The sequence below is a fragment of the Rhodobacter capsulatus SB 1003 genome (assembly GCF_000021865.1).
Classification (GTDB): Bacteria; Pseudomonadota; Alphaproteobacteria; order Rhodobacterales; family Rhodobacteraceae; genus Rhodobacter; species Rhodobacter capsulatus_B.
In genome coordinates this window covers 52,363-107,191 of the sequence record NC_014035.1, presented here as the reverse complement: position 1 = coordinate 107,191, position 54,829 = coordinate 52,363, and the positions used below count along the sequence as shown (strand labels likewise).

The window sequence follows — 54,829 nt, the reverse complement described above, 5'->3', positions numbered from 1 at the left end:
CGCAGGGTCTGACGGTGGGGGCCGGGGCGACGCGGCTGGAACTGGTGCCCGCGCTTGGCCGGGCCGCGCCGATCGTGATCGAAGGCCCGGAGGCGACGGTGCTTTTCGACACGCTGGTCACCGCGCAGCGCGACATGGCGCAAAGCGCCAAGACCGACCCCGCCTGGATCAAGAGGCGCTGAGATGTTCCGCATCCGTCACAGCCTTGCCCATGTCTCGCCCGCCTCGCGCCCGGGCATCCTGGCCGCGGTTCTTGACGCGCTGCCCGAGCAGATGCGCGACCCCGGCACCCGCAAGCTGGTGCGCGACGCGATGAGCAAGGCGCATATCCCCGGCATCGTCTGCCGTCCCACCGGCCCCTGCCCCGATGGCGGCGGCCAGCTCGGGTTCTCCTTCCCGTTCCGCCACGGCGCCGAACGGGTGCGCGCCGCGGTGCCGGTGCGGCGCGGCCAGGTTTCGGCCTTTTTCACCCCCTGGGAGGTGATGGACCGCGCCCTGATCCTCGGCCCGAACCTGCATCCCGCCCTGCCCGAGATCGCCCGCGCAGGCGCCCTCTCCGGGGTCGAGATCGGCCTGATCGGCTCGGCCGCGCTGCAGACGGTGACCGGCCTGCCCTATCTGCGCCCGGACTCCGATCTTGATCTGGTGGTCCGCGCCGAGAGCCTGCGCGCGCTGGAACAACTGGCAACGATGCTGGCCACGCTGGCGAAACGGCGCGGCCTGGCGGTCGATGCCGAAGTCGCCCTGCCCGGCGGCATCGGCGTCAAGCTGACCGAACTTCTGTCGGGGGCGCGCTCGGTGCTGGGCAAGACCATCACCGGCGTCGAGCTGATCGAGCGCCCCCACCTGATCTCCCTTTTCGAGGCCCCGCCCCCGGCGCGGCCCGACCCGCAACACCCAATCAAACAGCCAGAAAGGAAAAGGCAATGGATGTGAAAGTGAAGATGCCCTCGGTGATCGTCTCGATCGAGGTCGCGGTGGGCGCCACCGTCACCAAGGGGCAATGCGTCGCCGTCGTCGAGGCGATGAAGATGAAGAACGACACCCCCGCGCCGATCGACGGCACGGTGAAGTCGATCGCCGTCAACCCGGGCGACCGTCTGAAACCCGGTGCGGTGATCATGATCATCGAATAAGGACAGGCGGACGGGCGCCTGCACGGGGCAGGCGCTCTTCTCCGCCGATCAAGGAGGACAGAAGACATGTTGATTTACGGGGTCTCGCTGATGAGCGGCTGCCTGATCGCAGGCGTGATCATCGGCAAGTTGATCGGGCACATGGTCGGCATCGATGCCGACGTGGGCGGCGTCGGCATCGCGATGCTGCTTTTGGTCGTCATCTCGCGCTGGTTCATCGACCGCGAGCGGATGTCGGAACTGGCGCAGGACGGCATCAAATTCTGGTCGGCGATGTATATTCCGATCGTCGTCGCCATGGCGGCCAGCCAGAACGTCGTTGCGGCCTTCGATGCGGGCACCATGGCCTTCATCGCCGGTTTCCTGCCGGTTGTTGCCGGCTTCCTGCTGATCCGTCCGCTGGCGGCGCTTGGTGGCACCGCCGAAACCGAAGACGCGGCCAAACGCGCTGCGCAAGGAGCAAAATGACATGCTCGACATCATTGTTGGGACGCTGGAAAAACTGCCGCTGATCACCGCCTTCGCCATCGTCGGCGTGATCATGTGGATTTCCTATGCGATCGGCAAACTGGTCAACAACCGCATCCACGGTTCGGCCATCGCCATCGTCGCGGGGCTGGTGCTGGCCTATATCGGCGGCAAGGTCACCGGCGGCAGCAAGGGCATTTCGGATGTCTCGCTGTTCGCGGGCTTCGGGCTGATGGGCGGCGCGATGCTGCGCGATTTCGCCATCGTCTCGACCGCCTTCGGGGTGAAACTGGAAGAGGTGAAGAAAGCCGGTCTGGCGGGCGGCATCGCGCTGGTGATTTCGGTCATCATCTCGACCGCGATCGGCGCGGCGGTGGCCTATGCCTTCGGCTATACGAGCGTGGTCGACATGGCGACGATCGGCGGCGGGGCGACGACCTTCATCGTCGGTCCGGTGACCGGGGCTGCGCTTGGCGCCTCGTCGGAGGTGATCGCGCTTTCGGTGGCGGCCGGTGTGGTGAAATCCATCGCGGTGATGATCCTGACGCCGCTTCTGGCGAAACCCGCGGGGCTGACGACGCCTGCGGCGGCGGCGGTTTACGGCGGTCTGATGGGCACGACGAGCGGTGTCAGCGCGGGCCTTGCCGCGACCGATCCGAAACTGGTGCCCTATGGCGCGCTGACGGCGACCTTCTACACCGGCTTCGGCTGCCTGATGGTGCCCTCGGTCGGTTACATGACCCTCGCCGCTCTCTTCGGTTGATTTTCTTGGCGGAACGTCCAACCGAGTGACCAGAACCATGCAACCACAAGTGAAATGGGGCAAACCGATGATGGTTTCAAGTATTGTCGCCAGCAGCTTGCGGTTGCAAGGCGCCGCAGGCAGTGCCCTTCCTTCCCTGCCTGCGGCACCCACCACCATACAAATTTCCGATGTTTTTCAAAGCTTTGACGGGCGCGACGTGCTGCGCGGGATCTCCGTGACCCTGACCGAGCGGCGCATTGGCATCGTCGGCGCGAACGGGTCGGGCAAAAGCACGTTTGCGCGATTGCTGAACGGGCTGATGCTGCCCGACCGCGGCACGGTGCGCATCGACGGGCTGGAGACCGCCCGCGAGGCCAGGGCGGTACGGCGCAAGGTCGGCTTCGTGTTTCAGAACCCCGATACCCAGATCGTCCTGCCCACGGTCGAGGAAGACATCGCCTTCGGACTCAAGGGCCAGAAGTCCGGCGCGGCGGAGCGCGCCGCGAAAGTCACCGCGATCCTTGACCGTTTCGGCCTGGCCGATCTGCGCCAGGCCCCGGCGCATCGGCTGTCGGGCGGGCAAAAACAGCTGCTGGCGATTGCGGGCGTGCTGATCACCGCGCCCGATTGCATCGTCTTCGACGAGCCGACGACGCTGCTGGATCTGCGCAATGCCCGCCGGATCGGGCAGGTGATCGCCGATCTGGCACAGACGGCGATCGTCGTCACCCATGACCTGCCGCTGCTGGCCGGTTTCGACCGCGTGCTGGTCTTTGATCAGGGCCGGATCGTCGCCGATGATGAACCCGGCCCGGCGCTGCGGTCCTATGTGGAGCGGATGACATGAGCCCCCTGCACCGCTGCCCGCCGGGACCGAAACTGGCCGCGCTGGCCTTGGCCGGAACCGGGCTGATGCTGGTCGAAGCGCCCGCGATCATGCTGGCCGCGCTGGCGCTGACGCTGGCGGGCTTCCGGCTGGCGGGCTTCGGCCGCGCGCAGATCCGGGCGCAGGTCGCGCCGCTGCTGTGGATGCTGGCGATCCTCTTTCCGGTGCAGGGCTGGCTGGCGGGCTGGAGCCTGGCCGCGCTGGTCGTGCTGCGGATCCTGACGCTGATCCTGCTCGCCGCGCTGGTCACCCTGACCACCCGCACCGAAGATCTGATCGCGACGCTGGAACGGCTGCTGGCCCCGCTGGCGCCGCTCGGCGTCAACCCGGCCAAGGTCGGTCTGGCGCTGGCGCTGGCGCTGCGCTTCCTGCCGGTGATCCGCGACGAGGCGCTGCGGGTGCGCGAAGCCCAGGCGGCGCGCGGTCTTGGCACCCATCCTCTGGCGCTGATCCTGCCGCTGATCCTGCGCGTTCTCAAGACCGCCGACGAGGTCGCCGAGGCGATCGAGGCCCGGTCCGGTCATCACGACGGCGCCGCCATTTCCCGATAACCCCCTCCGAAGGACCCCTGCGATGACTTCCCTTTCCACCCGCGACATCGTCCTGATCGCGCTTTTCGCGGCGCTGACGGCCGCTTTGGCGCTGTTTCCGCCGATCACCCTGCCGCTGATCGGCGTTCCGATCACCGCGCAATCGATGGGGCCGATGCTCGCGGGCGCGGTCATCGGTGCCCGTCGCGGCGCGCTGGCGATGGGGCTTGTCGTCGTGCTGGTCGCTTTGGGGCTGCCGATCCTGTCGGGCGGGCGCGGCGGGCTGGGCGTCTTTGCCGGGCCGACGGTCGGCTTCCTGCTGGGCTGGATCCCGGCCGCCTATGTGACCGGCCTGCTGCACGAGCTGGGCTGGAAACGCCTGACCGCGCTCCGCTCGTTCGTCTTTGCCACGATCGGCGGCATCGTCGTGCTCTATGGCCTCGGCGTTCCGGTGCTGGCGGTACAGGCGGGGCTGTCGCTCAAGGCGGCCGCGCTGGGATCCGCCCCCTTCATCCCGGGCGATCTGGTCAAGGCGGGGATCACCGCCGCGGTCGCGCTGTCGGTCAAGCGGGCCTGGCCGATCCTCCGCGCCCGCGGCGCCACCGCGGCCTGAGGACCGCCCTGCCCCCTCCCCCGCCGGGCCCGCCGCAAGGAGGGGCCCGGCTCTTGCGTGAAAGGACGAAAGATGAACCCGCTCAAACGCTTCGGCATCGACACCTACATGCTTCTTTTGCTGGCGATGGTGCTGGCAGGGGTTTTCCTGCCCGCCGGGGGCGCGCTGGCGGCGGGGCTGAAACAGGTCACCTGGGGGGCGGTGTGGCTGCTGTTCTTTCTGTACGGCGCGAAACTGGACCCGCGCACGGTGCGGGCGGAGCTGCTGAACTGGCGGCTGCAGGGGCTGACCTTTGGCGCAACCTATCTGCTGTTTCCGCTGCTCGGGATCGGCTTTGCCGCGGTCTTCGCCCCGGTGCTGGGGCCGGATGTGACACTGGGGCTGCTGTTCCTGTCGGTGCTGCCTTCGACCGTGCAATCCTCGATCGCCTTCACCGCGCTGGCGGGGGGCAATGTTCCGGGGGCGATCTGCGCGGCCTCGGTGTCGAACCTGATCGGCGTGGCGCTGACGCCGCTTCTGGTCACGCTGCTGATGCATCGCGCCGGGGGCGGAACCAGCCTCGGGGCGGTGGCGGGCATCGGAACGCAGATCCTTTTGCCCTTCGCGCTGGGGCAGATCCTGCGGCCGCGGATCGGCGGCCTGGTGGCCCGGCACAAGCGCCTGACGATGGCGGTGGACCGCGGCTCGATCCTGCTGATCGTCTATGCGGCCTTCAGCGCGGGCACGATCGCGGGGCTGTGGCAGGCGATCCCGGCGCTGCGGCTGATCCTGCTGGCCGGGGTGATCGCGCTGTTCCTGGCGCTTGGCATGGCGGCGATGGTCATGGCCGGGCGGGCCTGCCGGTTGCCGACGGCCGACCGCGCGGCGCTGTTCTATTGCGGCGCCACCAAAAGCATTGCCACCGGCCTGCCGATTGCCGCAGCGCTGTTTCCTGCCGATCAGGTCGGCGCAATCGTCCTGCCCGCGATGCTTTATCACATGAGCCAGCTTCTGGTCTGCGCGTTCCTGGCGCAAAGAGGCCGCGGCTAGGGGCCCGATCCGGGCCGCTCAGCGCTCTGCCTGCCGGGCCGCGGCCAGGCTCCAGGGCGGGGTCAGGGTGGGGGCGCCGAAGTAATAGCCCTGCATGCAATCGACCCCCTGCCCTGCCAGCCAGGCGGCATCTTCGGCGGTTTCCACCCCTTCGGCCACCGTGAACATCTCGAAATGCCCTGCGATCGACATCAGCGCCCGGGTGAGAACCTGACTGTCGGGATTGTCCGCGATGCCGGAAATGAACTGGCCGGAAATCTTCAGGATGTCGAAATAGAACTCTCTCAGGTAGCGCAGCGAGGTATAGCCCGCGCCGAAATCGTCGATCGCGAAGCAGATCCCCTTCATGTGCATTTCATGCATGAAGACCGAGACCAGTTCGGGCATCGTCATGGCCGAGGCTTCGGTGATTTCCAGAATCAGCCGCTCGCCCGCGGTCGGGTCGCGGGCAAGGCCGCGGGTCAGGATGCGGGTCCATTCCGGCCAGCCGATCGAACGCGCCGACATGTTCACCGAGAGCCGCAGCTTCGGGTTTTCGGCCAGCGTCTGCAAACCCAGATCCAGCGCCAGACAGTCAAGCCTGCGGCCCAGGTCGGTGGTTTCGGCGGCGGCGAAGAAATCATGCGAGGGAATCACCCGGCCGGTATCGTCCAGCACCCGGATGAGGCCTTCGTAAAACGCCGGAAACTCCGGCCGGGCGGTTTGCATGATCGGCTGGAAGGCCAGCAGCACATCGCCCCGGTCGATCGCGCGGCGCACCATCGCAAGCGTTTCCCGGTCGCGACCGGCCACCGCAAAGGAAAGCGGATCCGCCTCGGCGGCGGCGGCCAGATCGCGCGGAAAGGCGGGGTATTTCCTCATCTGCCACTCCTCGATGCAGGGGGTCAGAATGCGCGCGATAGTTGAACAAGCTGTTAAGTTTCCAAAGCCCCGCGGCTTTTCGCCAGGTGATCCGGCCGGGCGGCCCCCTGCCCTTCCCGCCGATCCGTTGTCCGCGGACAATTTCACGCCGCGACCCTGCGCCCAAGCCGTCTGACAAGTCTGACCGCGTCGAAATCCTGCCGCCTGGCGCCGCTGGTGATCGCCCGGAAATAGGCGCCGATGTTTCTGATCTGCGTGTGGCACTGGACCATCGCCCAGACGGTCAGCGCGCTTGGCACGGCGCCGATGCTGCGCACGGCCTGACCATAGGTGGCCTGATCGATGCCGATCATCGGCGCCAGCCTCTGCGCATGAGAGACCACATCGGCAAAGCTTTCGATGCGTCGCAGCGAAAAAGACGCTGCCTCCGGGCAGGCCGTCACCAGTTCCGCAAGGGTCAGCGCCTCTTCCGCGCCGGTGTTTTCCCGCGCCGTCGTTTCTTCTTCAGTAATTTCTTTTTTTGACTTCTGATGGTGGCGGACATTTTGGCCGTCGCTGGCGGACAATGCCTGTGTCGGGGCCTGTGTCGGGGCAGGGGGTTCGGGGCGGTCCTCCGCCGCTTCATGCACCGCCTGCGGCAGCGCCTGGGACAGGTCCGACAGGGCCTCGACCGTCAGCTTGCCGCGCAGACGGCGCAGCAGTTCAAGGCCCCGCGCATCAGTCGGGTCTGCCTGCAGCAGCACCCGAAGCTGCGCCCGGATCTTCGATTTCAGATAGGCGATCTGCTCCGACATCTGCCGCGCCCGCAGCGCCAGCGCGGTGATCTCTGCAAGCCTGTCGAAGAGGGGGCTGAGATCAAAGCCGAAGTGCAGCGCCTGCCTCGCGTCGGGATCGTAGCGGGTGAAGCGCTTGCCATTCGCACTGTCCTTGCGCTGCAACAGACCGGCCTCTTGCAGCACCGCCGCATGACGCCGCAAGGTGCGGTCCGAAACCCCGTTGCGGCGAGAGCTGAGCGTCAGATTCGAGGCGAAAACCATGTGATGGTTCCGCTTCGGCGCCAGGCAGGACAGCATCGCCTCGAGCGTGGCCAGCACGGTCGGCTTCAGCCCCAGCAGCGGCGCCGCCTGCCGCAGGGTTTCAACAAGAAGGTGACGTTCCGGAAGGGCCCGGGCCGCCGGGGCATTGTCCGCGGACAACAGATCCCGGGCCCGCAAGCCGAAGGCTGCGGTCGCTTGAATGAAAGCCATGCGTTTTTCACGGCAAACCGGGCTGCAAGAGCCCTTTGGCCATCATCCCTTGCGCAAGGCAAAAAGAACCCGACAACCGAATCGGTTGCTGTTGACTGCGGCGGAGAAGCTGATACATCTGAAGGTGCAAAGAACAGATGGGGGCTCTCCGGGGATGACCTTGGGGGGCTCTTTCTTTTCGGGTTGCTTTCGTGCTCCTTTCTGCTGCGGGGGTCCGTTTCCGTCAGTCGGCCCGGGGGCCTGACCGCCATTCCGTGTAAAGACGCCGCAATTCGGCCTCTGCATGTTCGCGCCACCAGCGGGCGAATTCCGGGGCCTCGGTCTTCGACAGTTTTACCGTCACCGCCCGCGCCGTTTCGCTGATCTGCGCCAGCCGGATCCCGTCGTCCGCCACCACCGGCAGGGCAGGGGCGGCGGGCGCCGTTTCCGGCTCTGCCCGGCGCAGGGCCGCCGCGGCCGCCGTCGCCAGCTGCGCAAACCGCCCGTCCGAGCTGTCGGCACCCGGCGCCAGCACCGTTTCCGCCAGCGCCTCCAGATCAAGGCCATGGGCGTTGACCAGATCGGCCAGCTCTTCCCAGCGCCGTCGACCGATGCCATGCGCCGGACCGATCCGCCGCGCCACCGCCTCGGGAATGCTGCGCGCGACCTTCTGCATCCGCGACAGCATCGGCTTGTCGATCGCCAGCGCGTCGAGGATCACCGCCGTCTCGTAGCCGCTTGCCGCCAGTTCCGCCGCAAACAGCGATTTCTCGATGAAGCTCGGATCCAGCCTTTGCGCGTTTTCCTGCCCCTGCGCCAGAATCGCCTCGTCGTCGGACAGCGCCCGCACAAGCGCCTTCGCGGGCAGACCCAGCAGGCGCAGCGCCCGCAGCCGGCGGCGCCCGTAAACGATGCGGTAGCTGCCCGGCCGGTCGGCGATCGGCCGCACCATCACCGGCACCTGCTGCCCGTGCAGCCGGATGCTTTCGGCCAGCTGCGCGACATCGGCATCGCTGAAGGCCAGCCGGTCCTTGGGGCCGCCTTCCTCGATCAGCTCGGGCGGGATCTCGCGCACGGCATTGCTGGACAGATCCTTCAGCGTCGATTTCACCCCGCTCATCGCGCCGGTGTTCGGAAAGCGGGACTTGCTTTCCGGCGCGGGTTTTTCGGCAGGCTTTTCGGCGGGCGGGGCAGGGGGCTGGAACAGGTTGCGACGTGCCATCAGTCAGTCTCCCGCCCCCAGGCGTTCTGGATCACCGTTTCGAATTCATTGGCGACGCCGTTCACGCTTTCCAAAATTCGGTCGAGGGTCTTTTTCAGCACCTGCGACGGCTCGATTTCATAGATCGTCTGCTGCGTCATGCCCGCATCGGAAATCGCCGTCGATTTCAGCATCGGCGTCGTCAGCACCTGATCGAGCAGGATCGAGCGCAAAAAACCCGCCATCTGCGATTGCGGCACGTCGGTCGGCTCATAGCGCGCGATCAGGAATTTCAGGAAATTCCAGTGGATCGGCCCGGCCGCCTCTTCCAGCGCACGCACGGTTTCGCCCGCCATTTCAAGGAATTGCGCCATCGAGGCCACATCCAGCATGCTGGGCACGACGGTGATCAAAAGCCCGGTGGAGGCCAGAAGCGCCGTCATCGTGGTAAAGCCAAGCTGCGGCGGGCAGTCGATGATCACCAGATCGTAGTTTGCCTCCACCTCGTCCAGCGCGATCGCCAGCCGCTGGGTAAAGGGCGGGTCGATCTTGTGCTGCAGCGCATAGGCGGTTTCGGTCTCGTATTCCGACAGCATCAGCCCGGCCGGGGCCAGATCCAGATTGTGGAAATAGGTCTTGCGGATGACCTGGCTGATCGGCACCGGCTCTTCGTATTTCAGCGCGTCATAGATCGTGCCGCCCTCGGCGAATTCGATCTCGGGCCGATAGCCGAACATCGTCGTCAGGCTGGCCTGCGGGTCCATGTCGATCGCCAGAACGCGATAGCCGCGCAGCGCATAGCGCTGTGCAAGATGGATCGCCGAGGTGGTCTTGCTGGACCCGCCCTTGAAATTCACGATCGAGATCACCTGCAGCGCATCGGTGCCGCGGCGACCGGGCAGATAGGCGTCGCCATTGCGGCCGGTCTTTGCCATGATGTGGCGGATCTGGTCGATCTCGGCCGCGGAATACAGCCGCCGCCCGCGCGAATCGGTCTCCACCTCGGGGAAATCGCCGTCCTGATGCCGGGTTCGCAGGTTCGACATGCTGATTCCCGTCAGTTCCGAAACTTCGGCAGGCTGGAATTTCCGCAGCGTTTTCCGGCTTTCCGGCTGAAAGCTGTTGCGCATATGATTGTCCAGCGCCTCCGACAGCCTGACGGCATTCGCGGCGATGGAGGCTGCAACAGAGCCAGAGACGGCCGGTTTTGACGATATGCTCATTCTGCCCTCTTGGCCTCTTGGTGGGCCGTCTTGGTTTCGTCGCGAAAACGCGTTGTTTGCGCCTTTTTGCGACAAGATCAGACATTGCACGCAACTTTCCCCCAGACAACAGTTTTTTGCAAAGTCGGGGGCCATCGCCCTGACAAGGCCGGTCCGCTTGCGCCCTCAGATCAGACAAGTCCCTGATTAAAATTGCTTTTCGCCCCTGCGCGCCACCCGACGCGAGATCTGGTGGCGGTGGCCCCTCAAGCCACCATCCCTCGCAAACCCGAGCGGATCGAATCGCTTCGGGCGCCGGGATTGCGACCAGGACCGGGCGCTGCGCAAGCGCATTGCCAAAGTTGATTGTTTCTGTCAGATACGCCCTTTGCCGAGGCTCCTCACGGACAGGGTCGATTTGGGTCAGCTCAGACAGACGTTCACCCCGCGGATGCAGACGCGGACACAGGCGCTGCGCACGCTGGCGCCGCTGGCCTTTCGCCGTCTGGAAGGCGCCATCGCCGATGTCTGGTCGGTGCGCGGCGAAACCGGCGGCGGCGGCTTTTACCTTGCCCCCGATCCGCGCATCGTCGTTTTCCTGACCGAGACCGCGATGACCCTGCGCGCGGCCGAAGCCGGGCCGGAGCTGCGCGGCATGCAGGCGTTTTACATGCCCCCCGGCGTGCCGCTCTGGAGCAGGCTGGAGCGCGGGCAGGATCTGGCGCATATCGATTTCCACCTGCAGGGCGCCGCGCTGGCGCAGCGGCTGGGACGGGCCGCGGTGCGCCCCGATCTGGCGCAGCCGCAGATGATCGGCGACAATCCCCGGCTGCGGGCGCTGGCGCAGATGGCCGCCGAAGAGGTGCGGGTGCCGCGCCGCGGCGAGATGGTGCTCGATGGCCTGCTCTCGGCGCTTCTGGGCGAGATTTTCGACCGGACCGAACCGGGGCAGGGGCCGGGGGACAAGCCGGTGCAGGGGCCGGGGCAGGGGGCCGCACCGCCGCCCGGGGGCGGTCTGACGCCGCGGCAGCGCGCGGCGGTCGAGGGCCATCTGCGGGCGCATCTGTCGCGACAGGTGACGGTGGCGGAACTGGCCGAGGTGGCGGGCCTGTCGGAAAGCTGGTTTGCGCATCGGTTCAAGCAGCAGTTCGGCGAAACGCCGCAGCGCTGGCAATCGCGGCTGCGGCTGGAAGCGGCCCGGGCGATGATGGCCGATCCGGCGCTGTCGCTGGCCGAAATCGCCCATGCCACCGGCTTTGCCGATCAGGCGCATCTGTCCCGGCTGTTTCGCGCCGCGCATGGCCTGCCGCCCTCGGTCTGGCGGCGCGGCACAAATCCCGGGTTTTGAACAAATCCCCGCAGCCCTGTTCAAGACAGACCGAAAATACCCGTGTTAAACGCTCGGGAATTCATCCGCCCTCTCAGGAAATGCCCATGCGCAAGACCCTTTCTTCCCGTCTTCTTCTCGGGGCCAGCTTGGCGGCCCTTGCGGCCGGCGCTGCGCTGGCCGAGGAGGACGACAGCCGCGAAACCTTCCTTGGCACGATTTCGGTGCAGGGCGGCGCCAACCCGACCGCGCCGCTGGCCGGATCGGTGGCGAAAACCAGCGCCTCGACCAAGACCGGAACGCCGATCCTGGAAACCCCGGCCGCCGTCTCGGTGATCCCGCGCGCGCAGATCGCGGCGCAGGGCGCCACCAGCCTCGCCGAGGCGGTGGGCTATACCGCCGGTGTCGTGACCGAGAATTTCGGCGCCGATCCGCGCTTTGACAGCCTTTACCTGCGCGGCTTCAACCTGGAAAACGACAAGCTTCTGGACGGGTTGCGGCTGATGCGCTCGACGCAATATCCGACCAGCGCGCCCAGTTTCGAGCTTTACGGCCTGGAACGGGTCGAGGTGCTGAAAGGCCCGGCCTCGGTGCTTTATGGCGCGGGCACGCCCGCGGGCGTGATCAACATGATCCAGAAGCGCGCGCAGGCCTCGGGCGACACCACCGAACTGGGGTTCGGTTTCGACAGCCAAGGTTCGTGGCAGGTTTTCGGCGATGCGAACCGGGTGGTGAACGACCGCTTCGCCTATCGTCTGACCGCGAAATCAAGCGACACCAACACCGCGGTGAAACAGATCGACAACCGCCGCGACTATCTGGCGCTCTCGGCCAGCTATCTGCTGACCGACACGACCGAGCTTGAAATCATGGCCTCGATGCATGACGACGCGCCGCAATCACCGACCGGCGTGCCCGCGGCGATGCTGGGGGTGGTCGATTGGGACCGGCTGCGCAGCTTCGATTTCGGCGATCCCGCGATCAATCAAAGCGACCGGCAGATGCGCACGCTGTCCTTTGGCCTGACGCATGATTTCGGCAATGGCTGGAAGCTGAACAACACGCTGCGCTATACCCGTCACGACTGGGATTACGACAGCGTCTATGTCTCGGGCGGCACCGCCAGCACCGCGACGCGCGGCGTGATCGCGCAGCGCGAAAGCTTCGAGAGCCTCGGCACCGATCTGCGGCTGAGCGGCGAGGCCGCGACCGGAGGCGTCAGCCACAAGCTGACCTTCGGCCTTGATGCGATGCGGCTGCGCGAAAGCGCCACGACCGGCTTTTCCAGCCTTGCCGCGATCGACATCACCGCCCCGGCCTATGGCGGCAGCTTCGGGGCGCCGTGGTATACCGCGCAAAAGGACATCGAGGTGACGCAGCTCGGCCTTTATGGCGTCGATGAGATGAGCTTCGGCAAATTCCGCGCGACGCTGGGTCTGCGCCGGGAATGGTCCGATCAGGACGGGCAGAATGTCACCAATTACGGCAGCACCGATCTGACCCGCAAGGATGCGGCGACGACCGGGCAGGTCTCGCTGGGCTATGTCGCCGACAATGGCCTGGCCAGCTACCTGTCCTATGCCACCTCCTATCTGCCGCAGCCGGGCGCCGATATCGACGGCCGGGCGCTGGATCCCACCCGCGGCAAGCAATGGGAGCTTGGGGTGAAATACGAGCCCGCCGCCTTCGAGGGCCTGTTCAGCGCCGCGCTCTTCGATCTGCGCGAGACCGACCGCAACACCACCGTGACCGAGGGCGCGCGGACCGGACTGCGGCAGATCGGCGAGGCCCGGATCCGCGGGCTGGAGCTGGAAGGCGTGGCAGAGCTGGCGCAGGGCTGGACCCTCAAGGCCGCCTATACCCGGACCGACAGCAAGGTGCTGGCGGGCGAACAGGCCGGAACCGCGCTGAAGAACGTGCCCGAACATGCGGCCAGCCTGTGGCTGTCGCATGACTTCGCGGGCAAGATGCAGGGGCTGACGCTGGGCGGGGGCCTGCGCCATATCGGCAGCCGCTACGCCGATGACGCCAACACCGCGCGGCTGGGGGCGGTGACGCTGCTCGACCTTGGCGCCTCCTATACCTGGCAGAACGGCGTGACCGGGCGGATCAACGTCTCGAACCTGACCGACAAGGCCTATGTGGCCGGGGTCGGGTCCTTCGCCAGCTATCCGGGCGACGAGCGCACCGTCTCGGCCAGCCTTGGCGTCACATGGTAAGCGGGCCACATGTCAGCGGGCGAGGGGGCGGGGTGACCCGCCGCGCCGTCCTGGTTGCCGCGGCCTCGGCCGTGGTGGCGGGACGGGCCGGGGCAGGGGAGGGGGCAGCGGCGGTCCGGCCGCTGCGGCTGGCGGCGATCGACTGGGCGATGGCGGAAACCGCCGCCGCGCTTGGCCATCCGCCGCAGGCGCTGGCCGAGCTGGCCGCCTTTCGCCGCACCGCACCGATGCCGCTTTCGGCCGACACCATCGACCTTGGCCTGCGCGGCGGGCCCAGCCTGGAAACGCTGGCCCTTGCGGCGCCCGATCTGATCCTGTCCTCAAGCTATTACAGCTTCGCCGAGGCGCGGCTGGCCGGCATCGCGCCGGTGTTTTCGCGCCCGCTCTTCGTGCCGGGGGTGCCGCCGCTGCCCCGGCTGATCGCCGCGACACAGGATCTGGCAACGCGGCTTGGCACCCCCGCGGCCGCCAGCGCCGTGCTCTCCCGCAGCCGCGCCGAATTTGCCGCCCTTGCCCGGCGCATCCCGCAAACCGCCGCCGCGCCCTGTCTTCTGGTCGAGATCGGCGACGCCCGGCATGTCCGCCTGTTCGGCACCGACAGCCTGTTTCACGGCGCGCTGACGGCGCTCGGGCTGACCAATGCCTGGGACGGCGAAAGCCGCTTCGCCTTTGCCGCGCCGGTGCCGCTGGAACGGCTGGCCGATTTTCCGACCGCGCGGATCGTCCTCACCGGCGAGATCCCGGTTCAGACCGCCCGCGGCCTTGCCCGCTCGGAGCTTTGGAACGCGCTGCCCGCCCGGCGCGCGGGCCGGGTCAGCGCTCTGGGCGCGATCAACGGTTTCGGCGGCCTGCCTTCGGCGCTGCGCTTTGCCCGCGCCCTGACCAAAGCGCTGGAGGCCGCATGAGACGGCTTGCCCTGCCTGTGGCGGCGCTTCTGTCCGTGGGGCTGTGGCTGCTGGCCGCCCGGATGGCCTTGCCTGTCGCCGATTGGCCCGCGCTGCCCTGGCAGATCGGTCAGATGGCGCTGCCGCAGATCCTGCTGACCCAGGGGCTGATGCCGCGCGCGGTCGTCGCGCTGCTCGCCGGGGCGGCTCTGGGCCTGTCGGGGGCGCTGATGCAGGCGGTGCTGCGCAATCCGCTGGCCGATCCGACCGTGCTCGGCACCGCCGCGGGGGCGCAGCTGGCGATCGTCGCCGCCACGGTTCTGGCGCCGCAGCTTCTGGCGGGCGGCAATCTGCCGGTGGCGCTGGCCGGGGCAGGGGCCGCGACGGCGCTGGGGATGGCGCTGGCGGCAGGGCGCGGCTTTGCCCCGCTCGCCACCACCCTGGCCGGGATGCTGGTCGGGCTGACCGCCAGTGCGCTGGCCACCGCGCTGACGCTGGCGCAGGGGCATTACCTGCTGTCGCTGCTGATCTGGAACGGCGGCGCGCTGACCCAGGACGACTGGACCCCCGCCGCGCATCTGGCGCTGGCGCTGGCGGTCGCGATCCTCGGCGCCGCAGCTCTGGCCCGTCCGCTTCTGGTGCTGTCGCTTGGGGCGGCGGGCGCCCGGGGGCTGGGCCTTGCGGCGGCGCCGCTGCGCCTGATCACGCTGGCGCTGGCGGTCGGGCTGTCGGCGCTGGTCTCGGCCGAGCTTGGCCTGATCGGCTTCGTCGGCCTGGCCGCCCCCGCCATCGCCCGCGGCCTTGGCGCCAGAACGCTGCGGCACCGGCTGCTTCTGGCCCCGCTGGCGGGGGCGGTCCTGCTGTCGCTGGCCGACAGCCTGCTGCTGGCCGTCGCGGCGCTTGGCGGTCCCGACCTGCCCACCGGCGCGCTGACCGGCCTGATCGGCGGGCCGCTTCTGCTGTGGCTTCTGCCGCGGATGCCGACCCATGTGCCGCCCCCCCTCGAGACCGGGGCGGCTCCGCCCCGTCGTGCCCGCCATCCCGCGCGGGGGCTGGCGCTGCTCGCCGGGCTGCTGCTGGCGGCGGCGGCGCTGACGCTGGTCCTCGGCCGCGGCCCGGCGGGCTGGGGCGTGATCGCGCCCGGGCTTTGCGCCAGCTTCCTGCCGCTGCGGGCAACGGCGCTTCTGGCGGCGGCTTCGGCGGGCGCGCTTCTGGCCGGGGCGGGGGCGATCCTGCAGCGGTTGACCGCCAATCCGATGGCCGCGCCCGAGGTGCTGGGCGTCACCGGCGGCGCCGCGCTTGGCTATGCGGCGACGCTGTTCCTGCAGACCGCGCCGGGTCCGGGGGCGCTCGCCCTTGGCGCCGGGCTTGGCGGTGCCGTCACGCTGGCGGGCCTCTCTGCCCTCGCCTTTGGCCGCGACATCGCCCCGGCCCGGCTTTTGCTGGCGGGCCTCGCGATCGGCGCCTTTGCCTCGGCCGTGCTGGCGGCGATCATCGCCACCGGCGATCCGCGCGCCTGGGCGATCCTGGGCTGGCTGGCGGGCAGTGCCGCGGCGGTGACGCCCGCGGCGGCGCTGGCCCTGGCCGCGGCGGCCGCGGCGCTGCTGGCGGCGCTGCTGCTGGCCGCCCGCTGGCTCGAGATCCTGCCGCTTGGCCCGGCCCTCTGCCGCGCGCTTGGCCTGCCCCTGACGCCGCTGCGGCCGGGGCTGATCCTGCTGGCGGGGCTGGCCACCGGCGCGGCGACGATCCTTGTCGGGCCGGTCAGCTTCGTGGGCCTGATGGCGCCGCATCTGGCGCGCAGCCTTGGCCTGGTGCGGCCGGTGCCCTTTGTCACCGCAAGCTGGCTGATCGGCGCGCTTCTGATGCTGCTTGCCGCCTTTGCCGCCCGCACCCTGGCCAGCCCCTATGACCTGCCGCTGGGCCTTTGCGCAACGCTGATCGGCGGGCCCTGGCTTTTCGTCCTTCTGCTGCGAAAGGGGCGCGCATGACGCTTTTCACCCTGCGGGACCTGTGCTTCGACGTGCCCGGGCGGCGGCTGATCGACGGGCTTGATCTGACGCTGCACCCGGGCTGCGTCACCGCGCTGATCGGGCGCAACGGATCGGGGAAATCGACGCTGCTGAAGCTGATCTCGGGGCAGGTCCGGCCCACGGCGGGGCAGATCACGCATCTGGGGCGGCCGCTTTCGCAATGGCCGCGCCGCGATCTGGCCCGGGCGCTGGCCTGTCTGCCGCAGGTCACCCCCCCGGCCGAGGGGATGCGGCTGGCCGAGCTGGTGGCGCTGGGGCGGTATCCCTGGCGCGGCGCGCTTGGCCGCTTTCGCCCCGAGGATCACGCCGCCGTCGCCGGGGCGATCCGCCGCTGCGGCCTGACCGGGCTGGAAGAGCGGCTGGTCGACACGCTTTCCGGGGGCGAGCGGCAGCGCGGCTGGATCGCGATGATGCTGGCGCAGGGCGCGCGGACGCTGCTGCTGGACGAGCCGATTTCGGCCTTGGATGTGGCGCATCAGGTCGAGGTGCTGGGCCTTGTGCAGGCGATGTGCCGCGACAGCGGGCTTTCGGCGGTGATCGTGCTGCATGACGTGAACATGGCGGCGCGGTTTTGCGACCGGGTGGTGGCGCTGGAGGGCGGGCGGCTGGTGCTGAACGGCCCCCTCGGCGATCTGCTGACCCCCGAGGCGCTGGCCCGGGTCTATGGCCTGCCGATGACCGTGACGACGCTGGGCGGCCATCCCGTCGCCCTGCCTGCCTGAGCGAAAGACAAAAGATGCTGCGCAAGTTCATCGCCCATTACCGCCCGCACCGGCGCCTGTTCTGGCTCGATTTCGGCTCTGCCGTCGCCTCGGGGCTGCTGGAACTGGCCTTTCCGCTGGCGATCACCTTTTTCATCGACCGGCTTTTGCCGCTGGGGGACTGGTCGCTGACGATCGCCGCCGCCGCTGCGCTGCTGGCGGTCTATGCGCTCAACACCGTGCTGATGGGGATCGTGATCTACTGGGGCCACATGCTGGGCATCGAGATCGAGACCGAGATGCGCCGCCAGGCCTTTGCGCATCTGACGCGGCTGTCGTGGCGCTGGTATGACCGCGCCCGCACCGGCAAGCTGGTCGCCCGCGTCACCCGCGATCTGGAGGATATCGGCGAGCTGGCCCATCACGGCCCCGAGGATCTGTTCATCGCGATCATGACCTTTGTCGGCGCCTTTGCGCTGATGGCGGCGCTGCATCCCGTGCTGGCGCTGATCACCGCCGCGATCGTGCCGCTGACGGTCTGGCTGGTCGCGGTCTATGGCGGGCGGATGACCCGGACCTGGCAAGAGATCTATGGCCGCGTCGGGCAGTTCAACGTCCGGCTGGAGGAAGCCGTGGGCGGCATCCGTCTGGTGCAGGCCTTTGCCAACGAGCGCCACGAGGAACGGCTGTTCGACCGCGACAACCGCGCCTATCGCGCCACGAAACTGCAGGCCTACCGGCTGATGGCGGTCTCGAGCGCGATCCATTACATGGGGCTGCGCTTCGTGCAGGTGGTGGTGATGGTGGCGGGCGCGGGCTTCGTGCTGGCGGGCAGCCTGAGCACCGGCGGCTTCGTCGGATTTCTTTTGCTGGTGGGGGTGTTCTTCCGCCCGCTGGAAAAGATCGCCGCGGTGATCGAGACCTATCCGAAGGGCATCGCGGGGTTTCGCCGCTATCTGGAACTTCTGGAAACCGAAACAGAGATCGCCGACGCCCCCGATGCCCGCCCGGTGACAGCCCTGCGCGGGGCCATCACCTTCGACCGCGTGCGCTTCGGCTATGACGCTGCCCGCCCGGTGCTGCAAGACGTGTCGCTGAGCATCGCCGCGGGCGAGACGGTGGCCTTTGTCGGCCCCTCGGGCGCGGGAAAAACCACGCTTCTGGCGCTGCTGCCGCGGTTTTACGACCCCGACAGCGGCACCATCCGCATCGACGGCCTGCCGCTTCATGCGATGACGCTTGAAAGCTTGCGCAACCAGATCGGCATCGTCAGTCAGGACGTGTTCCTGTTCGGCACCAGCTTGCGCGAAAACATCGCCTATGGGCGGCTGGACGCCACCGAGGCCGAGATTCGGGCCGCCGCCGAAAAGGCGCAGCTTTCCGCGCTGATCGCGGCGCTGCCCGAGGGGCTGGAGACGCTGGTGGGCGAACGCGGCGTGATGCTCTCGGGCGGGCAGAAACAGCGCGTCGCCATCGCCCGGGCCTTCCTGCGGAATCCGCCGATCCTGATCCTGGACGAGGCGACCTCGGCGCTTGACAGCGAGACCGAACGCGAGATTCAGGCCGCGCTCGAGGCGCTGTCGCGGGGCCGCACGACGCTGGTGATCGCGCATCGGCTGGGCACGATCCGGGCGGCGGATCGCATCGTGGTGATGGAAGACGGCCGCGTGCAGGAGATCGGATCGCATGCGGCGCTGCTGGCGCGGGGCGGGCTTTATGCGCGGCTGGCGGGGTGACGCAGAACGCCCCGCGGACCTGTCGCGGCGGCTTTCGCCGGCGCTGCGGTCATGCGATAACCCGGTGAAGGAGACCGCCGCCGATGAAACCCGATGCCGACCGGATTGCCCGGAAATCCCTGCTGCTGCGGGCCGTGCCGAAACCGGCGCAGGATCTGATCCTGACCGGCGCGCATGAACGCAGCCTTGATCGCGGCGCGACGATCTTCCTGCAGGGCGATCCCGCCACGGCGGTCTATATGGTGATCGACGGCTGGGTGAAGCTTTACCGCGTCGCGCCGAACGGCTCGGAGGCGGTGGTCAGCGTCTTTACCCGCGGCGACAGTTTCGGCGAGGCGGTGGCCTTTACCGGCGGCGTCTATCCGGTCTCGGCCGAGGCGGCGACCGATGTCGTGCTGGTGCGGATCGAGACGGCGGAAATCCTGCGGCTGATCGAACGCCAGCCCGGGCTGGCGGTGTCGCTGCTGGCGGCGACCTTCGCGCATCTGCACCGGCTGGTCGGGCAGATCGAGCAGCTGAAGGCGCGGTCGGGGGCGCAGCGCGTGGCGGAATTCCTGCTTGAACATGTGAGCGAGGAGCGCGGCCCCTGTGCGGTCGTGCTGCCCTATGACAAGGTGCTGATCGCCGGGCGTCTGGGGATGAAGCCCGAAAGCCTGAGCCGCGCCTTTGCCCGGCTGCGCGAAAAGGGCGTGCAGGTGCGCCAGTCGGTGGCGGAAATCGAGGATGTGGCGCTGCTGCGCGACTATGTCGAGGAAGATCCGGGCCAGTCCTGGGCGCGTTAGGCGCCCCCCAGATGGCGCCAGATCTCGGGCAGGGCGGCGGTCAGATGGCCTGCATGGGGGATCACCGCGAAACCGCCCGGCCCGAAACCGCGCTTTCGGTCGAGCGCGCGACATCAAGCAGGATCGCGACGCTCCGGCCGAGCACATCTGGCAGCACGGGGCTGTCACTGTCGCTGCCTGGCGTGAATTCCAGCGCATGGATTCGCACTGTGAATCCTCCACGGTCAGAGGTCTGCAACAATGCCTACGGGAGGCAGAACGGCGGCCTGTCGCGCGATCATTCCAGGTGCAGCAGAATCCTTTGGAGCCGTTCGTCAATCTGCTGCACCCGAAGACGGGTTTCGGCCATGTCTTCGCGCATGCAGCGCAGATCGGCATCGGTGGACGGCAGGCAGGGACCCTGCGCGGGCAGGTCGTTTTGCGGTGGCTCGACGCCAAGACTTTCGCCGGTCAGCAACCACGCCAGAGAGACGCCGAAGAGCCCCGCGATCATGTGACAAAGACTTGCCCTTGGGAAAGCGGAGTCCTGTTCCCAGCTGGTATATGTCTCGACAGAAATGCCGAGGCAGCTTGCGGCTTCGGCGCAGGAGAGCCCGGCATTTTCACGCGCGGCCGTCAGCCGATCCCCCAATGTGGCGACGGCCTCGCTGAACCAGTTTTCGGGATTTTCCGCATCCATGATCTATCCTTTCGTAAGGTCGTGTTCCGGCGCGGCAGCGGGGGTCACCATTGCGGTCAGAACGTCGGAGATGGCGATGGTGCCCCGCACCTGTCCCCGCCGCCCCAGAACGCGGGCGTGGCTGACGCCCGCCGCCGTCATCTGCCGGGCAACGGTTTCCAGAACCTCCGGGCCCGGAACGGCAAATTCGGGCAGCTTTGCCCCCGCAACCACCGGGCGGGCCACGGTTGCCGCGCGGATCACCCGGGCCCGGTTCACCTCGCGCACGAAGGCGGCAATGTAGTCGTTGGCCGGGCGCAGCACGATGTCCTGTCCGGTGCCGACCTGTTCCAGCCGCCCGTCGCGCAAAATGGCGATGCGCTCGCCCAGCCGCAGGGCCTCGTCGAGGTCGTGGGTGATGAAGACGATGGTCTTGCGCAGTTCGCTTTGCAATTCCAGCAAGATCGCCTGCATGTCGAGGCGGATCAGCGGATCCAGCGCCGAGAAGGCCTCGTCCATCAAAAGGATGTCGGCATCGGTGCTCAGCGCCCGCGCAAGGCCGACGCGCTGCTGCATGCCGCCCGAAAGCTGCGCGGGGTAGGCCCCCTCGTAGCCCTTCAGCCCGACGCGCGCGATCCAGCGCCGGGCCACGGGCTCGCTTTCGGATCGGGGCACGCCCTGAATATCCAGCCCGTAGCAGGTATTGCCCAAAACGGTGCGATGCGGCAGCAGGGCGAATTTCTGAAACACCATCGCCGTCTTGTGGCGGCGGAACGCGCGCAGATCTTTCGGGCTCATCCGGCAGACATCGGCGCCGTCATGGATCACCTCGCCCGTGGTGGGCGCGATCAGGCCGTTGATATGCCGGATCAGCGTCGACTTGCCCGACCCCGACAGCCCCATGATGACCGTGATCTTGCCGGGCGGGATCGACAGGGAAATGTCGGTCAGGCCCAACACATGGCCGTGCTTGCGGTTCAGCTCGGCCTTGCTCAGCCCGGCTTTCACGGCGGCAATGTGGCGTTCGGGTTCCGGGCCGAAAATCTTGTAAAGATTGCGAATCTCGATGCCGCTGCGGCCGGTGACGGGGTCTTCGTCGTCATCGCCGGGCAAGATGGGAGGTGCCTCAGTCATGGCCTGCCTCGCGGTGTTTTTGCAGCCGCAGGCCGAAAGCCTGACTGCTGCGGTCAAAGACGATGGCAATGGCCACCAGCGCAAACCCGTTCAGGAAGCCCACGGTGAAGAACTGGTTGTTGATCGCCTGCAGCACGTTCTTGCCCAGGCCCCCGACCCCCACCATCGAGGCCACGACCACCATCGACAGCGACATCATGATGGTCTGGTTCACCCCCGTCATGATCGTGGGCAGCGCCAGGGGCAATTGCACGTTCCACAGCTTTTGTCGCGCCGAGGATCCGAAGGCCTCGGCGGCCTCGGTCACTTCGCGGTCCACCAGCCGGATGCCAAGGGTGGTCAGCCGGATCATCGGCGGCACGGCATAGATCACCACGGCAATCATGCCCGGAACCTTGCCGATGCCGAAGATCACCACCACCGGGATCAGATAGACGAAACTGGGCAGCGTCTGCATCACGTCCAGAACCGGGCTGACAAGGCGTTGCAGCCTGTCGGAGCGGGCGGCGGCAATGCCGATGGGCAGGCCGATGACGACCGCCACAAGGGTGCAAAACGACACCATCGCCAAGGTCACCATCGTATCCTGCCACAGCCCGACCCAGCCGATCAGACATAGCGCAACCGCCGTGCCCAGAACGATTTTCCAATTGCGTGCGGTGCCCCAGACCGCGGCGAGCAACACCACCAGCACCAGAACCCAGGGGGTGTCGGTGAAGGCGTGTTCGAGCGTGTTGAGAAACATCTGAAGCGGAACCGTGGCCGCGTCGATCGTGTCCGCCCAGCTTCGCACGATGTCGCGAAAGCCGTCGTCGATGCTTTTGCGCATCAGGCGCAGGGTTTTTGCCTCCATCGCGGGAAAGCGGCACAGGGTTTCGGGCAAGCTCCAGCAGTCGGATGCCATGCAAGGTCCTGACGGTTGTGATAACGGGGGACGCGCGGCAGGCCGCCGCACGCCAGAGGGCAGGCCGGGCTCAAAGCGCGGCTTTCACCTTTTGCGCCACATCGGCCGGAACCCAGTCCCGCCAAAGCTCGGGACAGGTTTCAAGGAAATGCCGGGCCCCGTCCTCGTTGGTGCCCTGGTTCGCCTCCATCCAGGCCAGAACCTGATTGACGGTGGCATTCGACCATTTGCGGGTCTGCACATAATCCATCGCCACGCCGGCCTTTTCGGCAAAGGCCCTGGTGACCACGGTGACCACCTCCGAAACCGGATAGGCGGTCACCTTCGGGTCGGGGCAATCGGGCTGCGAGGTGCAGGCGTCGAAATGCGCCTTGTCCAGCGGCACGCCGAAATCGAGCTTGACCATCTCGTATTTGCCAAGGATTGCGGTCGGTGCCCAATAATAGCCCAGCCATCCCAGCTTGCGTTCATGGGCATTGGCGATCGAACCGTCGAGCCCCGCCGCAGACCCGGTATCGACCAGATCGAAGCCCTTGGTCTCGGCCTCCAGCGCCCGGTAAAGGTTTTCGGTGGTGATCTGGCAATTCCACCCCGAGGGGCAGTTGTGCACCGCACCGCGGCCGGGATCTTCGGGCGCGGGGAACAGATCGGGTCGGGCAAGGGCTGCCGAAACGGTGGTGATCTCCGGATGGGCGTCGACGATGTATTTGGGCACCCACCAGCCCTCCTCCCCGCCCTCGGCCAGCAGCGGCGCCGCCAGGATCAGGCGGCCCTCGGCCACGGCGGTATCCAGCGCGACCTTCACCGCATTCACCCACAATTCGGGCGCCATGTCGGGTTCGCCCTTTTCGTTCATCGAGGTGAAGCTGGGCATCGTGTCGCCGGTGACCAGTTCGACCTCGCAGCCATAGCCGCTTTCCAGAATGATCTTGTCGACATGGGCGGCCACACCGGCCGAGGCCCAGTTCATTTCCGCAATGCTGACCCTTCCGCAGTCCTCTGCGGCCATGACCGGGGCGGCCAAAGCGGCAAAAGATGCGGTGAGCCAGACAGAAGCAAACGGCTTCTTCATCGGCGTCCTCCTGTGTGCGGCGCGTTCGTGACGATGACCGGCGCGCCGCAGCAACCGGAAACCCGTTTGATTGCGAAGGCCCAAATCGAAAGCGTCACGGAGACACAGGGCCAGGTCATGCCAACCGCAAGGGCGGTCGATGGACAGTGCGCAAGGCACAAAGACGGCCGAAACCGACGCGCATGTCGTAAACGACTGATTGCGACATTGCAACCTTTGTGCGGGTATTTCCCTGGCTCGCGAGGCGTTTTCGCGCAACCCCTGCTTGAAGTGCCCTTTCGGCACGGCTTGTACGGGCCACGCATTGTGTCTCGAGCCGGGCGGAAGGGGGCCTGCAGGATCGTCCATGTGCGACTTGCCAAAGCTCGGATGAAAGCATCATTGCCCGGGGCCTGCCGAAATTCTCGCTGCGGCGCGATCGACAGTCAGCTTTGGCGCGCCAAGCCGCGACGGCGCCCGGCGGTTCCGGGCCGGGTGCATCAATGACGCCGGACGCGCTATCCTCTTATGGCTGTTGGGCGTTTCAGGGGAAGCCAGGAGTGCTGCGATCTTCTTCAGCCCCGAAGTGTTCGTCGTTGTCGCTCTCTCGATTGATCCCGGCGGCGTTCTCCGCGCTTGCTTCCTGTCTTGCGTTCCGCACGTCAAGCCAATCCTTGCACGTTACATCGGCCCCCGAAACCCGGCTTGGCGGCGCCAACCGTTTTGTCCCGGTCACGATCTTGGCGAGTGTCGCCTGCATCGCCTGATCGATTGCGACGACATCATGGGCCTGATCCAGTCCGACGCCAAGTTCATGGACGAGCGCGAGGATATCGCGGCCCCTATCAACACGCTGAAGGCGGGGGAGGGGCTTAGACCCCATGATCGGGTCGCAAGCTGACGAATGACGACGCGACGCCCAAGCGGGTCAATCGATGACGTCTACGAAGAATGACGCCAGCGCGCCCGAAACCGAAAAGTTCGGGCGCAGCGAGGATCAACGTGGACGCTCATTTTCAGGTCGCCATATGAGAGACCAACGGTCTTCAGGCCAGCCTCGGTGTGCCGCTCGCCCTCGATATGAATATTCGCTGTTGCGGCCTTGATCCGCGCGAGATCCTCCGACGCAAGGACAATCTCGGCGGCACCCAGGTTCTCTTCGAGCCGATAGGCCTTGCTGGTTCCGGGGATGGGCACGATCCGGGGCGCTTGCGCCAAGAGCCAGGCCAGCGCGATCTGCGCCGGTGTCGCTTCCTTCTCTGCCGCAATTTGCCTGAGCAGGTCGACCAGCGCCTGGTTCTTCTCCATCGCCTCAGGCGTGAAACGCGGCAGGGTCTTGCGGAAGTCGGACTCGGCCAGCGCGGTATCCTTGGTCATCGCCCCGGTCAGGAAGCCCTTGTGGACACTTTCTCCAACCTTGCTGACGCCAGACAGGTGCAGGAACAAACCTTCCTCTTCACCGAAGACGGGGTCGTCGAAACCTGGTTTGGCGAGACGGCGCTGCCCCCTCTGCGCGGCCGCAAGGCGATCGAGGACAGCTGGACGCCGTTCCTCGCGACCTTCGACACCGTCTATCATGTGAATGGCCAGTTCACCGCCGAGATCGACGGCGATACTGCCACCGCCACGCATGACTGCACCGTCGAGCTGATCGGCGAGCCCGAGGGGGCCAAGACCCGAAACTCGAACGGCGTCATCTACAGTGACAGCTATTTGCGGGTGAACGGAGAATGGCTGATTGCCAAACGCGTCGCGCGCTTCATCTGGCGCGACGTCCATCCTTTCATCGCGGCCTGACGGGGGACCGCAATGAAGATCCTTATCCTTGGCGCGGCGGGACAGATTGCGCGGGTTGCGACGCAGGAACTGCTCGCCCGAACCGATGCGACACTTACCCTTTACGCGCGCAATGCCGCCCGAAGGCTTGGCCCCGAGACCGATCGCACCCGCATCCTCACGGGCGACGTTCTGGACACGGCGACGCTGGCCAGCGCGATGACAGGTCAGGATCTCGTCTATGCCAACCTCTGGGGCGCGATGGAGGCGCAGGCCAAAGCCATCGTCGCGGCGATGCAGGCGGCGGGTGTCGGCCGCGTCATCTTCATCTCCTCGATGGGGATCTACGACGAGGTGCCCGGAGAGCGCCCGGCGCGATCCTCGATCCCTATCGTGCCTCGGCGCGCGTCATCGAAACCTCGGGTCTAGACTATGCCGTCATTCGCCCCGCCTGGCTGAACGATCGCGACGAGATCGCCTATGGCACCACGCTCAAGGGCGAAACTTTCCGCAATTCCGGTGCCGCTGTCTCGCGCAAGAGCGTCGCCGATCTGATCGTGACCCTCGCAGGTCAACCCGCCCTCGGGAATGTCAGCCTTGGCGTTCACAAGGCCTGAACCCTCATCTGAAAGGATAAACCCATGAAAACCCGCAAACTTGGCCCGCTTGAGGTCTCGGAAATCGGCTTTGGCACGATGAGTTTCGCCGCCACCTATGGCGCGGCGCCCGGCGAGGCCGAGGCGATTTCGGTCATTCGCGGCGCTTACGATCTGGGGGTGACGCATTTCGACACCGCCGAAGTCTATGGGCCCTGGACGAACGAGGTCTTGCTGGGCAAGGCCCTGGCCCCGATCCGCGACAAGGTGACGATTGCCACGAAATTCGGCTGGAACATCGATCAGGTCACCGGGGCGCGCGACTGGGGGCTGAACAGCCGCCCCGAGCGCATCCGTCAGGTGGCCGAGGCCAGTCTGAAGCGGTTGGGCGTCGAGGTGATCGATCTTTTCTATCAGCACCGGGTCGATCCCGATGTGCCGATGGAGGATGTCGCGGGCGCGGTGCGCGATCTGATCGCCGCGGGCAAGGCGCAAGGTTGCCCGAGGCGATCCTTGCCCTGTCCTACCGCTGACGCCCGGGCCCGTGGCGGAGGGGCTACCCCCGCCAGCGCAAAGCGTCGATCAAAAGCCGGAACGCCGGGGTGATCTGGCGGCGGCTGGGGTAGTAAAGGTGATAGCCCGAAAACGGCGGGCACCAGTCGGCCAGCACCCGAACGAGCCGCCCCGAGGCGAGATGCGGGGCAAGGTAATCGGTCATCAGGCAAACCAGCCCCCGGTCCTCGAGCGCCGCAGCCACCGCAAGCTCGGGGTCGTTGGTGGTGAACTGCCCCTCGACCCGGACTGTCAGCGGGCGGCCGTCCTTTTCGAATTCCCAGGCGTAAAGCCCGCCCAAGGTCGGCAGGCGCAGGTTGATGCAGTTGTGCGCCGTCAGGTCTTGCGGGGTTTGCGGCGCAGGATGGCGGGCGAAATAGGCGGGCGATCCAGCCACGACCATCTGCAGATCCCCCGAGATGCGCACCCCGATCATGTCGCGATCAACGCTTTCGCCAAGCCTGATGCCGGCGTCGAAGCCCTCTTTCGCGATATCGACAAAGCGTTGATCCAGCAGGATTTCCACCCGCACCTCGGGGTAATCCGCCATCAGCCGGTTCGCCACCGGCATCACGATCCGCTCGGCGGCATGGCGGCTTGCCGTCAGCCGGATCATGCCTTGCGGCCGGGCGCGGATATCATCAAGCGCCGCCAGCTCCGCCTCGATCCCGTCAAAGGCCGGGCGCAGCGCATCCACCAGCCGCTGCCCCGCCTCGGTCACCGAAACCGACCGGGTGGTACGGGTCAACAACCGCACGTCGAGCCGCTCCTCAAGTCGGCGCACCACCGCGCTGACCGCGCTTTGCGACGTGCCCAGCCGCGCCGCCGCCCGGGTAAAGCTGCGCTCCTCTGCCACCGCCAGAAAGGCGATCAGATCGCCCATTTCATCGCGCCGCATTCATATCCCCAGATGATAGACCCAATACCGGTCTAGCGCATTATCGCCGAAACGCAAAACCCGTAGCTTGCGGCGATGCCGCGGCCAAGAACGGCCCGCCCCGAAAGGACATGTCATGGAAATTCATCGCGCGGGTTCGCGTGCCTCGTTTGTCGGTCCCTCGGCATGGTTCACCGGAACCGTCCGGGTCGATCCGCTCTTCAACCCCGCCGCGCCCGAACGGGTGCAGGGCGCGCATGTCACCTTTGAACCCGGTGCCCGCACGGCATGGCATACCCATCCGCTGGGGCAAACGCTGATCGTCACCTTCGGGCGCGGAAGGGTGCAGCGCGAAGGCGGACCGATCGAGGAAATCCATCCCGGCGATGTCGTCTGCTTCGCCCCCGAGGAACGGCATTGGCACGGCGCCGCCCCCGACACCGCAATGAGCCATATCGCGCTTCAGGAGGTGAAAGACGGCCAGGTCGTCACCTGGATGGAGCACGTTACCGACGCCGACTACGGCGCGTAAGGAGGCACGATCATGTATGCAACTGTTCTGCACGGCCCCGGCGACGTTCGCTATGAGCGCGTCGAGGATCCGAAAATCCTCAAACCCACCGATGCGATCATCAAGCTGTCGGCCACCTGCATCTGCGGCTCGGACCTTTGGCCCTATCGCGGCGCAAACCCGATCACCGCGCCGATGCACATGGGCCACGAATACTGCGGCGTCGTGGTCGAGGTGGGCGCCGAGGTCCGCACCGTGAAACCCGGTCAGTTCGTCGTGGGCAGCTTTTGTCTGTCGGACAACACCTGCCCGCATTGCCAGTTCGGCTTTCAATCGTCGTGCGCGCAACGCGAATTCATGTCAGGGGCGCAGGCCCCCTATGCGCGGGTGCCCTTGGCCGATGGCACGCTGGTTGCCACCAAGGAAATGCCCGATGCGGCGATGATCCCGCATCTTCTGGCGGTGTCGGATGTGCTGGGAACCGGCTGGTATGGGGCATGGGCGGCCGATGTGCGCGAGGGCGGCACAGTCGTTGTGGTGGGTGACGGCGCGGTCGGGCTGATGGGTGTGATGGCGGCGCATCAGATGGGGGCCGAGCGGATCATCGCGATGAGCGGACATGAAAGCCGCTCGGCGCTGGCGCGGGAATTTGGCGCCACCGACATCGTGTCCGAACGCGGGGCCGAGGGGATTGCCCGGGTGATGGAGTTGACCAAGGGCATCGGCGCCGCCTCGGTGATCGAGGCGGTGGGCACCGTCGGCTCGATGGCGCAGGCCACGGGCGTGTGCCGCCCCGGCGGGTCGATCGGCTATGTCGGCGTGCCGCATGGGGTCAGTTTCGACGGGCAACAGATGTTCTTCAAGCAGCAGCGGATGCTGGGTGGTCCCGCGCCCGTCCGCCGCTTCCTGCCCGATCTGATGGAGCGCGTCCTGCAAGGCAGGATCCAGCCCGGAAAGGTCTTCGATCTGGTGCTGCCGATTGCGCAGGTGGCCGAGGGCTACAAGGCCATGGACGAACGCCGCGCCATCAAGACCATGCTGCAGGTGGAGGATTGACATGGAGGTAACCGTCGTCTTCGGCGCCGGGGGGATTGGCCAGGCCATCGCCCGTCGGATCAGCATTGGCCGCCTGATCGTGGTGGCCAATCGGACCCAGGCCTCGGCCGATGCGGCGGCCGAGGGGCTTGCACGCGCCGGGTTCGAGGTGACAGCCATGCAGGCCGATATCTCTGACCGCGCGGCGGTTCAGGCTGTTGCCGCTCGGGCCGGGACGCTCGGGGCGATCAAGGCCGTGGTGCAGGCGGCGGGCGTTTCCCCGTCGCAAGCGCCCATCGCGGCGATCCTGAAGGTTGATCTTTACGGCACAGCCGTCGTGCTTGAAGAATTCGGCCGCGTGATCGCGCCGGGCGGTTCGGGCTTGGTGATCTCGTCGCAGTCCGGGTATCGCATGCCAGCCCTGTCGGCGGAGCAGGATGCGCTTCTGGCCACGGCCCCGGCCGATGACCTGCTGGCGCTGGACTTCGTGAAGGGCGTGACGGACACGCTGCACGCCTATCAGATGTCGAAGCGGTGCAACTCGCTTCGAGTGCGCGGCGAGGCCGTCAACTGGGCGAAGCGCGACGCACGGATCAACGCGATCAGCCCCGGCATCATCGTCACTCCGCTTGCGCAAGATGAGTTGCACGGTGAGCGCGCAGAGTTTTATCAGGCGATGCTGAAACAGATGCCCGCCGGTCGCGCGGGCACCCCCGACGAGGTGGCATCCCTTGCCGCGCATATCATGGGGCCGGAGGGGGGCTTCATCACCGGCAGCGATTTCCTGATCGACGGAGGGGCGACCGCGAACTTCTTCCATGGGCCGCAAACGGCGAGCCTTGCGTGAGAGCTCAGCAGCGCAGAGGGTCCCGCAAGAACGGTTGGCAGCAGAGAGGCAAGCCAGAGGGCTTCGCGGAAATTATTCCGGGCAACCCATCGCTGCAGCCCGTCACCTCATCGCGTTCAACTGACATGAGTTACGGATTCTGTTGCCCCCATAAAACTTGAACGACTGTCCGCTGATGAGCGAGATGAAGCGGTCGCCCAATGGGCGACCGATTGAGTTCCGCGTCAGCAACCTGCGCGTTGCATGCAATATTCCCGAAGCTCTCGGCGACCGGCAGCTATCACGAATTGCCGCGGGTGCGATGCCGCAAACTCACAGGCCGCTCCCCGCCCGTTGCGAAAGCGACGAGTTGATCGACGTACCCGGCCCAAAGCCGACGGTCTAAAGCGTGTCCACGCCGCAGCGCGGCTTTCCCGAAGCAGTCGCTCGTTGCTTTCACCGGCCGATTATGCGCCATTGTTGCGAATTGCGCCACTTTTCACCTAGTCGCCTTCGGCTTCCCGCATTCGCGCCTCAAGCTCGTTCAGGAACGGAGAGCGTCCCCAATACTTCCTCCCGAAGCGGGTATCGACGAAACCAGAATATAGCATGTGGATTTCATCGCGGGCCCGCGTTAGCCCCACATAGAACAGACGTCGACTCTCACGCTGGGCCGCAGGTGCTTCGTTACGCCATGGCAGGCTGCCAAGATCGAGCCCCACCATGATGACCACATCGTACTCGCACCCCTTTGCAGAGTGCAGCGTCAACAAATTGAGGTGAAGTGGTGAGCCATCACGCCCAGCAAGACTTGCGAGGTCAAGGTCCGCAAGCGGCCCACCCACGGCCACTGCCGCTGACATCCGCTCGACCTGTTCGCGCTGATCGGCAAGGCTCGGCTCGTCCACCATCAGCGCGTCGAGCATTCCTGCTCGCAGCGCCGCTACGAAGTTTCGGGCCAGCCCCTCTTCAACCCGGAGCGACCAGAGAAGCCGGGTGAGGCTTTGCAATTCCGCGCTGGCTTGCGCGTCCGAGATCCGTGCGCGATGGAAACCGATCCAGCGGTCCAACAAGCCACGCAATTGCGGCTGTGCTTTGCGCCAGCCCCCCGAGCACCAGGCGGCGCAGTCCTCGATCCAGCTCGTGAGTGCGACCTTGCGATAAGGCGCGGCCGTGTCGACCCGCACAAAGTCGAGACCGGCGGACGCGACCGCTTCCGCCACCACGTCGCCGGCACGATAGTCCCGGTAGAGGATGGCGATGTCGCCGAGCGCACGTCCCGGTTTGGCGGCAAGCGCCGCTGGGATGATCTCGGCGACCGCGTGCGCGGCCTGGCCTACCAGGCCATCGTCGCATTCAAGGAAGGCGATCACCGCCTGGCGATCCGGGTCGTTCGATCGGTAGCCGCGATCCTCGCCGAGCGCCATTTCGGAGGCACTGACAATCCGCGTGGCCGAGCGATAATTGAGTTGAAGCTGAACGCGCTCGACATCGTCGCGCTCCGCTAGCTCCTCCAGCAAAGCTCCGTCCGCACCCGTGAAGCCGTAGATCGACTGATCCGGATCTCCGACCGCAAAGAGGCGGACACCCCCGTCGAAGGCGACGCGCTTGACTATGCGGTGCAGCGCAACGCCGAGATCCTGATATTCATCGACCGCTAGGACTGGGAATTTCGCTTGGAGCAGCGGAAGCACCCAGTCGTGTTCCGACACCAGACGCTGGCCGAAAATCACGAGGTCATCGAAATCGACGAGACCTGTTCGCCGCAGCTCGGCTTCGTAGCCCTCGGCCCATGCCGCAAGCTCCTCCTCATCTGTCCAGGCTTCCGACGTCCTGTCCAATATCGATCGCCGATGACGCCCCAGATCCATCGGCTTGTTCGGATGACCTACGCCGAAGAGCCTGTCCCCGACCCGATTCATCGCCTGGTCGCTCTGTCGTTGCGTGGCGACCGCAAGCGGGAACGGCACCGGCAGATTGGCAAGACGGCCATAGGGCATCAACAGATGCCTCAGACAAAAACCATGGACCGTGCCGATGAAGAGGTTCGGCGCCTCTCTCAGGCCCAGCCGCTCCAGTCGGCGCGTCAGCTCGCGCGCGCACTCCTGGCTGTAGGTGATGCATGCCGCGCCGCGTGGCGCGCGTACGTCTTCAGCCATGATCCGGGCAAGCTTGAGCACCAGCGTCTTGGTCTTGCCGCTGCCGGGGCCGGCGAGCACGACACAATGGCCGGTCGAGTCATAGGCGGCTTGCTGGCCCGGGTTACTGGCCAAGTCCGCTGCTTGCGCGAGATAGGCGGCGCTGACACTACGCAAGGGCATCGCGAATGTACTCCAGCGCCTTGCGGATATAGTCCGGGCACGTATCCTCCTCGACGTACGGCGCCAGCGCCTGCGCGAAGCGTCCCTTGCCGATCCGTTCGATGAGTTTGATCAGCCTCTCCTCATCGAGCGTGTCGGTGTCGTCGACCCAGCCTTGCAGCAGGTCGCGGGTCGCCTGATTGATTGGCAGTTCCTCTTCTATGATCTCCTGCATCGCGTCCGCGAGGCCGCCACAGAACAGTTCCGGCTCTAGTGTGTTGCCATTCACGAAATAGCCGAGTGGCTCCGCGCGGGCGATCACGGCATCGGCGTCGAGCGGCGTGTAGTCCACCCCGTTCTCGACCAGATTCAGCACCTCGATGAGGCGGCGGCGTACCAGCGGCGGCCTCGTGCCGTTCGGATCGCGATCTGTCAGGATGACGTGCGGAATGTTCAGGCCCTGCGGACCCAGCAGCTTCACATAGGGCGTGAAATTGGTGCCGCTCACCGAGCAGACCGTGATGCCCAGCATGTCGAGCGGGATGTCCAGCGCCTCAGCGAATGCGGGAATGAGAAACCGCTCGGCATCGCCCTCAACGAGGATGACGCCTCGCGCAAAGAAGATCTCGCCGCGGCTGACATCGATGTAACGCTGGAGGTCGGCCTCATCGCGCTCCGTCAGCGGAGCCGTCGCTGTCGAGACGGCGGTCGTCGCATCCTCGCCGGCGTCGTAGCGGAGCAGGACGATCGAGCGGATCGGTGTGACGCTGGCGATATGCGGCGAGTGCGTCGTGAGGATGGTCGTAAGAGGCGGAGCATCTTCTTGGTCATCTGCAGCGCCGCCGAGGAAATACCGATAGACCAGCCGCTGGACATGCGGATGAAGATGCGCCTCGGGCTCTTCGACCACGAAGAAGGTGTGGTCACGCTCGCCGTCAGTCACCAAACGATCCAACTCGAGGCTCTTCAACGCCAGAAAGATCAGGTTGGCGGTGCCGAGGCTGGCATCGCCAATACTGCGCGCACCATTGTCGATCAGCAGGCGCAGGCTACGCAGTAGCGCATCGACCCGCGTCGGAGCTAGGCCTAGCGTGAGCGGAACGGCATGCTGCTCACCCGCAATAGCGATCAGGCGGTCGCTGATCCGCTGCGCGGTAGCAACCACCTCGGCATGACCGGCAAGCTCGGCTTGAGCCTCGTTTACTTGTTCCTGGATTTCGTCGCGAGCGTCTTCGTCCAGCGAAGTTGCCAACTGTTCGATCAACGGCCTTAGCGGCGAATTTCGCCAGATCGACAGGTCTTTCTCTGCGTCACGTAGCGCCACCTGAACGTCGAGCGGGAGCATCCGGCGCAATGATGACCCGATCGCCATATCGGGATCGTCGCCGCCGAAAATGACGTACTCGTAGTCAGCCAGACTTTCGGGATCACGGCCGAGATTTGCCTTTGGCTGGAAGCGGTACGTAAGGCGCGCGACCATTGGCGGGCCCGGGTCCACCACGCAGTCGTTGAGATGCGCCATCAGACGCGGATCGTTGGTGAAATCCGTCAGATCGATTGAGATTTCGATCGCCTCGCCAAGCTTGTCCTCTCCTAAGCCATCCCAGAAATGTTCGAGTCCGAGTTGGCGGTCTCGTTCCGAGAGCCCGGGGTCGAGGATCAGTTGCAGGGCGCGGATGAAGTTGCTCTTGCCGACCTTGTTTTCACCGACGATGACGATGCTCTCGCCCGTCTCGACGTCGAGATCGGAGAAATTTGCAAAGTTGGCTATTCTTACTCGCGAAATCCGCATTTGTACGAATTCCTCACGATATGGGCGCCGAGAAAATGCTCACCACTTACGTTTAAATCTCTTGGTCTGCACAAACAACTTCAATGCGCTTTCTTTTGCGCTATTCACCCCTGAGTATATGCTCATCATTTACTAAGAAAGCTAGCTGCGGTTTTGTGAGCGTCCGTCTTGCCGACTTGACGCAACTGGAATGCCGCACTTGCATCGGACAGCTTCCCGCCCGTTGCGAAGGCGACGAGTTGATCGACGGACCCGGCCCTTTGCCGTCGGTCGATCCGCCCGGCCGCAACCTCCGAAGCGGTCGCCCGAGCGGGCCGCAGCGTGACGCCAGGTCGCGACACGAAGGGCCGCTCCCCGTCGACGCCGCCACGTGATCGATCCTCAGGAAATCGCGAAGGCGGGCGGGTCAGGTCATTGCGGCAAAAGTCACCACCCGCCTACTTGTGCCGCCAGACCTTGAAGGCGGAAATCACCAGAATGAGCGCGAGGCCGGGCAGCAGGACCGCCTCGGGCACAAGGCCCAGCAGATGCCCGCCCAGAAAGCTGCCTGCGATCGAGCCTGCCGCCATCACCGCGACGAAAATCCGGTTGCGGCCCAGCGTGGCAAAGGCCTGATCGCGGCTGTAGCGGGCAAAACCCACCAGCATCGTCGGCAGGCTGACCGCAAGCGAGAGCGACCCCGCCAGCTTGATGTCGGCCCCGAACAGGATCACCAGCGTCGGGATCAGCAATTCGCCCCCCGCCACCCCCATCAGCGCCGCGACGATGCCGATCGCAAAGCCCGCGACCACGCCCAGACCGATCTGCGCGCCGCCGGTGACGAGGGCCGCGCCCGACGCCACGCCGTGGCCGGTCAGAAGCACCACGGCAATTCCCGCCATCAGCGCCGCGATCACCTTGAACAGGATGTCAGAGCGCAAACGCGTCGCCCAGCCTGCGCCAAACCACGCCCCGGCCAGACTGCCCGCCAGCAGATTCACGATCACCGGCCATTGCGCCGCCAGATCGGCCATCGGCACCGCCAAGGCCGATCAACCCGCCCAGGGTGCCAATGACCCCGCCCGAGAGAAAGGCGGCAGGGGTGCGAAGGGCTGCGGCATGGCGGACCTTTCGATGCGTGAACCGAGGCGAAACGGGGCGAAAATGCAGCTTTTGCACCCGTTTTGCTGTCTGCTCGCCGGATCAAGCCAGATATCGGCGCGAAGTAAAGCGAAAACGAATTGACTCGGGCCGATGGAAGATCGTGAATGCGCGGAATAGGGCGAACCATCACGAAATCGCAGAAAGGCCCGTGCCATGTCCGATGCTGCAAGCGATGCCCCGACAGATGCCATGACCGCCGAAGAGGTCGCGCTGCGGCTCAAGATCTCGAAAAGCGGGGTCTATGCGCTGATCAAGGCGGGGGCGATCGGCCATTACAAGGTCGGCCGCAAGATCCGCTTCAGCGCGGCGCAGCTGCGCGCCTATGTCGAGGGAACGGCTTGCCCCGCCGCCCGCCCCGGGCCGGTGGTGCTGTAGGAGGGCCGTCATTTCGACCTTGGCGCGCAGCGGCCGGGCAGTGCGGGCTTCGTGATCTGCGGGCAGGATCTGATCCTTGACGTGCTTTCGAACCTGCTGCGGCAGCGCGGGGTGATGGCGCTTCGGGCCTATATCGGCAGCTACGACAGCCTTGTGTCGCTGTATCATGACCGGGTCGGCGTCGCGACGGCGCATCTGTGGGACGGCGCCAGCGACAGCTACAACATTGCGCATGTGCGGGCGCTGCTGCCGGGCATTGCCTGCACGATCGTCAATGTCACCTGGCGGATGCAGGGGCTTTATGTGGCCGAAGGGAACCCGAAGCGGATCACCGGCTGGGCGGATTTCGGCCGCGACGACATCCGCATGATCAACCGCGAAAAGGGGGCGGGGTCGCGGGTGCTGCTGGATGAACACCTGCGACGGCTCGGGATTTCCGGTAGCCGGATTGCCGGCTACGGGCAGGAAAGCGCCTCGCATCTGGCGCTGGCAAGCGCCGTGGGACGGGGCGAGGCCGATATCGCGGTGGGCACGGAAAAGATCGCGCGGCAGGTGGATGGGGTCGCCTTTCTGCCGATGCAGCGCGAACGCTACGACCTTGTGGTGAAGACCGAACATCTGCCCCGCCCCGAGGTGCAGGCGCTCCTGTCGGTGCTGCGCTCGCAGGCCTTCAAGGCCGAATTCGGCGCCATCGGGGGGTACGATCTGCGCGACATCGGCCGCGTCATCTGCGAGACGTGACGCCTGTCGCCGGATTGTCATGAAAGCTTCACTGGACGGGGGGATTGCTTCCTGTATTCAGGAAGCATGGAAAACACTTGCCCCACCCCCGAGGCCGCCGCGGCCTTTGCCTGTCTTGGCCATCCCGGTCGCCTGTCGGTGTTCCGGATGCTCATGCGCTTTGCGCCGCAGGGCGTGCGGCCCACCGAAATCGCCGCGGCGCTGGGGCTGAAGCCAAACACCCTCTCGCATCATCTGGCGGATCTGACTGCTTGCGGGCTGGTCACAGTCACCCGGCAGGGGCGGTCGCTTTTCTACGCCGTCGATCTTCACAAAACCGAATCCCTGATCGGCTATCTCGCCCTCGATCTGGGCCGGGCCCGGCCCGACCTGATGCCCAAAGCTCTTCATGAAAAGGCAAATCCCATGCCCGACACGCCCTTCAACGTGCTTTTCATCTGCTCGGGCAATTCCGCCCGCTCGATCTTTGCCGAGGCGCTCCTGCGCGATCTGGGCGCGGGCAAGTTCACCGCCCATTCCGCCGGAACGCGGCCCGGGACCGCGATCAACCCTTTCGCGCTCGAGGTGCTGAGCCGCAACGGCCATGACACCGGGGGCCTGCGCGCCAAGCATCTGTCGGAGTTCCAGGGCCCCGCCGCGCCGCAGATGGAGTTCGTCTTCACCGTCTGCGATACGGCGGCGGCCGAGGACTGCCCGCCCTGGCCCGGTCAGCCGATCACCGGCCATTGGGGCCTGCCCGATCCGGTCAAGGCCACCGGCACCGAGGCCGAACGCGCGCTGGTTTTCGCCCAGACCTACGGGGCGCTGCGCCGCCGCATTGCCGCCTTTGTCGACCTGCCCTTTGCCACGCTCGACCGGCTGGCGCTGCAAACCCGCGTCGATGCGATCGGCGCCCTGCCCGAAAAGGCCTGAGCCATGGCGAGACTTGCGATCAACGGCTTGGGCCGGATGGGAAAACTGCTCTTGCGGCGGCTCATCGATCTGGGGCGCGGGCCCGAGATCGTGCTTTTGAACGACGCCATGGGCGACGCCGAAACCCATGCGCTGCTGCTCGAGTTCGACACGGTGCATGGCCGCTGGCCGACCCCGGTTGCCGCCACCGAAACCGGGCTTCAGATCGCGGGGCAGCGCATCCGGCTGACGCGGGAAAAGACCCTTGAAGCCCTGCCCCTGGCCGAGATCGGGGTCGATCTGGTGCTCGATTGCACCGGGCAGTTCAAGACCGCGGCCAAGGTCCAGCCCTATTTCGATGCAGGCGTGCGCAAGGTCGTCGTTTCGGCCCCGGTCAAGGATACGGGCGCGCTGAACCTCGTCTATGGCGTGAACCACGTGCTTTACGATGGCAGCCAGCGGCTGATCACGGCGGCGTCCTGCACCACCAACTGCCTGGCCCCCATCGTGAAGGTGATCCACGAAGCGCTTGGAATCAAACACGGATCCATCACCACACTGCATGACGTGACGAACACGCAAACGATCGTCGACCGCCCCGCGAAAGACCTGCGCCGGGCGCGGTCGGCGCTGATGAACCTCATTCCCACCACCACCGGCTCGGCCACGGCGATCACGCTGATCTATCCCGAGCTGAAAGGGCGGCTCAATGGCCATGCCGTCCGGGTGCCGCTTTTGAATGCCTCGCTGACCGATTGCGTCTTCGAACTTGACCGCCCGACCACGGTCGCAGAGGTGAACAGCCTTCTGCAGACCGCCGCCGAGGGAGGGCTGAACGGCATCCTCGGTTTCGAGACGCGGCCGCTGGTGTCGTCGGATTTCACCAACGACCCGCGCTCGGCGGTGATCGACGGCCCCTCGACGATGGTGGTCAATGGCACGCAGCTCAAGCTTTACGCCTGGTATGACAACGAATGGGGCTATGTCTGCCGGATGGCCGATATCGCCCGAATGGTGGCGGGGTCGTTGTGAGCGCCAATCCGATCCGCGCCTACGCTGCCGTCACCGCCGCCTATTGGGCCTTCATGCTCACCGATGGCGCGCTGCGGATGCTGGTGCTGTTGCAGTTCAACGGGCTGGGCTTCAGCCCGGTCGCGCTGGCCTGGCTGTTTCTGCTTTACGAAGTCGCGGGCATTGCCACCAATCTTGGCGCGGGCTGGCTGGCGGCGCGGTTCGGCCTGGCCGCCACGCTTTACGGCGGGCTTGGCCTGCAGGTCGCGGCGCTGGTCGCGCTGACGCAGCTGGACCCGGGCTGGTCGATCCCCGCCTCGGTCGCTTTCGTGATGGCGGTGCAGGGTGTCTCGGGCGTTGCCAAGGATCTGGCCAAGATGTCGTCGAAATCGGCGGTGAAACTGCTCGCCCCCAGCGGCGAGGGCGGGCTGTTTCGCTGGGTGGCGGCGCTGACCGGGTCAAAGAACGCGGTGAAGGGGCTCGGCTTCTTCCTTGGCGCGGCGCTTCTGGCGCTTGTCGGCTTCAAGCCGGCGATCTGGGGCATGGCGGGGCTTCTGGCGGCGATCCTGATCGCGGTCGTGGCCTTCCTGCCCAAGGGCCTGCCCGGGAAGATGAAATCCGACGAGGCCTGGGGCGGCTGGCGGTCGCAGGACCCGCAGGTGAACCGGCTTTCGCTGGCGCGGATGTTCCTTTTTGGCGCCCGCGATGTCTGGTTCGTCGTCGGGCTTCCGGTCTATTTCCAGGCGGTTCTCTCCGACGGCACGGCCGAGGGCCGCCGCGAGGCGTTCTTTCTGACCGGCGGTTTCATGGCGCTCTGGATCATCGCCTACGGCGCGGTGCAGGCCTTTGCCCCCCGCATCTTGGGCGCGAAATCCCAGCCCGAGGCCGCGATCGTGACGAAGGCGATCACCTGGGCGGGCTATCTGGTGCCGATCCCCTTCGGGCTGGCAGCCGCGGTGCTGATCGCCCCCGCCCCCGCGCCCTGGCTGACCGCAACGCTGCTCATCGGACTGCTCGCCTTCGGCTTCGTCTTCGCGGTCAATTCCTCGGTCCATTCCTATCTGATCCTCGCCTTTGGCGATGCGCGGCGGATCACCCGCGATGTCGGTTTTTACTACATGGCCAATGCGGCCGGGCGGCTGATCGGCACGCTTTTGTCGGGGCTCAGCTGCCAGTTCGGCGGGCTGGCGCTGTGCCTTGCCACCGCAGGCGCCATGGCCGCAACCAGCTGGTGGGCCGCCCGCAGGCTGGCGCAGGACTGAGGCGCATCCATATGCGCCTTGACGCATGGCATGCGCCAGGGCGAATATGCGCGAAAGCGCAAGAGGTGTCCGATGATTCTTTCCGTTCTGACGGCCTTGGCCGAGCCGACCCGGTTGGCGGCGATGATCCGTCTTGCGGACGGGCGCGAGCATTGCGTCTGCGAGTTGATGGCGGCGCTTGATGCCACGCAAAGCCGGATGTCACGGCACATGCAGGCGCTGAAACAGGCGGGGCTGGTGGTGGACCGGCGCGACGCGCAATGGGTGCGCTATCGGCTGAACCCGGAGATGCCGCCCGAGATCCGCGCCGTGCTGACCGCCGTTCTCGCCGCCGCCGCCACCGCGGAAAGGAGCGCCGCATGAGCGATCAAACGCTTTCGACACGCCCCGCCCCTGCCTGGGCCTGGCACCTTGGCCTTGCGCTGGCGTTGATCTTCTGGGCGCTGGTCTACCGCCAACTCTCCCCCGCCGCCGAGGCGCTGACCGCGCTCTTGCCCATTGATCGTCACAGCCGCACCGGCGAGGCCATCGCGTTTTTCCTTTACGATCTGCCCAAGGTGCTGATGCTGCTTTCGCTCATCGTGTTCTTGATGGGCTTGCTGCGCAGCTGGTTCTCGCCCGAGCGCACCCGCGCCCTGCTGGCCGGGCGGCGCGAGGGGGTGGGCAATGTCATGGCCGCGGCCCTGGGCGTGGTGACACCGTTTTGCTCCTGCTCGGCGGTGCCGCTCTTCATCGGGCTTGTCTCGGCGGGGGTGCCTTTGGGGGTCACTTTTTCCTTCCTGATCTCGGCGCCGATGGTGAATGAGGTGGCGCTGGTGCTGCTCTTCGGTCTCGTCGGCTGGCAGGTGGCGGCGGTCTATTTCTTCTTCGGGCTCGCCGTCGCCATCGTCTCGGGCTGGGTGATCGGGCGGCTGCATCTGGAGAGCTGGTTGCAGGATTGGGTGCGCGACATTCATTCCGGCGCCAGCGCCCCCGCGGCCTTCGAGGGCGACCGGCTGACCATGGTGGACCGCTACCGCCTGGGCCTTGCGGCGCTGCGCGAGATCGTCGGTCGGGTCTGGATCTGGATCCTTGCCGGGATCGGCATGGGGGCGCTGATCCACGGCTATGTGCCCGAGGATCTGATGGCGCGGATCATGGGGGCGGAGGCCTGGTGGTCGGTGCCCGCCGCCGTGGCAATCGGCATTCCGATGTATACCAATGCCGCCGGCGTGATCCCGATCATCGAGGCGCTTTTGGGCAAGGGCGCGGCCTTGGGCACCGCTCTCGCCTTCATGATGTCGGTGATCGCGCTTTCGCTGCCCGAGATGATCATCCTGAAACAGGTCCTCAGCCTGCGGTTGATCGGCGTCTTCGTGGGGGTGGTGGGCAGCGGCATCCTGGCCGTGGGCTATCTGTTCAACTTTCTGTTCTGAAAGGGTAAATCATGGAAATCAAGGTGCTGGGCACGGGCTGCGCCAAGTGCAAGGCCACCGCCGATCTGATCGCGCAGGTGGCGGCCGAGGCGGGCAAGCCGGTCGAGATCGTCAAGATCGAGGAGATGCGCCAGATCGTCGGCTATGGCGTGATGACGACGCCTGCCGTGGTGGTGGGGGAAAAGGTCGTTCACAAGGGCGCGGTGCCGAGCCGCGATCAGGTGCTGGTCTGGCTGCAAGAGGAGGCGTGAGATGACCCAGGTCGATCTGCCCGAGGCGCGCGACGCCTGCCCGACCACGGCGCAAAAGCGGCTGGCCGAGGGGGCGCTGCTCGTCGATGTGCGCGAGGCGGACGAGGTTGCCGCCTGCGGCTTTGCGGGCTGCGCGGTGATGACGATTCCGCTGAGCCAGTTCGAGGCCCGCTTTGCCGAAATCCCGCGCGACCGCGAGGTGATCCTCGCCTGTGCCACTGGTGATCGCAGCCTCAAGGCCACCTATTTCCTGATGTATCAGGGCTATGCGAAGGTGACGAACATGAAGCACGGGCTGGCCCGCTGGGTCGCCCGGGGCTTTCCCGTCACCGGCAGCGCCACAGCCGTCAGCGCGGGTGGTTGCGGCTGCGGCTCCGGGACGTGCTGCTGAGATCAATGCCCGGCCCGCGCCCGCACGGCGGGGCCGCTTTCATACCAGGGCTTGGTGCGGGCCACGATCCGCACCACCGAGAGCATCACCGGCACCTCGATCAGCACGCCGACCACCGTGGCCAAAGCGGCCCCCGAGGTGAAGCCGAACAGGCTGATTGCCGCCGCCACCGCGAGTTCGAAGAAATTCGACGCCCCGATCAGCGCCGAGGGGGCGGCAACGCAATGCGCCTCGCCGGTCACGCGGTTGAGCCAATAGGCAAGCGCCGCGTTGAAATAGACCTGAATGAGGATCGGCACCGCGAGAAGCGCGATCACCAGGGGCTGGGCCAGAATCTGTTCGCCCTGAAAGCCGAAGAGCAAGACCAGCGTGGTGAGCAGCGCAAGGATCGACACCGGACCAAGGCGCGAGAGCAGCCGTGGCAGCGCTTCGCCGCCTTCGGCCAGCTTGCGGCGGCGGATCCATTGCGCCACCGCCACCGGCACAAGGATGTAAAGCACCACCGACAGCACCAGCGTCGCCCAGGGCACGGTGATCGCCGAAAGACCCAGCAGAAACGCCACGATCGGCGCGAAAGCCACGACCATGATCGCATCGTTCAGCGCCACCTGGCTCAGCGTGAAATGCGGCTCGCCGTTCGAGAGGTTCGACCAGACGAAGACCATCGCCGTGCAGGGGGCGGCGGCGAGCAGGATCAGCCCCGCGATGTAGCTTTCGATCTGATCCGCAGGCAGGAAGGGGCGGAACAGGACCGACAGGAACAGCCACCCCAGCGCCGCCATGGAAAACGGCTTCACCGCCCAGTTGATGAACAGCGTCACCCCGACGCCGCGCCAGTGGCGGGTCACCTGACCCAGCGCGGCGAAGTCGATCTTGAGCAGCATCGGAATGATCATCAGCCAGATCAGCACCGCGACGGGCAGGTTGACGCGGGCGATCTCCGTCGCGCCGATCACGCGAAAGATGGCGGGGAACATCTGCCCCAGCGCGATCCCCGCACCGATGCACAATGCAACCCAAAGCGTCAGATAGCGTTCAAAGAGGCTCATGGAATGTCCTTTCCGGCGGGCAGGCAGCACGCCCCCTCGGGCGGGGGCGTCAGGCTGGCAATGAACGCGCCCAGAGGTGCAAGGGCGGGGGGGCTGAGTGCGTAGCAGATGCGCGGCCCGTCGATTTCGCCGGTTATGATCCCGGCCGCCTTCAGGATGCGCAGATGTTCCGACACCGTAGATTGCGCCAGCCCGACCGCCTCCACGATCTCGCCGCCGATGCAGCCCGGCGTGGCAAGCAGCACCCGCAGGATGCGCAGCCGGGCCGGATGCGCCAGCGATTTCGCCAGTTCCGCAAGTGTGTCGTCGGTAACCATCTATAGCCCCTTTTTCGTCAATCGACGATAGGCGATGAAAGAGTGCGCCGCAAGAGGCAGGCGGCTGGACGCTGTTTGCGAAACCCGCGTTTCGGTGGTCTGGCGGCCGCGAGAATGCTGCACCGAAGACGCCGATCCCGCGGCAGCGCCGCGGCGGTCAGGCCGGGATCAAGGTTCCGGCGCGGAGGACGTTCGAAGCTTTACATAACATTGCTTATGACACTTTGCCCGGGCTCAAGCCGGGCCCGTCCTGTGTTGCGGGTCTTTTCGGGCCGCGCAGCGGTTGCGGGCCCGCGGCGGGCAGCAGGAAATAGGCAGGCCGCAGCATCGCATCGGCCAGGGTGTATTTGCCCAGCACTGCCAGAAAGGCCGCTAGCGCCTCGTTGGCGACATTGGGCAACCGACAGGGACGGGAGATCCGGCATTCATTGCCGGTCAGATAGCATTCGAACAGGCCGAAATCCGGCTCGGTCGCCAGAATCACCTCTGACAGATTGATCTCTCCGGGCGGCCGCGCCAGGGTGAAACCGCCGTTCCGCCCCTTGCTCGACAGCAGAAATCCGCCGCGCGACAGGGTCAGAACCACCTTCTTCACATGCGCCCGCGAGATTGCGAACCACTCCGCCACCTCGTCGATGGTCACCCGGCTCTCGGGCTTGCCGGCGGTATAGATCAGCAGGCGCAGGGCGTAATCGGTGAAGGTCGTCAGGCGCAAGGGCCACCTCTGAACGGATGCACATATCTTGACGCGAAATCGCGGCCGGGTCGAGATCCGATAAAAAGGATATTCCACATGACTTAAATCAAGGCCGATGGCAGGATCCCTCCTTAGGGAGAGATCATGACCTTCACCGCGCCCCTTGCGCGGCGTCTGACGCCGCTGGCCGCCCTGGCCCTTCGCCTGAGCCTCTGTCTGGCTCTGGTGCTGGCGGGCGCCTGGGGGGCGGCGGCCTGCGCGGCGCAGGCGGGGCTGCAACCGATGGAAATCTGCTCGGATGCGGGCGCGCGCGACGTGATCTGGCTTGATGCCGAGGGCCATGCCGCCCCGGCGCCCGGCGCCGCCGATTGCGCCGCCTGCCCCGATTGTCTTGCCGCCGCCGCCGGGGCGCTGGTGCCGCCTCCGGCCCGGCTGACAAAGGTCGCCGACACCCGTTTCGACCCCCTCTGGATGACCGCCCGCGCCGAGATGCCCGCGCGGCCCGATCCTGTTCCCGCTGCCCGCGGCCCCCCGTGCGCGGCCCCTGTCCGGATGATTTCCTGATGCGCAGACCGACCTTTTTCCTTTCCCTTTGCTGCGGGCTGGTGTTCGGGCTTTTGGCGGTGCTGTCGGGGCCCGCGCGGGCCGCGGAAACCGTGCTGGAAAAATACCTGCCGCAGATCGCGGCCGCAGATCTTGTCCCGGGCGCCGACGGTTTCGGCCCCCTGCGCGAGGATCTGGCGGTTGCCCCGGTGCTGCAGGGGCAGACCCAACTCGGCTGGGTCTATGTGACCTCCGATTTCGTCGGCACCACCGGCTATTCGGGCAAGCCCATCCATGTGATGATGGCGCTGGACCCCGCGGGCAAGGTGATCGGCGCGCAGTTGGTCAAGCATTCCGAGCCGATCGTTCTGGTCGGCATCCCCGAGGCCAAGGTCAAGGCGCTGGTCGGCTCCTATATCGGCGTCGATCTGCCGAAAGCCGCCGCCGACAAGGCCACGGCGCATGATCTGCAGATCATTTCGGGCGCCACGGTCACGGTGATGGTGATCGACGATTCGATGCTGCGATCGGGGATCAAGGTCGCCCGGGCGCTTGGCCTGGGTGGCATGAGCGCCGAGGTGGCGAGTGGCCCGAAGGCCGAGATCAACCCGGAGGCCCCTGCCCCCGAAGGCTGGCTGTCGATGCTGGGCGACGGCACGGTGCGGCGGCTGTCGCTCGATGTCGGTCAGGTGAACGAGGCTTTCGCGGCCCTGCCCGATCCGCGCGCCGCCGCCCGGGCGCTGCGCGAGCCGCCGCAGACAAGCTTCATCGACCTGAATCTGGCGCTGGTCTCGGTGCCCGGCATCGGCAAGGCGGTTCTGGGCCCGGCCGAGGCGGCAAACCTGCAGGCCTGGCTCAAGCCCGGCGAAGCCGCCGTGGCCGTGGCGGCGAACGGGCTTTATTCCTTCAAGGGCTCGGGCTATGTCCGCGGCGGCATCTTTGACCGCATCGTGCTGGTGCAAGATGACGTGACGGTGCGGTTCCATGACCGCGATCACCGCCGTCTGGTCTCGCTTGAGGCCAAGGGCGCCCCCGGCTTCACCGAAACCGACCTGTTCCGGATCCCGGCCGATCTGGGCTTTGACCCTGCGAAACCGTTCCGGCTGCAGCTTCTGGTGCAACGCCCGGTGGCGGCGACGGATAAGGTCTTCACCACCTTCGATCTGGGCTATCAGCTGCCTGCGGGCTATCTGAAACCCGTGGCCGTGGCGGCGCCCGCCCCGGTCGAGGAAACCGCGGCGCAGGCCGATCTGTGGCGGTCGATCTGGGCGGGCAAGCGCCTTGAGATCGCCGTCACCGGGGCGATGCTGACCGTTCTGACGCTGGTCTTCTTTTTCCAGAACGCGATGACGCGCAATGCCCGGGCCTTCTTCTGGTTCCGCATGAGCTTCCTGACGGTGACGCTGGTGTTCCTGGGCTTTTACGCCAATGCGCAGCTTTCGGTGGTCAATCTGATGGCGCTTTTCGGCGCGCTGACCACCTCCTTCAGCTGGCAGGCCTTCCTGCTTGATCCCTTGACCTTCATCCTGTGGTTTGCCGTCGCCGCCGCGCTGCTGTTCTGGGGCCGCGGCGCCTATTGCGGCTGGCTTTGCCCCTTTGGCGCCTTGCAGGAAATCACCAACCGCATCGCCCGCGCCCTGCACATTCCGCAATGGACCCTGCCCTGGGGCCTCAATGAACGGCTTTGGCCGATCAAATACATGATCTTCCTTGGGCTGTTCGGGGTCTCGCTGGGCTCGATCGAACAGGCCGAACATCTGGCGGAAATCGAGCCCTTCAAGACCGCGATCATCCTGAAATTCGTGCGCGCCTGGCCCTTTGTCGCCTATGCCGCCGCGCTGCTGCTGGCCGGGCTTTTTGTCGAGCGGTTCTATTGCCGCTATCTCTGCCCGCTGGGCGCGGCACTCGCCATTCCGGCGCGGCTGCGGATGTTCGACTGGCTCAAGCGCTACCACGATTGCGGCAACCCCTGTCAGGTCTGCGCGCATGACTGCCCGGTGCAGGCGATCCACCCCACGGGCGAGATCAACCCGAACGAATGCGTCACCTGCCTGCATTGCCAGGTGCTTTACCAAAGCCACGCGCGCTGCCCGGTGGTGATCCGGCAGGACAAACGCCGCGCCGCCGTGGCGCCGACATCGGCGTCGGTGCCGCGCGATCTGCGCAACCATCCCCATACCCCTCACTGAACGAAAAGGAGTTCGACCATGACCGAGGAAACCAGATCCGGCATCAGCCGCAGGATGCTTCTGGGCGCCACCGCGGGCGGCGCGGCGCTGGCGGGCGGGCTTGCCGGCCGTCTGGCGCTTGGCACCGGGATCGGCGCGGCGACGCTGGCCACCGCGGCGCAGGCCGAAGGCGCCACGGGCGGCTTCGAGGTCGCCCCGGGCCAGCTGGACGAATATTACGGCTTCTGGTCCTCGGGCCAGTCGGGCGAGATGCGCATTCTCGGCGTGCCCTCGATGCGCGAGCTGATGCGGGTTCCGGTGTTCAACCGCTGCTCGGCCACCGGCTGGGGGCAGACGAATGAGTCGCTGCGCGTGCATCAGCGCGCGATGACCGAACACACGAAGAAATTCCTCGCGGCCAACGGCAAGAAGATCCACGATCAGGGCGATCTGCACCACGTCCACATGTCCTTCACCGAGGGCAAGTATGACGGCCGCTTCCTGTTCATGAATGACAAGTCGAATACCCGCGTCGCCCGGGTGCGCTGCGACGTGATGAAATGCGATGCGATCCTCGAAATCCCGAATGCGCACGCCATCCACGGGCTGCGGCCGCAGAAATGGCCGCGCTCGAATTACGTCTTCTGCAACGGCGAGGATGAAACGCCGCTGGCCAATGACGGCGCGACGATGGACGACGTGGGCACTTACGTGAACATCTTCACCGCGGTCGATGCCGACAAGTGGGATGTGGCGTGGCAGGTGATCGTGTCCGGCAACCTCGACAATTGCGACGCCGATTACGAAGGCAAATGGGCGTTCTCGACCAGCTACAACAGCGAAATGGGCATGAACACCGCCCAGATGACCGCCTCGGACATGGACCATGTCGTCGTCTTCAACATCGCCGAGATCGAAAAGGGCATCAAAGCGGGCGACTATCAAACGCTCAACGGCGTCAAGGTGATCGACGGCCGCAAGGGCTCGAACAAGAACTACACCCGCTACATCCCCGTCGCGAACAACCCGCATGGCTGCAACATGGCCCCCGACAAGGTGCACCTGTGCATCGGCGGCAAGCTCTCGCCCACCGTCACGGTGATCGACGTCACGAAGCTGGACACGCTGTTTGCCTCGGATGTCGATCCGCGTTCGGTCGTGGTGGCGGAACCGGAACTGGGGCTGGGCCCGCTGCACAACGCCTTTGACGGCAAGGGCAATGTCTATACCTCGCTCTTCCTCGACAGCCAGGTGGTGAAATGGAACATCGATCTGGCCAAGCGGCTTTACGCGGGCGAAAAGGTCGATCCGATCCTCGACAAATGCGACGTGCAATATCAGCCGGGCCACCTCAAGACCTCGATGGGCGAGACCCTCGAGGCCGATGGCAAGTGGCTGGTTTGCCTGTGCAAATTCTCCAAGGACCGGTTCCTGAACGTCGGGCCGCTGAAGCCCGAAAACGACCAGCTGATCGACATCTCGGGCGACAAGATGAAGGTCGTGCACGACGGGCCGAACTTCGCGGAACCGCATGATGCGATTGCCGTGCATGCCTCGAAGATGACGGGCATCAAATCGATCTGGGACCGCAACGACCCGTTCTGGGCCGAGACGCGCAAACAGGCCGAGGCCGATGGCGTCGATCTGGACGACGAACAGGCCTTTGTCATCCGCGACAAGGCCGATCCGACCAAGGTCCGCGTCTACATGTCGGCCGTGGCGCCGAACTATGCGATGGAAAGCTTCGAGGTGAACGAGGGCGACGAGGTGACGATGGTCATCACCAACCTCGATGACATCGACGACCTGACGCATGGCTTCACCATGGGCGGCCACGGCGTGGCGATGGAGATCGGACCGCAGGCGACCTCGTCGGTCACCTTCGTCGCCGCCAATCCGGGCGTCTACTGGTATTACTGCCAGTGGTTCTGCCACGCGCTGCACATGGAAATGCGCGGCCGCATGTTCGTGCGTCCGAAGGCGTAACCGATGCGGCTGCCCTGTCTCTCTCTCCTCCTGATCCTGCTCGCCTGCCCCTTGCAGGCAGAAACGGTCATGGTGTTCCCGGGCAAGGCAGCCCTGCAAGGCGCGATCGCCACGGCCCGCCCGGGCGACGTGCTCAAACTGGCGGCGGGGTCCTATGGCCCCGCCGTCATCGACAAATCCCTTACGCTTGACGGGCAGGGCGGCGCGGTGATCGACGGCAACGGCCGCGGCACGGTGCTGACCGTGACCGCCGATGACGTCACCCTGCGCGGGCTGACCGTGCAGAACTCGGGCCGCCGCAACGAGGAGATCGACGCCGGGATCAAGGTGGTCAAGGGCGTGGCCCGCACGCTGATCGAGGGCAACCTTCTGCGCGACAACCTGCACGGGATCGACTTTCACGGCGCCATCGACGGCACGGCGCGGCGCAACACCATCCTTGGGCGGCAGGATGCGCACATGATCGCGCGGGGCAACGGCTTTTACGTCTGGAACGCGCCCGGCGTGCTGATCGAGGACAACGAGGTGCGCTGGGGCCGCGACGGCATCTTTTCCAATGCCTCGAAAAAGGACATCTACCGGCGCAACACCTTTCGCGATCTGCGCTTTGCCATCCACTACATGTATACGAATGACAGCGTGGTCGAAGACAATATCTCGATCGGCAACCACCTTGGCTTTGCGATGATGTATTCGCGCCGGGTGCAGGTGACGGGCAATATCTCGCTGATGGATCGTGACCACGGGGTGATGCTGAATTCCACGAACGATGCCGACGTGATCGGCAATCTGGTCATCGGCGCGGCGAAATGCACCTTTCTTTACGATGCGAACAAGAACCTGATCGCGGAAAACCGCTTTCAGGGCTGCGACATCGGCATTCACTATACCGCCGGATCGGCACGGAATGCGGTGACCGGCAATGCCTTTGTGGGCAACCGCAATCAGGTGAAATATGTCGGCACCCGCGATCTGGAATGGAGCCTGGACGGGCGCGGCAATTTCTGGTCCGACCTTGCCGCCTTCGATCTGAACGGCGACGGCTTTGCCGATCAGGCGTTCCGGCCGAATGACCTGATGGACCATATCCTGTGGTCGCAACCCGCGGCCGGGCTTCTGATCGGCGCGCCCGCGGTGCAGCTGATCCGCTGGAGCCAGCAAAGTTTCCCCGCGACGCTGCCCGGCGGCATCGTCGACAGCCATCCGCTGATGGCGCCCCTTGAAATCCCCCTTGCCCCCGAACTGGCCGCGGCTGCGGCGGAACTGGGCGACCGCTGGACGAAAGACACCGAAGAAGATGCTGAAACTGACCTCGCTCACTAAGCACTATCAGGAGGTTGCGGCGCTCAGTGCCGTCAGCTTCCAGGTCGCCCCCGGCGAAAGGGTGGCGCTTTTGGGCCATAACGGCGCGGGCAAATCCACGCTGATGAAGATCGTCCTCGGCCTGATCCCGTTCGACGGCGGGCAGGTCTCGGTTCTGGGGGCGGCGCCGGGATCGGCGCAGGCGCGGGCGGGCGTGGCCTATCTGCCCGAAAACGTCGCCTTTCACCCCGCCCTGACCGGCGAGGAACAGATCCGACTTTTTCTGTCGCTGCGCGGCGAGGATCCCGGGCAGGCGCGCAGCCTGCTCGATCGGGTCGGACTGCATGGCGCGGCGCGGCGGCGGATCGGCACCTATTCCAAGGGGATGCGGCAGCGCGTCGGGCTGGCGCAGGCGCTGGTGGGGCGTCCGAAACTGCTGATCCTTGATGAACCGACCTCTGGCCTCGATCCGGTGTCGCGGCGGGATTTCTATGCGCTTTTGGACGAACTGGCGGCCGAGGGCGCGGCGATCCTGCTCTCGTCGCATGCGCTGACCGAGGTGGAGGCGCGGACCGACCGGATCGTGATCCTGTCGGGCGGGCATCTGGTGGCGACGGGCACGCTGGCCGGTCTGCGCGCCGCGGCCGATCTGCCGGTGACGCTGCAGATCACCCCGGCGTTCGGGCAGGTCGAAACCGTCGCCCTTGCCCTGCCCGAGGCGGTGCTTTCCGGCGCGCAGTTTCATCTGAACGTGGCGCAGGGGCAGAAGCTGGCCTGGCTGGGCCGGATTGCGGCTCTGGGCGCGGCGGTGACCGATCTCGACCTGATCCCGCCCTCGCTTGAAGACATCTACAGCCATTTCAGCCGGAGGGACGGGCAATGACGGCGATCCTTGCGCTGGCGAAAGCCGAATTCCGCATCGCCGCGCGCAACCGCTGGCTGGCGATTGCCGCCGTGCTGATGGTGATCTTCGCGCTGATCCTGACCGCGGCGGGCTCTGGCCCCACCGGCAGTCTGGGCGTGGACCGGCTGTCGGTGACGGTGGCCAGCCTGACCAGCCTCTCGGTCTATCTGGTGCCGCTGATCGCGCTGTTGCTGTCCTTCGACGCGGTGGCGGGCGAGGCCGAACGCGGCACGCTCTCGCTCATCCTGACCTATCCGGTCGGGCGCGGGCGGATCCTGGCGGGCAAGGCGGCGGCGCATCTGGCGATCCTGATGCTGGCGCTGGTGGCGGGCTATGGCGCGGCGGGGGTGGCGGCCGTGCTGCTCGATCCGGCCTCGGTCGCGGGGCTTGGCGCGCTGTTGCGGCTAATCTGGACCTCGGTCGCGCTTGGCGCCACTTTCCTTGGGCTGGGCTATGCGATCTCGGCGCGGGCCAGGCGGCCCTCGGGGGCGGCGGGCCTGGCGATCGGGCTCTGGCTTCTGGTCGTCGTGCTTTATGATCTGGCGCTTCTGGCCGCGGTGGTGGCAGACAATGGCGGCTTTTTCACCAGACAGGTCTTTCCGCTGACGCTGCTGGCCAATCCGGCCGATGCGTTCCGGCTTTACAACCTGGCCGCCTCGCAGGCGACGGCGGTCGCCGCCGGGGTCGCTGCCGCCGCGCAGGCGGTGCCGGTCTGGCAATCGGCGGCCTCCGTCCTTCTGTGGCCCCTCGTCTCGGGCGGGCTTGCCCTTCTCTCGTTCAAAAAGGTCGTGCCATGAAACGCTTCCTCCTTGCCTTCTGCCTGCTGGCCGCCTGCCGCGAGGAGGCCGCGATCCCGCAGCCGGTGTCGCTGACCCCCGAGGCGGTGGGCTATTTCTGCCAGATGAACATTCTCGATCACGGTGGCCCGAAGGCGCAGGTGCATCTGGATGCCCACCCCGGAAAACCCTTGTTCTTCAGTCAGGTGCGCGATGTCGTCACCTATCTGCGGATGCCCGAAAAGGATGGCGCGGTGCAGGCCAGCTATGTCACCGACATGGGCGCGGGCGATTGGACAAAGCCCGGCAGCCTGCCCTGGATCGCCGCCGATACGGCGGTTTATGTGGTCGGCAGCTCGCGGCTGGGCGGGATGGATCAGCCCGAAACCGTGCCCTTCGCCCGGACCGAGGATGCCCGGGCCTTCATCGCCCAATATGGTGGGCAGCTGATGCGGCTTTCCGAAATCCCCGAGACCGTTCTGGCCCCCGTCCCGCCCGAGGTGCAGGCGGCAGAAGAGGCCGATTACCGGGCGCGGATGCAAAAACACGACCATGCGAAGATGCAGGGGGGGATGTGATGACCGATTTCAGCCGCCGCCGGTTTCTGAGCATTTCCGCCGGGATCGCCGCCCTTGCCGCCAGCCCGCTCGCCGCCGCCAGCCGGGTCTGGGAGGGGATCGCCCTTGGCGCCCGCGCCCGGATCGTGATCGACCACCCCGAGGCGGCGGCGATCACCGCCGAAGCCGCCGCCGAGATCGCGCGACTGGAGGCGGTGTTTTCGCTGACCCGGGCCGACAGCGCGCTGAGCCGGCTGAATGCGGCCGGTCGGCTGGAAGATCCGCCCTTCGAGCTGCTCGAATGCCTGGCGCTGGCGGGAACGGTCCATGCTGCGACGGCGGGGCTCTTCGATCCGACGGTGCAGCCGCTCTGGACGCTGTATGCGACCCGGTTCGGCGCCGGTCTTGCCCCGGATGAGGCGGAAATCGCGGCGGCTTTGCACCGGGTTGACTGGGGTTCGGTGCGGTTCGACAGCGGCGGGATCCGGCTGGCCCCCGGACAGACGCTGACGCTGAACGGCATTGCGCAGGGTTTCATCGCCGACAAGGTGGCGGCGCTTTTGCGCGGCCGCGGGCTGGAGCGCATCCTGATCGACACCGGCGAGATGCGCGCGCTTGGCCCGCAGACCGATGGCACGCCCTGGCCGATCACCTTGGCCGCAGGCGGTCAGGTCGCCTTGCAGGATCGCGCGCTGGCCAGTTCCTCGGCGCTTGGAACGACCTTCGACAGCGCCGGGCGGGTCGGTCACATCCTGCATCCGGGGACCGGCCGCCCGGCGCCCGCGGTCTGGAAGCTGGTGACGATCACCGCGCCCGAGGCCGGTCTGGCCGATGCGCTCTCGACCGCGGCCTGTCTGATGCCGCGGGCCGAGACGATCCTGCAGGCCGTGACCCGGTTTCCGGGGGCGCGTGTAGAACATCTGGCCTGACCCGGTCTGCGCCATATTGACGCATGACGGCGGCGTGATTACTGCGAGAGACATGAAAGCACCGGCCTTCAGAAAGCTTGACCGGCTTGCCGTCTGGACGCTCGTTCTCGGGCTGGTTCTGGCGGCGCTGCTGCCGCCCGCGGTGCGGCCGCTGCGCGCGGCTTCGGGCACGCTCGAGATGGTGCTGTGTTCGGGCCATGGCCCGGTGTCGGTGATCCTTGATCTTGACAGCGGAAAGCCGCTTGATCGGCTGCCCGCCTCCGATGACCGGCATTGCAGCTGGGCCTGCTGCCATCTGGCGGCGCCGGTTGCCGCGCTGCCCGCGGGCTTGCCGCTGCCGGTGCGGATGGCGCGGGCCACCCGGATCAAACCGCCCCCGACGATCCTGCGCGACGGCCATGTGACCGGCCTGCCGCCCGCCACCGGCCCCCCCGTGACTGCCGTGACCTGACCAGAGCTCACGACTTTCACAGGAGACATCATGACCGATCTACCGCCGGGGGCCACGCCCCCCGAGGCGCAGCCGCGCCTGAACAGCTTTTACTTCACCGCCTGGCGCTGGCATTTCTACGCCGGGCTTTACGTCGTTCCCTTCCTGCTGATGCTGGCCGTCACCGGGGCGCTGATGGTGTGGTTCACCGCCATCGATTCGGAATATGGCGACCGCATCGCCATCGCCCCCGCGGCGCAGGCCTTGGGCGTCGGCGCGCAGATCGCCGCCGCCGAGGCTGCGCATCCGGGCAGCCGGGCCGACAAATACATCTCCCCGCGCGACGACCGGACCCCGGCGATCGTGCGGGTAGAGGACGGCGAGACGGCGCGGATGCTGGCCGTCGATCCCTATTCGGGCGCGGTCGTTTCCGATCGTCCCGAGGCGGGCACCTGGAACGACTGGCTGACCAACCTGCATGGCGAGCTGCTCTGGGGCGGCAATGGCGGGCCGGGGGATACGCTGGTGGAAATCGCCGCCAGCCTTGCGGTGATGATGCTGGCCAGCGGGCTTTATCTGGCCTGGCCGCGGCAGGGCAAAGGCTGGCGCGCGGTGCTGGTGCCCGATCTGGCCGCGCGGGGGCGCAGCTTCTGGAAGTCGCTGCATGTGACGACCGGGGTCTGGGTCGCGCTGTTCCTTGCGTTTTTCCTGCTCACCGGCATGAGCTGGACCGGCGTCTGGGGCGGCAGGATCGTGCAGCCCTGGTCCAGCTTTCCGGCCGCGAAATGGGATGCGGTGCCGCTTTCGGACGCAACCCATGCCGCGATGAACCATACCGCGCAGGAAGAGGTGCCCTGGGTGCTGGAACTGGTGCAGCTGCCCGCCTCGGGCTCGCAGGCGGGGGTGCAACTGCTGCCGCCGGGGACGCCCGTCACCTTCGAGACGGTGATGGCGGGGGCCCGGGCGCTTGGCTTTGACGCGCGGGTGCAGGTTTCGGCGCCCGCCGATGCGACCGGGGTCTGGACGCTGTCGCGCGATTCGCAAAGCTATGACAGCCCGACCCCGACCAGCGACCGCACCGTGCATCTTGACCAGTATACCGGCAAGGTGCTGGCCGATGTCCGCTTTGCCGATTACCCGCTGATGGGCAAGATGATGGCGGTGGGGATCGCCCTGCACGAGGGGCAGCTGGGCTGGTGGAGCGTCGCGCTGAACCTGCTGATCTGCGCCGGTCTGGTGCTGTCCTGCGTCGCGGGCGTGGTGCTGTGGTGGAAGCGTCGTCCGGTTGCGGCCGGGCGTCTGGCCGCGCCGCCGCGCGGGCCGCAGGCGCGGCTCTGGACTGGCGGGCTTGTCGTCGCGGTGCTGGTCGGGCTGGCCTTTCCGCTGGGCGGGGCGGCGATCCTTGCGGTGCTGGCGCTCGATGCGCTGCTGCTGCGCCACGTTCCGGCGCTGAAACGGGTCCTGTCCTGAGCCCCCTTGCCGCCCCGGTTGTCCGGGGCGGCGTCAGATCCCGCCAGCCTCGGCAATCAGGCTTCGGACCCAGCGCGCCGCCAGCACGCTGGCATGCAGGCCAAAGGGCAGCGCCCAAAGCAGCGCCGCCGTCGGCGACAGCGCGGCAAAGCCGAGCGCCTGCCCCATCAGTCCCAGCATGAACAGGTTGACCGCCACCGCCGCGGTGACAAAGGGATAAAGCAGCAGCCCCAGGCGGGACAGGCGCGGCAGGCGCCCGGGGATCGCTGCCGGGGGGGTGGTGCGGGACGATGTCGTCATCAAGGCCTCCATGCCTTTCCCGTTTCCGTGATCCCCCGCCGCTCGCGGGCCTTCCTTGACTTTCATCAAGGGGATCAAGGCGCTTTGCGCCAAGCTGCGCACAGATCGCGAAAGGACCTGCCATGACCGCCCTCAAACGCCTTTTTTCCGAAGGCTTCCGTCTGTTTTTCCTGCTCTCTGCCGTCTGGGGCACGGTGGCGATGCTGGTCTGGGGGCTGTGGCTTGCGGTGCACGCGTTTGGCGGCATGATGGAGCTGCCCGCCGATATGGTGCCGCAATGGTGGCATGGCCACGAGATGATCTTCGGTTTCGGCGCGGCGGCGACGGCGGGGT

59 protein-coding genes and 3 pseudogenes (2 of these 62 running past the window's edge) are annotated in these 54,829 nt (G+C 66.4%); 44 read left to right on the top strand and 18 right to left on the bottom strand.

Annotation, left to right across the window (positions count from 1 at the left end; translation table 11 throughout):
- The 9 genes from RCAP_RS18090 to RCAP_RS18050 all read left to right on the top strand — a co-directional run.
- Nucleotides 1–182 carry the final stretch of an acyl-CoA synthetase family protein gene (locus RCAP_RS18090; protein WP_013069350.1) on the top strand. The gene continues 904 nt to the left of window position 1, outside the view, so the window shows 182 of its 1,086 coding nt (coding positions 905–1,086); the start codon falls outside the window, past its left edge; the stop codon is at nt 180–182.
- Nucleotide 183: 1 nt separating this feature from the next.
- A complete protein-coding gene (gene mdcG / locus RCAP_RS18085) occupies nt 184–936 on the top strand; it encodes a malonate decarboxylase holo-[acyl-carrier-protein] synthase (protein ID WP_013069349.1) in 753 nt (250 codons plus the stop codon).
- Nucleotides 927–1,136: a biotin/lipoyl-containing protein gene (locus RCAP_RS18080; RefSeq protein ID WP_013069348.1), complete on the top strand. Its 210-nt coding sequence runs from the start codon at nt 927–929 to the stop codon at nt 1,134–1,136. The genes mdcG and RCAP_RS18080 overlap by 10 nt, the downstream gene beginning before the upstream one ends.
- A 66-nt stretch (nt 1,137–1,202) precedes the next feature.
- Complete coding sequence (gene madL, locus RCAP_RS18075) at nt 1,203–1,604, top strand: malonate transporter subunit MadL (RefSeq protein ID WP_013069347.1); 402 nt, start codon at nt 1,203–1,205, stop codon at nt 1,602–1,604.
- 1 nt (nt 1,605) lies between these two features.
- Nucleotides 1,606–2,367, top strand: coding sequence for a malonate transporter subunit MadM (gene madM, locus RCAP_RS18070; protein WP_013069346.1), 762 nt, complete (start codon nt 1,606–1,608; stop codon nt 2,365–2,367).
- Nucleotides 2,368–2,566: 199 nt separating this feature from the next.
- A complete protein-coding gene (locus tag RCAP_RS18065; RefSeq protein ID WP_013069345.1) occupies nt 2,567–3,196 on the top strand; it encodes an energy-coupling factor ABC transporter ATP-binding protein in 630 nt (209 codons plus the stop codon).
- The gene (locus RCAP_RS18060) at nt 3,193–3,786 is read left to right on the top strand and encodes an energy-coupling factor transporter transmembrane component T family protein (RefSeq protein ID WP_013069344.1); all 594 of its coding nucleotides are present in this window, start codon (nt 3,193–3,195) and stop codon (nt 3,784–3,786) included. Before RCAP_RS18065 ends, RCAP_RS18060 begins: the two co-directional genes overlap by 4 nt.
- A 22-nt stretch (nt 3,787–3,808) precedes the next feature.
- Nucleotides 3,809–4,378, top strand: a complete 570-nt coding sequence (locus tag RCAP_RS18055; RefSeq protein ID WP_013069343.1) for a biotin transporter BioY — start codon at nt 3,809–3,811, stop codon at nt 4,376–4,378.
- 72 nt (nt 4,379–4,450) lie between these two features.
- Nucleotides 4,451–5,407, top strand: a complete 957-nt coding sequence (locus RCAP_RS18050; RefSeq protein ID WP_013069342.1) for a bile acid:sodium symporter family protein — start codon at nt 4,451–4,453, stop codon at nt 5,405–5,407.
- Nucleotides 5,408–5,425: 18 nt separating this feature from the next.
- Here RCAP_RS18050 and RCAP_RS18045 read toward each other — a convergent pair whose 3' ends face one another.
- The 4 genes from RCAP_RS18045 to repA all read right to left on the bottom strand — a co-directional run bounded on the left by RCAP_RS18045 (nt 5,426) and on the right by repA (nt 9,918).
- A complete protein-coding gene (locus tag RCAP_RS18045; protein WP_013069341.1) occupies nt 5,426–6,268 on the bottom strand; it encodes an EAL domain-containing protein in 843 nt (280 codons plus the stop codon).
- A 143-nt stretch (nt 6,269–6,411) separates the two neighbouring features.
- Nucleotides 6,412–7,515 (bottom strand): plasmid replication protein RepC, encoded by a 1,104-nt coding sequence (gene repC / locus RCAP_RS18040; RefSeq protein ID WP_013069340.1) that lies wholly within the window; start codon nt 7,513–7,515, stop codon nt 6,412–6,414.
- Nucleotides 7,516–7,738: 223 nt separating this feature from the next.
- Complete coding sequence (repB, locus tag RCAP_RS18035) at nt 7,739–8,716, bottom strand: plasmid partitioning protein RepB (RefSeq protein WP_013069339.1); 978 nt, start codon at nt 8,714–8,716, stop codon at nt 7,739–7,741.
- The gene (gene repA / locus RCAP_RS18030) at nt 8,716–9,918 is read right to left on the bottom strand and encodes a plasmid partitioning protein RepA (protein ID WP_013069338.1); all 1,203 of its coding nucleotides are present in this window, start codon (nt 9,916–9,918) and stop codon (nt 8,716–8,718) included. The genes repB and repA overlap by 1 nt, the downstream gene beginning before the upstream one ends.
- A gap of 430 nt (nt 9,919–10,348) precedes the next feature.
- Here repA and RCAP_RS18025 point away from each other — a divergent pair, with 430 nt between their 5' ends.
- The 7 genes from RCAP_RS18025 to RCAP_RS17995 all read left to right on the top strand — a co-directional run bounded on the left by RCAP_RS18025 (nt 10,349) and on the right by RCAP_RS17995 (nt 19,576).
- Nucleotides 10,349–11,245 carry a helix-turn-helix domain-containing protein gene (locus RCAP_RS18025; RefSeq protein ID WP_031327522.1) on the top strand — a complete coding sequence of 299 codons (897 nt, stop codon included), beginning with the start codon at nt 10,349–10,351 and terminating at the stop codon, nt 11,243–11,245.
- An 86-nt stretch (nt 11,246–11,331) separates the two neighbouring features.
- Nucleotides 11,332–13,443, top strand: coding sequence for a TonB-dependent siderophore receptor (locus RCAP_RS18020; RefSeq protein WP_013069336.1), 2,112 nt, complete (start codon nt 11,332–11,334; stop codon nt 13,441–13,443).
- A 32-nt stretch (nt 13,444–13,475) separates the two neighbouring features.
- On the top strand, nt 13,476–14,348 hold the full coding sequence (locus RCAP_RS18015; RefSeq protein ID WP_013069335.1) for an ABC transporter substrate-binding protein: 873 nt from the start codon (nt 13,476–13,478) through the stop codon (nt 14,346–14,348).
- Nucleotides 14,345–16,315, top strand: a complete 1,971-nt coding sequence (gene fhuB / locus RCAP_RS18010; protein WP_013069334.1) for a Fe(3+)-hydroxamate ABC transporter permease FhuB — start codon at nt 14,345–14,347, stop codon at nt 16,313–16,315. Before RCAP_RS18015 ends, fhuB begins: the two co-directional genes overlap by 4 nt.
- On the top strand, nt 16,312–17,079 hold the full coding sequence (locus RCAP_RS18005; protein WP_013069333.1) for an ABC transporter ATP-binding protein: 768 nt from the start codon (nt 16,312–16,314) through the stop codon (nt 17,077–17,079). The genes fhuB and RCAP_RS18005 overlap by 4 nt, the downstream gene beginning before the upstream one ends.
- Before the next feature lie 14 nt (nt 17,080–17,093).
- On the top strand, nt 17,094–18,794 hold the full coding sequence (locus RCAP_RS18000) for an ABC transporter ATP-binding protein (RefSeq protein ID WP_013069332.1): 1,701 nt from the start codon (nt 17,094–17,096) through the stop codon (nt 18,792–18,794).
- 83 nt (nt 18,795–18,877) lie between these two features.
- On the top strand, nt 18,878–19,576 hold the full coding sequence (locus RCAP_RS17995) for a Crp/Fnr family transcriptional regulator (protein ID WP_013069331.1): 699 nt from the start codon (nt 18,878–18,880) through the stop codon (nt 19,574–19,576).
- 61 nt (nt 19,577–19,637) lie between these two features.
- On the opposite strand, the gene RCAP_RS19755 is transcribed toward RCAP_RS17995, so the two are convergent.
- The 5 genes from RCAP_RS19755 to RCAP_RS17975 form a co-directional block, all read right to left on the bottom strand.
- Nucleotides 19,638–19,784 (bottom strand): hypothetical protein, encoded by a 147-nt coding sequence (locus RCAP_RS19755; protein WP_157851855.1) that lies wholly within the window; start codon nt 19,782–19,784, stop codon nt 19,638–19,640.
- A 69-nt stretch (nt 19,785–19,853) separates the two neighbouring features.
- Nucleotides 19,854–20,255, bottom strand: coding sequence for a helix-turn-helix domain-containing protein (locus tag RCAP_RS19095; RefSeq protein WP_013069330.1), 402 nt, complete (start codon nt 20,253–20,255; stop codon nt 19,854–19,856).
- A gap of 3 nt (nt 20,256–20,258) precedes the next feature.
- Nucleotides 20,259–21,368 (bottom strand): quaternary amine ABC transporter ATP-binding protein, encoded by a 1,110-nt coding sequence (locus RCAP_RS17985; RefSeq protein WP_013069329.1) that lies wholly within the window; start codon nt 21,366–21,368, stop codon nt 20,259–20,261.
- Entirely contained in the window at nt 21,361–22,272 is a 912-nt protein-coding gene (locus RCAP_RS17980) for an ABC transporter permease (protein ID WP_013069328.1), read from the bottom strand. Before RCAP_RS17980 ends, RCAP_RS17985 begins: the two co-directional genes overlap by 8 nt.
- Nucleotides 22,273–22,342: 70 nt before the next feature.
- Complete coding sequence (locus RCAP_RS17975; RefSeq protein ID WP_013069327.1) at nt 22,343–23,344, bottom strand: ABC transporter substrate-binding protein; 1,002 nt, start codon at nt 23,342–23,344, stop codon at nt 22,343–22,345.
- A 514-nt stretch (nt 23,345–23,858) separates the two neighbouring features.
- Between RCAP_RS17975 and RCAP_RS19450 the strand changes: the two genes are divergently transcribed.
- Nucleotides 23,859–24,224 (top strand): hypothetical protein, encoded by a 366-nt coding sequence (locus tag RCAP_RS19450; protein ID WP_115658549.1) that lies wholly within the window; start codon nt 23,859–23,861, stop codon nt 24,222–24,224.
- Between the two features lie 131 nt (nt 24,225–24,355).
- Here the strand turns inward: RCAP_RS19450 and RCAP_RS19995 are convergent.
- Nucleotides 24,356–24,721 (bottom strand): annotated as a pseudogene (locus tag RCAP_RS19995) (aldo/keto reductase); the annotation flags it as partial.
- A gap of 36 nt (nt 24,722–24,757) precedes the next feature.
- Here RCAP_RS19995 and RCAP_RS19990 point away from each other — a divergent pair.
- The 3 genes and pseudogenes from RCAP_RS19990 to RCAP_RS17955 all read left to right on the top strand — a co-directional run.
- Nucleotides 24,758–25,120: a nuclear transport factor 2 family protein gene (locus RCAP_RS19990; protein ID WP_238530270.1), complete on the top strand. Its 363-nt coding sequence runs from the start codon at nt 24,758–24,760 to the stop codon at nt 25,118–25,120.
- A 12-nt stretch (nt 25,121–25,132) separates the two neighbouring features.
- Nucleotides 25,133–25,716 (top strand): annotated as a pseudogene (locus RCAP_RS17960) (NAD(P)H-binding protein).
- Between the two features lie 24 nt (nt 25,717–25,740).
- Nucleotides 25,741–26,185, top strand: a pseudogene (locus tag RCAP_RS17955) (aldo/keto reductase); the annotation flags it as partial.
- 66 nt (nt 26,186–26,251) lie between these two features.
- Here RCAP_RS17955 and RCAP_RS17950 read toward each other — a convergent pair.
- Nucleotides 26,252–27,145 carry a LysR family transcriptional regulator gene (locus tag RCAP_RS17950; protein ID WP_013069321.1) on the bottom strand — a complete coding sequence of 298 codons (894 nt, stop codon included), beginning with the start codon at nt 27,143–27,145 and terminating at the stop codon, nt 26,252–26,254.
- Between the two features lie 115 nt (nt 27,146–27,260).
- Here RCAP_RS17950 and RCAP_RS17945 point away from each other — a divergent pair, with 115 nt between their 5' ends.
- The 4 genes from RCAP_RS17945 (at nt 27,261) to RCAP_RS19750 (ending at nt 29,902) form a co-directional block, all read left to right on the top strand.
- Nucleotides 27,261–27,656: a (R)-mandelonitrile lyase gene (locus RCAP_RS17945; RefSeq protein ID WP_013069320.1), complete on the top strand. Its 396-nt coding sequence runs from the start codon at nt 27,261–27,263 to the stop codon at nt 27,654–27,656.
- Nucleotides 27,657–27,668: 12 nt separating this feature from the next.
- The gene (locus RCAP_RS17940; RefSeq protein ID WP_013069319.1) at nt 27,669–28,691 is read left to right on the top strand and encodes a zinc-dependent alcohol dehydrogenase family protein; all 1,023 of its coding nucleotides are present in this window, start codon (nt 27,669–27,671) and stop codon (nt 28,689–28,691) included.
- Nucleotide 28,692: 1 nt separating this feature from the next.
- Nucleotides 28,693–29,517, top strand: a complete 825-nt coding sequence (locus tag RCAP_RS17935) for an SDR family oxidoreductase (protein WP_013069318.1) — start codon at nt 28,693–28,695, stop codon at nt 29,515–29,517.
- Nucleotides 29,518–29,692: 175 nt separating this feature from the next.
- On the top strand, nt 29,693–29,902 hold the full coding sequence (locus RCAP_RS19750; protein ID WP_187148643.1) for a hypothetical protein: 210 nt from the start codon (nt 29,693–29,695) through the stop codon (nt 29,900–29,902).
- Between the two features lie 97 nt (nt 29,903–29,999).
- On the opposite strand, the gene RCAP_RS17930 is transcribed toward RCAP_RS19750, so the two are convergent.
- The 3 genes from RCAP_RS17930 to RCAP_RS17920 all read right to left on the bottom strand — a co-directional run bounded on the left by RCAP_RS17930 (nt 30,000) and on the right by RCAP_RS17920 (nt 34,601).
- A complete protein-coding gene (locus RCAP_RS17930; RefSeq protein WP_013069317.1) occupies nt 30,000–31,817 on the bottom strand; it encodes an ATP-dependent helicase in 1,818 nt (605 codons plus the stop codon).
- Nucleotides 31,804–33,588, bottom strand: a complete 1,785-nt coding sequence (locus RCAP_RS17925; protein ID WP_013069316.1) for an ATP-dependent nuclease — start codon at nt 33,586–33,588, stop codon at nt 31,804–31,806. Before RCAP_RS17925 ends, RCAP_RS17930 begins: the two co-directional genes overlap by 14 nt.
- 437 nt (nt 33,589–34,025) lie before the next feature.
- Nucleotides 34,026–34,601, bottom strand: a complete 576-nt coding sequence (locus RCAP_RS17920) for a sulfite exporter TauE/SafE family protein (protein ID WP_080514709.1) — start codon at nt 34,599–34,601, stop codon at nt 34,026–34,028.
- A gap of 319 nt (nt 34,602–34,920) precedes the next feature.
- Between RCAP_RS17920 and RCAP_RS20135 the strand changes: the two genes are divergently transcribed.
- From RCAP_RS20135 to RCAP_RS17880, 9 genes are all read left to right on the top strand, one after another.
- On the top strand, nt 34,921–35,106 hold the full coding sequence (locus tag RCAP_RS20135; RefSeq protein ID WP_023925902.1) for a helix-turn-helix domain-containing protein: 186 nt from the start codon (nt 34,921–34,923) through the stop codon (nt 35,104–35,106).
- Between the two features lie 51 nt (nt 35,107–35,157).
- A complete protein-coding gene (locus RCAP_RS17915; RefSeq protein ID WP_013069313.1) occupies nt 35,158–35,847 on the top strand; it encodes a substrate-binding domain-containing protein in 690 nt (229 codons plus the stop codon).
- A 66-nt stretch (nt 35,848–35,913) separates the two neighbouring features.
- Nucleotides 35,914–36,759, top strand: a complete 846-nt coding sequence (locus RCAP_RS17910; protein ID WP_013067793.1) for a metalloregulator ArsR/SmtB family transcription factor — start codon at nt 35,914–35,916, stop codon at nt 36,757–36,759.
- A 3-nt stretch (nt 36,760–36,762) separates the two neighbouring features.
- Entirely contained in the window at nt 36,763–37,770 is a 1,008-nt protein-coding gene (locus RCAP_RS17905; RefSeq protein ID WP_013067794.1) for an ArsJ-associated glyceraldehyde-3-phosphate dehydrogenase, read from the top strand.
- Complete coding sequence (gene arsJ, locus RCAP_RS17900; RefSeq protein WP_013069312.1) at nt 37,767–39,011, top strand: organoarsenical effux MFS transporter ArsJ; 1,245 nt, start codon at nt 37,767–37,769, stop codon at nt 39,009–39,011. Before RCAP_RS17905 ends, arsJ begins: the two co-directional genes overlap by 4 nt.
- Nucleotides 39,012–39,083: 72 nt before the next feature.
- Nucleotides 39,084–39,374, top strand: a complete 291-nt coding sequence (locus RCAP_RS17895) for an ArsR/SmtB family transcription factor (protein ID WP_013069311.1) — start codon at nt 39,084–39,086, stop codon at nt 39,372–39,374.
- Nucleotides 39,371–40,426 carry a permease gene (locus RCAP_RS17890; protein WP_013069310.1) on the top strand — a complete coding sequence of 352 codons (1,056 nt, stop codon included), beginning with the start codon at nt 39,371–39,373 and terminating at the stop codon, nt 40,424–40,426. The genes RCAP_RS17895 and RCAP_RS17890 overlap by 4 nt, the downstream gene beginning before the upstream one ends.
- Before the next feature lie 11 nt (nt 40,427–40,437).
- Entirely contained in the window at nt 40,438–40,677 is a 240-nt protein-coding gene (locus RCAP_RS17885; RefSeq protein WP_013069309.1) for a thioredoxin family protein, read from the top strand.
- Between the two features lies 1 nt (nt 40,678).
- A complete protein-coding gene (locus RCAP_RS17880) occupies nt 40,679–41,068 on the top strand; it encodes a rhodanese-like domain-containing protein (RefSeq protein ID WP_013069308.1) in 390 nt (129 codons plus the stop codon).
- Between the two features lie 2 nt (nt 41,069–41,070).
- Here the strand turns inward: RCAP_RS17880 and arsB are convergent, their stop codons facing one another.
- From arsB to RCAP_RS17865, 3 genes are all read right to left on the bottom strand, one after another.
- Nucleotides 41,071–42,117: an ACR3 family arsenite efflux transporter gene (gene arsB, locus RCAP_RS17875; protein ID WP_013069307.1), complete on the bottom strand. Its 1,047-nt coding sequence runs from the start codon at nt 42,115–42,117 to the stop codon at nt 41,071–41,073.
- On the bottom strand, nt 42,114–42,434 hold the full coding sequence (locus RCAP_RS17870; protein ID WP_013069306.1) for an ArsR/SmtB family transcription factor: 321 nt from the start codon (nt 42,432–42,434) through the stop codon (nt 42,114–42,116). The genes arsB and RCAP_RS17870 overlap by 4 nt, the downstream gene beginning before the upstream one ends.
- 214 nt (nt 42,435–42,648) lie before the next feature.
- Complete coding sequence (locus RCAP_RS17865; RefSeq protein WP_013069305.1) at nt 42,649–43,149, bottom strand: RrF2 family transcriptional regulator; 501 nt, start codon at nt 43,147–43,149, stop codon at nt 42,649–42,651.
- Between the two features lie 126 nt (nt 43,150–43,275).
- On the opposite strand from RCAP_RS17865, the gene RCAP_RS17860 reads away from it, so the two are divergent.
- Genes RCAP_RS17860 through RCAP_RS17815 form a run of 10 tightly spaced genes read left to right on the top strand, consistent with a single transcriptional unit; the run spans nt 43,276 to nt 54,196 of the window.
- Nucleotides 43,276–43,695 carry a hypothetical protein gene (locus tag RCAP_RS17860; RefSeq protein WP_013069304.1) on the top strand — a complete coding sequence of 140 codons (420 nt, stop codon included), beginning with the start codon at nt 43,276–43,278 and terminating at the stop codon, nt 43,693–43,695.
- Nucleotides 43,695–45,863 (top strand): NosR/NirI family protein, encoded by a 2,169-nt coding sequence (locus RCAP_RS17855; RefSeq protein ID WP_013069303.1) that lies wholly within the window; start codon nt 43,695–43,697, stop codon nt 45,861–45,863. Before RCAP_RS17860 ends, RCAP_RS17855 begins: the two co-directional genes overlap by 1 nt.
- A gap of 18 nt (nt 45,864–45,881) precedes the next feature.
- On the top strand, nt 45,882–47,828 hold the full coding sequence (nosZ, locus tag RCAP_RS17850; RefSeq protein ID WP_013069302.1) for a TAT-dependent nitrous-oxide reductase: 1,947 nt from the start codon (nt 45,882–45,884) through the stop codon (nt 47,826–47,828).
- Between the two features lie 3 nt (nt 47,829–47,831).
- Entirely contained in the window at nt 47,832–49,151 is a 1,320-nt protein-coding gene (locus tag RCAP_RS17845; RefSeq protein WP_013069301.1) for a nitrous oxide reductase family maturation protein NosD, read from the top strand.
- Nucleotides 49,126–50,013 carry an ABC transporter ATP-binding protein gene (locus RCAP_RS17840; protein WP_013069300.1) on the top strand — a complete coding sequence of 296 codons (888 nt, stop codon included), beginning with the start codon at nt 49,126–49,128 and terminating at the stop codon, nt 50,011–50,013. The genes RCAP_RS17845 and RCAP_RS17840 overlap by 26 nt, the downstream gene beginning before the upstream one ends.
- Entirely contained in the window at nt 50,010–50,831 is an 822-nt protein-coding gene (locus RCAP_RS17835) for an ABC transporter permease (RefSeq protein ID WP_013069299.1), read from the top strand. Before RCAP_RS17840 ends, RCAP_RS17835 begins: the two co-directional genes overlap by 4 nt.
- On the top strand, nt 50,828–51,388 hold the full coding sequence (locus RCAP_RS17830; protein WP_013069298.1) for a nitrous oxide reductase accessory protein NosL: 561 nt from the start codon (nt 50,828–50,830) through the stop codon (nt 51,386–51,388). The genes RCAP_RS17835 and RCAP_RS17830 overlap by 4 nt, the downstream gene beginning before the upstream one ends.
- Nucleotides 51,388–52,296, top strand: a complete 909-nt coding sequence (locus RCAP_RS17825) for an FAD:protein FMN transferase (RefSeq protein WP_013069297.1) — start codon at nt 51,388–51,390, stop codon at nt 52,294–52,296. Before RCAP_RS17830 ends, RCAP_RS17825 begins: the two co-directional genes overlap by 1 nt.
- Before the next feature lie 52 nt (nt 52,297–52,348).
- On the top strand, nt 52,349–52,747 hold the full coding sequence (locus RCAP_RS18720; RefSeq protein ID WP_013069296.1) for a hypothetical protein: 399 nt from the start codon (nt 52,349–52,351) through the stop codon (nt 52,745–52,747).
- Between the two features lie 30 nt (nt 52,748–52,777).
- Nucleotides 52,778–54,196: a PepSY-associated TM helix domain-containing protein gene (locus RCAP_RS17815; RefSeq protein ID WP_013069295.1), complete on the top strand. Its 1,419-nt coding sequence runs from the start codon at nt 52,778–52,780 to the stop codon at nt 54,194–54,196.
- Nucleotides 54,197–54,229: 33 nt separating this feature from the next.
- On the opposite strand, the gene RCAP_RS17810 is transcribed toward RCAP_RS17815, so the two are convergent.
- Nucleotides 54,230–54,496, bottom strand: a complete 267-nt coding sequence (locus tag RCAP_RS17810; protein WP_013069294.1) for a hypothetical protein — start codon at nt 54,494–54,496, stop codon at nt 54,230–54,232.
- A gap of 122 nt (nt 54,497–54,618) precedes the next feature.
- On the opposite strand from RCAP_RS17810, the gene RCAP_RS17805 reads away from it, so the two are divergent.
- On the top strand, nt 54,619–54,829 hold the start of the coding sequence (locus RCAP_RS17805) for an NnrS family protein (protein WP_013069293.1). 1,010 nt of this gene lie beyond the right edge of the window; the window shows 211 of its 1,221 coding nt (coding positions 1–211); its start codon is at nt 54,619–54,621; its stop codon lies off the right edge, out of view.

Coding starts and splice junctions, on each gene's coding strand:
- RCAP_RS17950 (WP_013069321.1), bottom strand. CDS start 27,145: ATGCGGCGCGATGAAATGGGCGATCTGATCGCCTTTCTGGCGGTGGCA.
- RCAP_RS17825 (WP_013069297.1), top strand. CDS start 51,388: ATGACCGATTTCAGCCGCCGCCGGTTTCTGAGCATTTCCGCCGGGATC.
- RCAP_RS18025 (WP_031327522.1), top strand. CDS start 10,349: ATGCAGACGCGGACACAGGCGCTGCGCACGCTGGCGCCGCTGGCCTTT.
- RCAP_RS17895 (WP_013069311.1), top strand. CDS start 39,084: ATGATTCTTTCCGTTCTGACGGCCTTGGCCGAGCCGACCCGGTTGGCG.
- RCAP_RS17995 (WP_013069331.1), top strand. CDS start 18,878: ATGAAACCCGATGCCGACCGGATTGCCCGGAAATCCCTGCTGCTGCGG.
- RCAP_RS17975 (WP_013069327.1), bottom strand. CDS start 23,344: ATGAAGAAGCCGTTTGCTTCTGTCTGGCTCACCGCATCTTTTGCCGCT.
- RCAP_RS19095 (WP_013069330.1), bottom strand. CDS start 20,255: ATGGATGCGGAAAATCCCGAAAACTGGTTCAGCGAGGCCGTCGCCACA.
- nosZ (WP_013069302.1), top strand. CDS start 45,882: ATGACCGAGGAAACCAGATCCGGCATCAGCCGCAGGATGCTTCTGGGC.
- repB (WP_013069339.1), bottom strand. CDS start 8,716: ATGGCACGTCGCAACCTGTTCCAGCCCCCTGCCCCGCCCGCCGAAAAG.
- RCAP_RS18060 (WP_013069344.1), top strand. CDS start 3,193: ATGAGCCCCCTGCACCGCTGCCCGCCGGGACCGAAACTGGCCGCGCTG.
- RCAP_RS17885 (WP_013069309.1), top strand. CDS start 40,438: ATGGAAATCAAGGTGCTGGGCACGGGCTGCGCCAAGTGCAAGGCCACC.
- RCAP_RS20135 (WP_023925902.1), top strand. CDS start 34,921: ATGACCGCCGAAGAGGTCGCGCTGCGGCTCAAGATCTCGAAAAGCGGG.
- RCAP_RS19750 (WP_187148643.1), top strand. CDS start 29,693: ATGAGCGAGATGAAGCGGTCGCCCAATGGGCGACCGATTGAGTTCCGC.
- madL (WP_013069347.1), top strand. CDS start 1,203: ATGTTGATTTACGGGGTCTCGCTGATGAGCGGCTGCCTGATCGCAGGC.
- mdcG (WP_013069349.1), top strand. CDS start 184: ATGTTCCGCATCCGTCACAGCCTTGCCCATGTCTCGCCCGCCTCGCGC.
- RCAP_RS18720 (WP_013069296.1), top strand. CDS start 52,349: ATGAAAGCACCGGCCTTCAGAAAGCTTGACCGGCTTGCCGTCTGGACG.
- RCAP_RS17980 (WP_013069328.1), bottom strand. CDS start 22,272: ATGGCATCCGACTGCTGGAGCTTGCCCGAAACCCTGTGCCGCTTTCCC.
- RCAP_RS17920 (WP_080514709.1), bottom strand. CDS start 34,601: ATGGCCGATCTGGCGGCGCAATGGCCGGTGATCGTGAATCTGCTGGCG.
- repA (WP_013069338.1), bottom strand. CDS start 9,918: ATGAGCATATCGTCAAAACCGGCCGTCTCTGGCTCTGTTGCAGCCTCC.
- RCAP_RS17930 (WP_013069317.1), bottom strand. CDS start 31,817: ATGCCCTTGCGTAGTGTCAGCGCCGCCTATCTCGCGCAAGCAGCGGAC.
- RCAP_RS17925 (WP_013069316.1), bottom strand. CDS start 33,588: ATGCGGATTTCGCGAGTAAGAATAGCCAACTTTGCAAATTTCTCCGAT.
- RCAP_RS17940 (WP_013069319.1), top strand. CDS start 27,669: ATGTATGCAACTGTTCTGCACGGCCCCGGCGACGTTCGCTATGAGCGC.
- RCAP_RS17870 (WP_013069306.1), bottom strand. CDS start 42,434: ATGGTTACCGACGACACACTTGCGGAACTGGCGAAATCGCTGGCGCAT.
- RCAP_RS17815 (WP_013069295.1), top strand. CDS start 52,778: ATGACCGATCTACCGCCGGGGGCCACGCCCCCCGAGGCGCAGCCGCGC.
- RCAP_RS18080 (WP_013069348.1), top strand. CDS start 927: ATGGATGTGAAAGTGAAGATGCCCTCGGTGATCGTCTCGATCGAGGTC.
- RCAP_RS18045 (WP_013069341.1), bottom strand. CDS start 6,268: ATGAGGAAATACCCCGCCTTTCCGCGCGATCTGGCCGCCGCCGCCGAG.
- RCAP_RS17905 (WP_013067794.1), top strand. CDS start 36,763: ATGGCGAGACTTGCGATCAACGGCTTGGGCCGGATGGGAAAACTGCTC.
- fhuB (WP_013069334.1), top strand. CDS start 14,345: ATGAGACGGCTTGCCCTGCCTGTGGCGGCGCTTCTGTCCGTGGGGCTG.
- RCAP_RS17880 (WP_013069308.1), top strand. CDS start 40,679: ATGACCCAGGTCGATCTGCCCGAGGCGCGCGACGCCTGCCCGACCACG.
- RCAP_RS17830 (WP_013069298.1), top strand. CDS start 50,828: ATGAAACGCTTCCTCCTTGCCTTCTGCCTGCTGGCCGCCTGCCGCGAG.
- RCAP_RS17910 (WP_013067793.1), top strand. CDS start 35,914: ATGGAAAACACTTGCCCCACCCCCGAGGCCGCCGCGGCCTTTGCCTGT.
- RCAP_RS17945 (WP_013069320.1), top strand. CDS start 27,261: ATGGAAATTCATCGCGCGGGTTCGCGTGCCTCGTTTGTCGGTCCCTCG.
- RCAP_RS18000 (WP_013069332.1), top strand. CDS start 17,094: ATGCTGCGCAAGTTCATCGCCCATTACCGCCCGCACCGGCGCCTGTTC.
- RCAP_RS17985 (WP_013069329.1), bottom strand. CDS start 21,368: ATGACTGAGGCACCTCCCATCTTGCCCGGCGATGACGACGAAGACCCC.
- RCAP_RS18005 (WP_013069333.1), top strand. CDS start 16,312: ATGACGCTTTTCACCCTGCGGGACCTGTGCTTCGACGTGCCCGGGCGG.
- RCAP_RS17855 (WP_013069303.1), top strand. CDS start 43,695: ATGCGCAGACCGACCTTTTTCCTTTCCCTTTGCTGCGGGCTGGTGTTC.
- madM (WP_013069346.1), top strand. CDS start 1,606: ATGCTCGACATCATTGTTGGGACGCTGGAAAAACTGCCGCTGATCACC.
- RCAP_RS18050 (WP_013069342.1), top strand. CDS start 4,451: ATGAACCCGCTCAAACGCTTCGGCATCGACACCTACATGCTTCTTTTG.
- RCAP_RS17810 (WP_013069294.1), bottom strand. CDS start 54,496: ATGACGACATCGTCCCGCACCACCCCCCCGGCAGCGATCCCCGGGCGC.
- RCAP_RS17835 (WP_013069299.1), top strand. CDS start 50,010: ATGACGGCGATCCTTGCGCTGGCGAAAGCCGAATTCCGCATCGCCGCG.
- arsB (WP_013069307.1), bottom strand. CDS start 42,117: ATGAGCCTCTTTGAACGCTATCTGACGCTTTGGGTTGCATTGTGCATC.
- RCAP_RS17860 (WP_013069304.1), top strand. CDS start 43,276: ATGACCTTCACCGCGCCCCTTGCGCGGCGTCTGACGCCGCTGGCCGCC.
- RCAP_RS17845 (WP_013069301.1), top strand. CDS start 47,832: ATGCGGCTGCCCTGTCTCTCTCTCCTCCTGATCCTGCTCGCCTGCCCC.
- RCAP_RS18020 (WP_013069336.1), top strand. CDS start 11,332: ATGCGCAAGACCCTTTCTTCCCGTCTTCTTCTCGGGGCCAGCTTGGCG.
- RCAP_RS17840 (WP_013069300.1), top strand. CDS start 49,126: ATGCTGAAACTGACCTCGCTCACTAAGCACTATCAGGAGGTTGCGGCG.
- RCAP_RS17890 (WP_013069310.1), top strand. CDS start 39,371: ATGAGCGATCAAACGCTTTCGACACGCCCCGCCCCTGCCTGGGCCTGG.
- RCAP_RS18055 (WP_013069343.1), top strand. CDS start 3,809: ATGACTTCCCTTTCCACCCGCGACATCGTCCTGATCGCGCTTTTCGCG.
- RCAP_RS17935 (WP_013069318.1), top strand. CDS start 28,693: ATGGAGGTAACCGTCGTCTTCGGCGCCGGGGGGATTGGCCAGGCCATC.
- repC (WP_013069340.1), bottom strand. CDS start 7,515: ATGGCTTTCATTCAAGCGACCGCAGCCTTCGGCTTGCGGGCCCGGGAT.